A 57,671-nucleotide genomic window follows, 5' to 3' on the forward strand; every position below is an offset into this window, starting at 1 on the left:
ACACAGACAGCAATCTGACCACCTTCCTGAGCCAGCTGGTTGACGAATATCTGCCTAGCTTAACCTACGGGTTCGACACCTGCGGCTATGCCTGTTCAGATCACGCTTCATGGCATAAAGCCGGTTTTTCTGCTGCCATGCCCTTTGAAGCGAAATTCAATGACTACAATCCTATGATCCACACGCCGAACGACACGCTGCAAAACTCAGACTCAACCGGTTCACATGCAGTGAAATTCACCAAGCTGGGCCTCGCCTACGCCATTGAAATGGCCAATGCCACAGGCGGAACCCCACCACCGGCAGATAATGTACTCACAGACGGAGTACCGGTCAGCAACCTGTCAGGTGCTACAGGCAGCCAGGTGCGTTATAGCTTCGAGCTGCCGGCGCAGAAAACACTGCAGATCAGCACAAACGGTGGTTCAGGGGATGTTGATCTGTATGTGTCATTTGGTTCAGAGGCCAGCAAACAAAACTGGGATTGCCGCCCGTACCGGAACGGCAATAACGAAGTCTGTACCTTTGCCGGAGCCACACCGGGCACTTACTCCATTATGCTGGACGGCTATCGCCAGTTCTCTGGTGTGACACTTGAGGCGTCAACCCAGTAGTCAGACTGACTCACCGGTAACAAGGGGATGTTTCCCCTGACTTTTCAAACCCAACCACTTTACCGGAAACCTCTGGGTTTCCGGTTTTTCATCGTTAACTGCCACCCATCCCTGATTTCCCACTGCACTTCTTAATTCCCCCAACCAATTCGCCGCCCTACTTGATAGGGATTGTTGCATAGGTCACAACCTGATCCGGTAAAGCGAACTGGCTTTCCCGTCTATTTCCTGCTGAAACGGAGCAGTTTCCGTCTGGAAGCAATCACTGTCAGACGGAAGATAAAGCGGAAACATGATCGGAAATCCTGCTTCCGCTTTATCCAGGAAAACCAAAACAATCTCATTGATTTCAATAGCTAACACAGTGGCACACTAATTGCTTTAGTAGTCATAAATATAGGAGTTTTTCCATGAGTTCCATCGATCCGATCAGTATGGCAACACAGCTGGCCACCTATGAGGTTCAGCCGTTTCAGCAACGTTTTCAGACTCAGGCTGATAAGTACCAAAGCCAGATTTCTGCCTACGGCAAGATTGAAACTGCCTTGCGGACATTCCGCAGCGCAGTAGAAGACATGAACGGCCTGAATGACAGCGTGGTAAAAAACGGCGCCACTTTCTCGCAGGAAGGCAACATCAGTGCCAGTGTCAATGCCAGCGCACTGGCGGGTGAGTATCAGGTCTTTGTCGAACAAATCGCGACCTCTCATCAGATGGGCGTTGATCTGGGTGCAGGTACCACAGCCGACAGTGCAATTCCGGCGGCAGGCAGCATGGTCATCTCCATGGATGGCAATACCATGACGCTTGATCTGGCGACCGTAGACACAGACAGCGATGGCACTGCCACCCTTCAGGAACTGGCCGCCGCCATCAACAATGATGAAAACAACCCGGGCGTGAACGCCAGCCTTGTCCGCGCCAACGGTGAAACCCACTTCATGTTGTCCGGTAAGGAAACCGGTGTCGCCAATACAGTGTCCGTCAGCGTAACAGGTACAGGTGATGCCAACTTCGAAAATGCCTTTGCCAACAGCACGGATATCAGCACGCCTAAAGATGCGGTGATCTGGCTGGGTGCTGAAGGCACCGGCCTGAAACTGACCAACAGCTCCAACACCTTTGAAGGTGTGATTGACGGCGTTGATCTGACTGTTTCTAAAGCACAAACCAGTGGTGACCAGCCAATCGGTATCACTGTGGGCTCAGATAAAGAGGCCACCAAAGAGCAACTGAACAAGATGGTGGATGCGTATAACGCACTGATGTCTGAAATCGACAAATACACCAAAGTCGGCTCAAAAGACGAAAAGCGTGGCGTACTGGCCGGTGACGGTACTATCCGTTCTCTGGAAAACCAGATCAGCAGTATTTTCCGTCAGTCCTACAACGGCCAGAGCCTGTATTCAGTAGGTGTCAGTATTGACCGGAATGGCAAGCTGGCTATCGACAATGACAAGTTCGAAGCCGCACAGGCTACCGATCCGGCAGCACTGAACGAGATGTTCAACGGCACCGATCAGCTGTTCGACTCGCTCGAAGCAACAGTAAAGCCTTATCTGTCGTTCTCTGATGGTGTCTTCACAAGCCGCAAAGACAGCCTTCAGCAAAACATCAGCCGTATTGACGACAAAATGTCCAATCTGGAGCGCAAGTACCAGATGTCTTACGACCGTTATCTCGCCCAGTTCACTCAGATGAACCAGCTGATGACACAAATGAATCAAACAAGCGGATTATTCGCGTTTTAAAGGAGTTACCCATGCTAATGCAAAACTCGGGCTTTGATTCGTATCAAAGCGTCGATCTGGATGCCCAGGCCGCATCAGCAAACCCTCACCAACTGGTGATCATGCTGATTGACGGCCTGCTGGATGAAGTCGTCCGGGTCAAAGGTCACATCGAATCCAGACGTCTGGAAGCCAAAGGGAAAGGCATCAGTAAGTGCATGAACATCCTGATTGGCCTCGACAGTGCGCTGGATGTAGAAGCCGGTGGCGAACTGGCTGCCAATCTTCACGACCTTTACGAGTTTTGCATCAGCGAGCTCTTTAAGGCCAGCTCCCAGAACAAAGTTGAACACCTTGAGACGGTTGAAAATGTCATGACTAACGTCCGTGAGGGATGGGAAGGTTTTGGTCAGCATGCCTAACATCACAGTGAGCCAGCTAGAAGCTCTCAGGCAGCACCTTGACCAAGCCGCTGCTGATAGCGACTGGGATCGCCTTCAGCAGCTTGATCAGACGTTACAAAAAGTGCTACGGAATCTGAAAGGCACGCAACTGACAGAAGATCATGTTCAGGCGCTTGCCCATCTGAAAAGCAGCCATCAGACAGCCATCGCTGCGGTCAATGCAGCGAAAGATAAGTTACAGCAAGACATGAATGCCGTCGGTGAAGGAAAAGAAGGACTTCTGGCATATCAAATGGCCATGAATATGGAGCTTTAATGAACACTATCGTCTCACATTCCAAACTGGCTAACAGTGACAGCGAGTCGGCGGACATGCTTTCCGGTAAAGTCAAACCGGCCAATGATGGCACCGCCTCCAACTTCAGTGACACGCTGCAATCCAATGCCGCCACTGACCAAAAAGAAGCAGCCATTACTGAGACCTCTTACACGGCCGATGCTGCTGCACAGCCAGAACAGCAACCGGACAGCAATCCGGCACTGTCTCCGGCAGCGGCGGCGGACATCATTGCCAATCTGCTGGCGCAGGCCGAAAAGCAACTGGGAGCAAGCTCTGCGACCAATACCGGGGCGCCCGGAGCAGTTGTCAGTACTGCGGAGAACAGCGTTGCAGCGTCCGGAAGTACCGGTATGCGAGAAACACGCTTAATGTCATCCGGCGCAGCCGCAACACCCGTCGCAGCGGCAGACAGCCAGACAGCCAGTACACAATCAGCCGACAATGCTCGCTTTACTGCTCTGCTGCAGCAACGCAGCCAATCGCCGGCTCAGCAAGATCTCGTGTTAACAGGGTCAGCTGAATCCCGCAGCGCCGGCGCAACCCCTTCTCTGCAAACCCTGATCGCAGGGCTGTCAGCAGACGGTGCGGCTAACTCTGCTGCCGGGCAATCCGGTTCATCCCAACAGGTTCAAAACGCCGCCGCTCCCGTGGAATGGGCCAGCGTCAAATTACCCCAGGGCCAGCAAGGTAAATGGGGTGAACAGATGATCCAGGTACTGCAGGACAGAGTACAGTTGCAGGCCAGCCAGAATTTGCAGGAAGCACGAATTCGTCTGGACCCGCCTGATCTGGGCAAGCTTGATTTAACCGTTCGTATGGATGGCGATCGTCTCAGTGTTCAAATCCACGCCAGCCAGTCGGCCGTCCGTGATGCGCTGGTGCAGGTATCAGAACGGCTGAGAGCCGAGCTGCAGGAACAAAATTTTGTTCATGTTGATGTCAATGTCGGCGATGGCCGTCAGGGCCAGCAGCAAGAGCATGCCGAAGAAGACGCACAACCCGTTATTTTTGCCAACCATCAGGCTGATGACAGCCAGATAACTACAACAGATTCAGGCCATTGGTTATCTACCAGAGCCTGATGAGGAGCCATTTACATGACCCAGCGTAATCTCGTCTTGATCATTATCATCATACTGATCACCAGCGTACTGGTCGCAGCTGCCAGTGTTGGCGGTACCCTTTGGTACGTCAAAAGTCATCAGGGCGAAGGCGGTGCCAGTTTCAGTCTCCCCTTTAGCCAACCTGAGAATGTCGACCCTATTTTCCATCCGCTGGAAAAACTGGTTCTGTCGGTGAAAGGCGAGCGTCAAACGCACTTCATCATGATGGAGCTGGCACTGGAAACGCGTAATGCGGAAGCAATTGAAGGTATCGATAACTATATGCCGGTTGTGCGCAATGCCCTGCTCAAACTCTTCAGTAATAAAACCTATGAGCAACTGCAGAACCAGCGGACGATTGAAGAACTTCAGGATGAAGTCAAAGGGACATTACTGAATGCTTTCAGTCAGACACGTTATGCCCGCGCCATCAACAATGTATTGCTGACCAAATATGTGATTCAGTGAGGCGCCTATGCTAGATATCAACCCGACTGAAGAGTACGAGAAAAAGCACGACACCGGGCGTAACAGCCCGGTAGTGAACGAAGATAAACTGATCCGTGATCACCTGATCTTAGTCAAACGTGTTGTCAATCAACTACGCAGTCATGTCAGCACCCACTGCAGTCTGGAAGATATGCAGCAAATTGGTCTGATGGGACTGCTGGAGGCAGGCCGTCGCTACGGCAACGTGGAAGATCCGAATTTTCCGTCTTTTGCCGTATGCCGGATTCGCGGTTCCATTCTGGATGAATTGCGTCGTCTTGACTGGCGCTCGCGCCAAACCCGGCAACAGGCCCACGAACTGAATGACGTGACCCGCGACTTAATGAAAAAACTCGGCCGCCAGCCCTTGGAGGCCGAAATCATTGCAGCGTTAGGCACAGACCAGGCAGATTATCTGCAGCGCCTGAATGCCTCTATGGCCAGTGAAATGCAAAGTCTGGATCAGTTGCTTGAAAGCGGTTCCGATTTTTCGATGAACCATGACGGCGGCGAATCGGTGCGTCATGAACACATACGCCGCACGCTATCTGCGGCACTTGGCAAGCTCAAACCACGTGAACAGCTTTTGCTGACCCTGTTCTATCAACATGATATGAACCTGCACGAAATTGCACTGGTGCTAAACCTGACACCGCCTCGTGTATGCCAGCTTCATAAGCAGGCACTGAAACAACTGAATCAATATCTTTGCTGATAGGAGCAAATTGACATGCAAAAATTTACCGGCGCAATCGTCATTCTGTTGTGTGTTTTCGGCGGTTACCTATGGGCCGGAGGTACCTTGATGGCCATCTGGCAGCCTGCTGAAATTCTGATTATTACCGGTGCTGCACTGGGCTCAATCATCATAGGCAACCCGCCCCATGTTATTCGTGAAATGCGTATTCAGTTTCGCCAGATAATGAAGCCGCGCAAGAACGAACAAGAATACTACATGCAACTGATGGGCCTGATGCAGCTGTTGCTGGAAACCATACGTAACGGTGGCTTCAAATCACTCGACAGCCACATTGAAGATTCTCAGAACAGTGAGATTTTCGAGCGTTACCCGCTGGTCAAAGACGACAGCCACCTGGTTGCTTTCATTACAGATAACCTGCGTTTAATGGCCATGGGCCAGATGTCACCCCATGAGCTGGAAGCTCTGCTGGAGCAGGAAATCATGGCCATTGAAGATGATCTTCTGCTGCCTTCACGCTCACTGCACCGCACTGCTGAGGCCCTGCCCGGTTTCGGCATTCTGGCGGCAGTGATGGGCATCATTATCACCATGCAGTTCATCGACGGCTCTATCGCGCAAATTGGCTACAAAGTTGCCGCCGCACTGGTGGGGACATTCCTGGGTATCTTCGGTTGTTACTGTGTGCTTGACCCGGCCAGTAATGCCATGTCGCAACGTGTTAAGCGTGATATGACAGCCTTTGAATGCGTCCGGGCCACACTGGTCGCTTATGTGGCCAAGAAGCCTACCCTGCTGGCCATAGATGCTGGCCGTAAACACATTCAGCTCGATGTGAAGCCAAGCTTCAATGACATGGAAAAATGGCTGTCTGAGCAGGAGGCATAATGCAACGGCACGATCAGATCATCATCAAACGAGCACGCCGCAACTCGCATGAAGCAGGGCATGGCGGGGCATGGAAAGTGGCATTTGCCGACTTCATGATAGCCCTGATGGCGCTGTTTCTGGTGCTGTGGATCCTGGCCATTGTCGACAAAACAGAGCGTCAAGCGATCGTGGCTTATCTCAACAGCTCCAGTTTGTTCGACCAGGCTTCAGGTAATCCGTTTAATACCTCCACCAGCCTGTCTCCGATTGATCTGGGCGGTGAAGCGGCGGACCTCAGCTCGCATGATGCTGCTGTGACTGTCACCTCCTTCTACGATGGCAATGGCGATGGTTCACAAACTGATGCACTGGTTCAGGGCACCTATGAGACTCAGGAACAACTGAAAGTATTAGCGCAAGTGGTTGAAGAGCTGGCGAAACAGGTTTCCGCAGAAGGAAATGTGCATGTAGACGTGACGCCGCAGGGGCTGCGCATTGTCTTACAGGACGACTTCCGCCAGAACATGTTCCACCGGGGAAGCAGCGAGCTGACGCCTTTCTTTGAGGATTTATTACTGGCTCTGGCACCTATATTCCAGAAGATTCAGAATCCGCTGATTATCAGTGGCCACACAGATGCAGTTCGTTACAGCGGCACTTTCAGCGAAAGATCGAACTGGGAGTTGTCGGCTTCACGCGCCAATGCAGCTCGCCAGACACTGATTACCGGCGGGGCGCCTGAAAATCATGTCTTGCAGGTTGCAGGCATGGCTGATCGTGCGCCGCTGAATCCTGAAGAACCGAAAGCCAGCGAAAACCGACGTATTGAGTTGTTTGTCCTGACATCAGTGGCTGCCCGAATGGTGGAAACACTGTTCAAAGGCCCGCCGGCTAACGATGACGGTCCGGTGTTACAGCAGGCCCGTGAAAAAGCGGAATTTAATCAGCCTGTTATCCGTCAGGACTACATTGAAGCGTCTTAATTGAGTAACCGGCAAAGGGATTATCCCTTTGCCGCCTGGAGAACTTTAGCGAAGTTAACCCATGAAAAGAGCTGCATCATCTTCCGCAATTGTCCCAAGTGAACGTCGACCGGACAGTCTGCAAAAGTTATTTCTCTGGCTCATAGTGCTGGATTATTTTCTGCTCAGCCATTTTTTGCTGAGGATGCACAGCATGACACTGAATACAGGGACGACAATCAGTTTACTGCTTTTAGGCTACAACGGACTGCTTTCCTATCTGTGTTTCAAACGCGCCCGGCGTAGTGGTGATTTCTACATTATCTACCCCACGCTTGCCGCGATATTGCTGGCTTTTATTCTATTTTTGTATTTTTTCTTTCTCATCGCTTAACGGGACAGGCAGCAGGACACGTTTCAGGAACTTATGCCACAGAGCACAGTTTTGCATCATCCTTTCCTGGCAAGAGTTAATCCTGCATCCAGCTTGTCGCCTTATGCGTAAGAGAAAGCGAATGAGCTTAGCGTAATGAAAGATCAACTCACTATCTCGATATCAACGATTAACGGGTCTTACCATTTTCAACTGGGTAAGTATTTACGGCGGAACCTGATTGCAACCCTGCTGTTGTTCATCGTCGCCGTCGTGGTCATGGCATTTTCGATTCAGTATTTATGGAATGCTGTTGATCAGACACAACAGGAAAAATCGCAGTTAAACCAGCATGCCAATGAGCTGAAAGATGAAATTCTTAATCTGGAAAGCGACCGGCAGTCGCTGGAGCAAAACCTGGCCGACAGGCGCTATGAGCTGGAACAGATTTCTGGCCGCGTGAATGAGCTGGAGAACGTGTTGGGTATTGAAAGCGAAGGGGAACAGCCTTTGGATACCCGACTGGATACAGCCGCACTGAACTCGGCGGTACGTGTCGCCATGCTGAAAGTAATACCTAACGGTAGTCCTATGGAATACCGGCGTATTTCTTCTTCATACGGCTCACGTAACCATCCGGTTTACGGTAACAAGCGCCGTCATCTGGGTATCGATCTCAGTGGACACACGGGAACATCAGTGCACTCCCCTGCTGATGGCGTGGTGGAACTGGTAAGGCCCAGCAAAAAAGGCTACGGCAATTTGCTGAAAATTGACCATGGCTATGGATTCATGACTCTGTATGCGCACCTGAAAGCATTCAAAGTCAAAACCGGTGATTTCGTCAGAAAAGGCGATTTAATTGCATTATCAGGCAACAGTGGTACCTCAACTGGCCCCCATCTCCATTATGAGGTCCGTTTTCTGGGTCGGGCTTTGAACCCCAAGTATTTCATCAACTGGGGGCCCGACAACTTTGACTATCTGTTTAACCATGAGAGGAGCATCCAATGGGACTCTTTAGTAAAAGTGCTGGAAGCACAGGCAAGCACTCAACTGCAACTATCATTGCACAAGGCTGTTCCTTTAAAGGAGATATCGAACTAAGCGGTAATATCCAGGTAGATGGCTACATTGAAGGACGTATCCGTACCGAAAAGACGTTATCGATAAGCGCGACGGGCCGGGTCTCTGGCGAAATTTTTGCCAGCAAAGTGGTCATTAACGGCCTGCATGAAGGGGCCTGTCACGCCGACAGCATTGAGATCCTGGAAAAAGGCAAAGCCAAAGGTGTCATTTACACTAACGACATTTGTATTGAGCGAGGCGGTTGCTTCCATGGCCAGACTTACCCGGCTGATAAAGAAAAAGTCGTCACTATCAGTAAAGAAGAACCAGTTAAAGCCGCCGAGGCCGCGCCACTGACGCCACCGACACAGCTCAAATCAGCAGAGATATCCAGCACTGCTGATAAAAGCGCCGTGCCCGCAGCAGCAACCACGGTTAAACCTGCAGCTTCTGCAACATCAACAGTGACGGCACCTGTTACTGATACCAAAAAGCAGGTCAACGCCCGAAAATAACCTGTAAAACCGGAATCCAGCATTCCGGTTTCTTCTCTTCTGTTTTTCCTCTGCACTCACCTGCTGACCGCCTGCCAGTTAGAAACTGTTATCTGCTTCTCAATTTCATCGTTTACTTTCAGTTAGTCCAGAAAAACAACCACCGAAATACGATAATCAGTACATATTCAGTTGGATACATAAGGATCATGAAATGAAAACAAGGCTTACCCTGACCGCCATCTTTATGGCCAGTTTTGCACTCTCAGGCTGTACATCGGCCCCGGGCGGTACCGTACAAACTGATACGGCCAATCCCGCCAACGCCACTCAGGACATTCTTGATGCCAGTGTCTGTATTGGCTCAACTGAGCCGCCTGCGGCATGGGCCAGTAAGCTAAACCTTGTCGATGATCCCCAGTTGCTGGCCAGTTCTCTCGGTCAGCCGACTAAGGGCAAGCTGTGTCAGGGACAGGTGTATGAAGTGAAAGAAGGGGAAGCACTGACCGTCTTTCGGGCCTGGAACAGCACTAACCCCAACAGCCAGTTTGGTGCCTGGTGGGCGGCAAACCAGCCAAATGGCAAAGTCGCTCAATACCGCGCTGGGTATGAAATCTGCTACCAATGGTCGCCACTCGACAAAATGACCCGCTGTGAGCTGAAACCAGGCAGCAAACTGGTGATAGGCAATGGCCAGAGTGCGCAATGTTCAGAATGGCTGACTTATCCGGTGTCGGCTGAGCAACAGCTCTACCTTGAAGATACGGAAACGCTGGTCAGCAATTGCCAAACCTATGATGCGGTCTTTGGCTGGGAATAAGGTAATCAGCCCCTGTTTGTGCAGCTAGCCGGCGTCTTGTATTGCACTGTCTTGTATCGCACTTTTTTAAGAGCGCTTTCTATAAAGCACTTTCATAAAGCATTAATAGCCTCTGCGACAGAGGCAAAAGACACCTTAGCCGCACAACATGATCCAAGACAAGACTGATGCGCCTTGATGATCTCAACAATATCATCAAGGCGCATTGTCTGTTCCGTCTTTTCTAAGCTGGTATCACCCGGACGCAAACTCAGGGGACGAAACACCTGCCCGGCCGAATCAATCAGCACATCACCTGGCTGAAAGCCAAAGCAATGCAAATCAGCATCCGACTCCCATGTGTGGCGATCAGCAACAACACTCAGCTCCTGATCCCCCTCATATTTCAACACCGCGGGCCAAACGACCATCAATATTCCACCTTACTGATTCAGTCCGCTCATATTGCCCGTTTTCAGGTGCTTCAGGCAAGTGCCAAGCCAGCTTGCGTGAACGGCACCTAGTCTGATTGCGATACCAGATGGATAATATTCGAAGGGCTGGCAACCCAAAATGCGGCGAATCCTTCCGGCAAAGGTTCAATCTCATCGCGCCTGGCAATCTTGTGGCTCGCAAGATGTTCTGCTGCAGCGGCAATATCATCAGTCACAATTTCGAGCCAGATTTCAGCCTGGCTGATACCCGGGACGTTATCGAGCCACAGCGTTTTATCGCCGAACTGAAAACGGGGCGTATCCGTGTCTTTCTCACGAGCCAGTTCCGGAATGGCAATCACATCACGATAAAAACTCAGCGTTTTCTCATACTCATGTGAAGGTATCTTCATGGCGATATTGTTGCCGGGTTTAAAGACAGCTTTCATGATGAATCCTCCTACTCAGCAGGCCTCACACAGACCAGCTCAGACACGAAAAGCGCCTGGGAGCCGGTTACACGCCTAGCAGCGGTAAATGCCGCAGGCGTTTATAGTTGAACGCCAGTTCGACGCAATGACAGACAATCGGCTCGGGCAGCGGATCGGCAATATTCAGGGCTATGGCTCTGTTACCCTGCAAGGACAGTGAGTGTCCGTACACTTCACGGAAAGTATCCACTAACCGGGTATTGCAGTTAAAGTAGAGAAAATAGTGTGCAGGATCTTTGGGTGACCAGTTCATCCTGACCGGGCTGCCCCCTTTCACCTGATAGCTGGGTTCGCCCCATTTCAGTGCTTCTTCAACATCCCCCAGATCATGGGCTTCAGCAACACCTAACACCACACTGCGCAGGTTTAGCATCACAGGTTTGATATGAGCCGGATAACTGTCGAATTTGGCTTTTACTGTCTCGTCCATGTCTTTTTTCCTGATGATGGAATAGCCAGCGTAGCACGCATCAAACCGCGTGCTGGGTTGTATTTCAGTAAGACTTGCAGATTGCCTGTCGCGCTCAAAACCAGTGTCCCTCCCGGTATTTCATTTTGCGCGACAGCCAATGGCTATGACTTGATACCGGTCTCAGAAAAACATCATAAGCCCGCAAAGGTAAACGGCTCAGAGACTTCGAATTTTTCGAGAGCGTTTCCTGTATAGATCTCATGGTTTGCGAGAGACAACTTCCTGACAGGACTGCCTGTACTGAAGTTGGCCCCCTTCAGATCCACCCAAAGCGTATTGGGCGTGAGCGCAGTCTCAAAATAATAAACAAGGTTCTTTTGGTCAGAGACGGAGCGCCACCGTGTGGAAGAAATGTTCGGTTCTTCTTCAGAGGCAATACCAAAAGGCACGGACGCATTTCTGATAACACTGAATACACTGGCAACTGCCGTTCGGGTATCGCTTGTTCTTGGAATTGCGTCCATATAAAACGAGGCCCTCACAAATCGATCTGCGGCGCGGTTGGTTCCCGGCAGCATTGTCAGACCACCGATTTGCCGCCAGTAGGCGTTCAATGCAAGCTGTTGCTCAAACACGGGGGAATTCGTCATCACTGTATAAGACATGTCATGGTGAATCACGAGCTTTCCGTCGATATACTCAAAAATTGCGTTATCACCTTTGGCATCAGAAATAGACAGGTGAAGCGTAGCAAAACGCTCTGTACCAGGAATGTCTGCCGAAACCACCACGAAGGATTCTGAGCGCAGCGCATCGACCGCTTCTTCAACCGTCGCAAAATTATCCAATACATATTGCACCCAAGCGGCGACGGTCAGCCCCTTTTTATCTGGCCCGTATTCCGGGTAACTGGATTCAGCTAACCACAGCAGATTGGCAACAAGTCCTTTCTCATTCATCCCATCTGTGCTGGATATGTCGAATGCGCTTGTCACCACACTTCCGTACTTAGAGGTCCAGGTAACCGAGTTAGGCCCGACCGCCCCGTTTCGCTCCATCCCCCTGGGAAACAACCACAGATTCGCCGGTATTTCTTCCTTCCAATCCATGGATCGGGCAGTAATAATCATACCATCCGGGCCTTGATAAACGGCTCTGGTGCAAGCAAAGGTTGATGCCGCAACCAGCAACAGACAAGCGCCTGCAATGGCGAGAATATCGATTCTGCTCTTCATTAGTCGTCTCCATCTTTACGCTGATAACATCAGTTTCCGCGGCTGAAAAAGTAGCGGTTAAGCAAAAGCTTTTACCAGACCGGCAATGTTAGTTTGTGACAGGCTACAGCAATACACGGCCCTATCCTGTCGCACGAGTAATTAGCCAAACTCAGGTACATCGCTGTTTAGTATAAAGGGAATTACAATAATCGCCGGATAGTTCGGCTCATTGTCAGGTTTGTGGCTATGTTAGGCAGCAGTGTCATTAGGGGAATTGATCTGCCTCAATACCAGTGGACTTCGGCCATTTCATTTACGGGCCTGGAGCCTAAAAATACATCGATGCATTTTTTACCCTGGCTGTGAGGATGATTGCTCACAGATACTGGCTGGCTTCACGGTAGGCTTCAAGCTCCATGGGCGCATTGCGATAGCCGTAAATAAACAATTGCAGTAAATACTGTTTAGTCTGTTCCCGAACGCCCAGCTGCTCTGCCTGACGGACATGGATGAGCTCGTGTGCCAGCAGCTCCTGATTGTCTTTCTCTGAACGTTTAATCCAGAGTCCGTAGCCATACGTATACGCCCCCGTTAAAGGGGAACTGTAGCCATACTTTGTGGCTAACGCAGCAAGCTCAGGATCATCAGGAAAAGGAAGTTTATCGACATAATAAACACGCACTTTATCTGGCGATTTCAAACCAACCCTGGAGGCAATCCTCAGCTGATTGGCATCTAATGGCACCCCCTTCTCCAATGCTTCTGCTTCATTACCGCGCACATAGTGTTCTGCGGCCGGCAGTAACCTTTCAACATGCTGCAGCAGTTCCTGCGGCGGGTTTGCATAGGTTTCATCCCGATCTTTACAGCCAGAAACAGCAAAGATGACGGCAATTAAAACGATAACTTTCTGATACACGTAACGCTCCTTGTTTTACACGATCCGGTTAAAATTTATGGCAGCAGTCCTGTTATTTTCCTGAATACAGTAATCAACTGATTTGCATCTAATGACACACTCTTTCCCAACGTTTCTGACTCACTTTCACGAATAAACTGATCGACATCAGGAAGCAATATATCAACTGTTCTGACAACCAAGATCATTTATCTCCGGGCTATTGGTGGTAAGATTTTGTGAAAACGAACACCTGACCATCAATGTGCTGCAGGATTTGGTGACTGGCCGATTGGTATCAATGAACCGAAACTAGCGCCTGTCACTGGTGACAAGAATAGCCCCATCATGGATGCTTACTTAAATATTGATTTTATTTACAATTTTCATGATTAGAAATGCACAGCGAACTCTCAAAAAATTCACAAACAAACCAAATGCAGCTCCCCATAGGAAGTAGAATCCACCCATTAGAATTACTGCTTGAACATTCCAGTCCTCGCAGGCATTAGTTGCTTTATCTATTGAATCACAAAGAGTAGTCGGCTCTAGATAATTCATAGCACTCAGTACATAAACTGTAAAAATTAGCCCACTTATAACGATCGTGGTTATCTTCCACATATTTATAATCGTATCATTTATAGTTGCAGGGCTTACATGCTCGCGTTACTGCAAAGATGATTTTTCTTACGAGTAGACCCAACAACAAGCCATAAAACAGCCCACTGACTAACAAAATTGCAAGGTTCTTCATATTCCACTTTTCACAGCGGTATACATCAACTTGAGCTAGACAGTAATCACTAAAGTCTGACGTTAGTGCAACATAAGCAAGACAAGCACATACGACTAATGTTGTTATTAAGATAATCATTTTTCCCATAATTTAGCCTCATATATAGCCTGTACTCGGGCGCCATAATCAGTGGTTTTTTCTGCACCTGCGAAATTATAGATACTTGCTACTTTCTCAAGTGTTGGGTTCACTACTCTTGCCTCGATACGCTTAATAATCAGAGCTGCCATTTCTACATTACTTGCCACCCTGTACTGAATTTGCCACTCACTAAATCCAAGCTCATCAGCAATAGGTTTCCATGTTTTATATTGAACATTCATCGGTCTATATGATGTGATGACTAAATTTAATGGTGGAATTGCATCATATGCTCCGTGTGTGTTTTCCATATACGCAATTGCTTTTAGCCAGTCAGAATCTACACCGTACTTCTTACCCATTTCATTGTAAACAGTGCCAGAATCAACTGGGTTAAGTAGCGATGATTCCCAAAATGGCTGCTTTCCGTCAGCGTTAGGGTTATCTGTAATCTCAAAGATGGCAGGTGAATCGTCAATGATTACTTTCTGCCTGTCTGCTGCCATGTTAATTACTGGAGGTGTATTTTCTTTGGATTCAGGAACTGACGGTGGTGATTGCAATGACGGTTTAGGCGCAGGCTTGAGGCTGTGTGTTTCCGGTGCACTTTCAAATTGATTTGTGGCAGGGTCAAATGGCGCGTAGTTGGCTTTTACATACCGCCGCTTCTTGCCGCTGGCATGCAAGGCTGATACTTTGTGTTTTAGAGATGTCGGTAAACTCATTTTGAGTTCTCCGTTTATTTTCAAAATACCGTGATACTTAGCTTCAAAAGCTTCAAGCATGACTAAACTGCCACCCTTTATCTGATTGATAATATAAGAATGATCATCATTTTTGCGTTCATAACCCTGACTGAAATGATTGAGCGAAGCTAGATAGGTGCCACTTTTAATAACCTGGACCGCGTAGTCTGGGTCAACAATCCTCTTGATATCATCAGCATAAATTTTATCGAACTTTACTATTTCATAGCTCATATGTGCCGCATCCTAAATCAGTAAATATGTTGCAATAAAGACGAGTGATAACAATATCATAGGTATTCATCATCTGGGAGATTGCAGATTGACGAATATGGGTGTGATTCTGATGTTTTCTGTAGGCGTTTTGACTGAAAAGCCCCATAACTGAGGCTTCAATGTTAATTATCTATTGGTTGGAATTTCTCTAAGTTGGCGTGCTGCTTTGAGAATTTGTGACTTAGCCCGGCGGTCGTTCTCAGCGTCAATTTCAAACAATCACCACCGCCATAGGCGGTGGTTTGAGGTGCCGCGAGCAAACAACAGATATCAGACAGGCAGAGGCACTACTTATCAGAAAAGAACGGCCTGCACAGTAGACCGTTTTTTGACCGGAAGATTTGTTTCCACGTCCGGTTTTTCAGCAAAACACCGGTTTCAACACAACATTTACTTCAGCAAAGCAACCACAGTATTTCGGTGGACGTTAGCCTGGGCTGATACCACCTGGAAGGCGGCGGCAAAGGAGCGGGGCTCCTGCAACGATTGCAGCTTGGTATCAATGCTCTCAGCAGAAGGCTCATAAAGTGACTCTCCTGTTAATTCTCCTGCTAACTCTATGCTTGCATGTACTCTTTCTTTTCCAAGGTATCTGCAATTTTTTGTAAATCATAGACTCTTGGTTCACCTTGCATGATATTTTGGTGAAATGAGTCTATAAACTTTTCCAACAGTATTAAATTAGAAATGCTAATCGCTTGTTTGGCAGTGGAGCTTCCTGGCTTTTCTTCATCATTTAATACGTCTTGAAAAACCTCACCATGTTCAATTAATTGATTCGCATGATACTCATAAAGGATGTCGTAGCATTGAAACCACCCAAATTCATGCCTATCATTTAGTACCCCAGCAGTGCACAATACAACAGCATACCACTGAGTAAGTTCTTTTAGTGCTAATATTAACTCCATTTCGTTTTCAACTGATAATTCAATATTGAGGCTCTTGAGGATACTCAAGTATTGATCTAGCGAATTAAATTTTTTTGTGTTGGCATAATAAGCCATTATGTAAGCTCTGCGCGAGATGATAATCTGACTTAACCTACGCAGTTCTAATCTTTGTGCTCTTAAAGTATTTGCTTCTAAGACAGGTTTTAAAACACTCTTAATGGCGTCTTGTGCGTTATGATCTAATTTTGGCAGACCATCTTCAGTTGATACATTGATAGCAAGTTTTGCATAATCTTCTGCGAATTTTTTCCAAAAAACATCATGGAGTATTGCGAGCGGCTCGACCTGTTCATGGTTGTTAAGTTTAGGCTTGCTAAAAAGTCTTTTGAAAAACAAAAACATATGCATTTCCAATATTACAGTCTGTGATACTAGTGTATATAACATGTCTCGATAAATTTGTGTATATAGTCACATTCTCAGATTTAATTACCACTAAATAGGCTATGTTTGAGTTAATCGTCGATAACTATACTTGAATCATAGACAGGATATTAAGAGGTAAGTTATTTAGATAGAAAAATGGCCTTATTTATGATCAGATAATCGTCGCCAAACTATAACCCAATCAAGAATTGATTTCCCAGGACAGAAACCTTAAGACCTTTTAACTTCGACAAATAGGCCACTCATAATTTCACCGCTATTTTCTTAGCGAACTTCATTACTTCATCTTCAATGTTCGAAGGAGTTCCAAGCATAACTGGCGCATCTTGAACATGATGAAGAATTGCAGTGTAGATATCTTCAGTTGAAGGCGTAAATGATAGCTTCTTAATATTGGATACTGCTGCTTTCAAATTTTTCTGATCACTTGGGTGTGGACTAAACCATGTTGGACGCCCAGCCCAACACTCTATAGCTTCAACTAACTGATTCATCATATTATTTATCCTTAAAAACATAACATTTTGTTTATGACACCATGTCGTGTAACCATTCCATCTATACCCCACCAAATCTACTGATTCATTGGAGTTATTCTGATTACCTCACATGAATTTATCAGTAAATTTACGCCATCAAGCCGTCTAACTCGTACCGCGCTACACCGCTATGCAGTTACCATCAGGACTCACACAGACCTGCTACCGCCCCTGACAATCAAGTCACGAAGCGGCGTTTTGAGGTGAAGATGACGTCTGGCAGGTATCTTAATTTGATATGAGTAAAGTTTCATTAAATAACATTTATTTACTTCCATATCTGTGGCTTTGCACAGATTTTTGTGACAGGGCAGATATCAGGCAGGCAGATGCACTGCTTATGAAAAAAGAACGGCCTGCACAGCAGACCGTTCTTGACCGGAAGATTTGTTTCCACTTCCGGTTTTTCAGCAAAGCACCGGTTTCAACACAGCATTTACTTCTGCAAAGTAACCACGGTATGACGGTGGACGTTAGCCTGGGCTGAAACCACCTGAAAAGTGGCAGCAAAGGATCGGGTGTCCTGCAACGCCTGCGATGAGATAACGAGTATGATCCAAAGTCCTATTGCTTCATTCTCGATGGCGAATTCCTAAACATTTCAACCAGAAGCCTTCACAACGGAGGATGCATCGAGCTTGAGAGATTGACATGCGATCTCAAGCGCCACCTGTTCAAAAGCATGACGTTCTATGTAAGGCTCACCACTTCCCAAGTTGCTGTGTGTTCCTGCTGCATCGAATACACAGAGAAATACACTATCTGTAAAACCCACTTCGAGGGTAATAAACATCGTGAGTTGATTATTGGATGAATTCATGACGGCTAAAACGTAAGGAAATCTGAGAGGCATTTTTGTACCCGCCATGCGCTCGCCGATTGAGGGGACATCTTCCACAAGCAACATTAAATACTGTCCCGCTGTATGGACGCTGACTGGTTCGCTTTGCATTATATCTGGCATGTTTGGTGAGAACTCACCCCCCTGAGATGGACTCTGCACCTCGCCTTGAGTCCATTCTTTAGCCTTTGATAAAAATCGGGAGGCCAGTTCTTTACGTACCAAGCCTTTAGATAACCAGTCATTCTGAACGTATTCAATCTTACCCATCACCTCGTTCGCTCTAGTATCTCCAGCTTTCAACATGCCAGAAAATACTAGGTACGCCACATAAATAGCTCCCTCATACTCGCTGTACTTCTGATTCCATGCGATATCCAGCACATTTACGGTTTTCATTACGCCAGCTTCTTCAAGATCGAAGCCAAATGCAGGCAGCAGGGCAGCCACTTTTCCATTGTATTTTTTTCGCCGATTAAAGAACATGCCTGCACTCCTATTTGCCTAACATTTTGTTCTACGACACCATGTTTTATAACTCAGTCGTGTAAGCATATTTCATCTACAACCCACTTAATCCACTAATTCATTGGAGTTCTTCTGATTACCTCACCTGAACTTATCAGTAAATTATTACGCCATAAGAGCGTCTAACTCGTACAGCCATACGCCGCTATAACGCTCAGGCGGAAACAAAACTTCCTTGTACCCATTACTTCAACAAAGCAACCACAGTATGACGATGAACGTTCGCCTGGGCGGATACCACCTGGAAGGCGGCGGCGAAAGACTGAGAGTTCTGCAACGCTTGCAGCTTGATATCCATGCTCTCAGCAGACTGGCCGGCCATCGCCTTGCCGACTTTCGTGTCCAGATCGGCCTGGAAGTGTCTCAGCTGATCCAGCCCTTTCTGAACCTGTTGCAATCCCTGATTAACATGGCGCATGGTGTGGCGAATTTGCTCACCGTCTGCCAGTTTCAGGGAGATATTTTCAATGCCCTGTGGCTCGGGCTGCACTTTAATGCGATTCGGCTGACCGGCCGGGTAACGGTGGCCCTGTCCGCTGATGGTCACATGCTGGCCTAAGGTCTGAAAATCCGACTGAGAGGTTGAAAAGATCACATCACCGCTTTCGGTGGCCGCCGCGCGCAGACCGAGCGGAATGACCGCTTTGTCTATCTGCTGGGTTAACTGGCGATCGGTTTGCGAGGCATCGAAGGTCAGCAGCGCCGTGCCGCGATCCTGTACGGTCAGGTGCAACTGCTCACTCTGCTGACGCTGGCGTACCAGGTTCAGCCCGTTGACGGTAAAGCTTTGCTTGGGATCGCCTTTGGGCTGAAACTGAAGCTGACTGTCCAGCACCCGTTCACCATCAAACCGGCCGGCATTCAGCGTTTGCTGTATGTGGCTATGGTGGCGCTGAAGCTGGTCCACACGGCCTTGAGTAATCGCGGTCGAACTGCCCAGCATCTGAGTGAGAATTTTTTTCATTCCCTGCAGATCACGGCCCACGCTGACTAGGCTCTGATGCGCAATCTGACCCCGGGTCACTTGCTGCTGGCCCTGTGAGAATAGCTCGCTGGTTGCTGTGTATCCGCCTTTGACGACAGCCGGCCGTTGCGCCGGGGCGGTTTCCTGAACAGCGGAAACAGAGCCACCGGCGGGTGCCGGTGGTGAAATTGTTGCCTTGTCATTTTTCAGCAGTGAAATCGACTGTTGCCGAATCTCTGCAGTAGAGTTCACCATAGTGTTCTCTCTTCCTTATAAGCGATCAAACAATGACAGATCGTTAATCTTGGTAAAGCTGGCCTGTGTTGCCTGAAGTGCCGAGAGATAATTGCTCAAACGTACCGACGCTTCCGCGTAGTCCAGGTTTTTCAGGTCGCCTTCCACCTTATCAACGAACAGTTTGTTATCGGTGTGTCCGTCTGACATCAGATCCAGGTTATTGTGGCGGCCGCCCATGTCGGTCATGGCGCCTAACACGTTGCCGAATGTGGTATCTATGGCAGCCAGAGTGTCATTCACTTCTGTCCTGAAATTGGCCGTCGGTGCCTGAAACTCTGCAATCAGATCATCAATTTTCTGAAAGACAGTGTCACCACCACCTAAATCCAGCAATTCCAGCGCCGTCACGTTAGATTCCATTGTGACCCCTTTGGCGACCGTCACCAGCCGCTTATCGGCATTGCCGTTCAGGGTGTAACCTGCACCGGTATCCGTCAGAGCCGGCGTGTCGGTCTGCGTGCCGGAAAACAGATAGATACCTTCTTCATCCTGCGCATTGAACACGGCCTGTAAGCCCTCTTTCAGGCTTGCCATTTCAGTGATAATGCCCTGACGATCTTCATCTGTCATGGTGCCGTTTGAACCCCATAGCACAAGATCACGTAAACTCTTTAAACTGCTGTTTGCCGTGTCTAAATAAGCTTCCTGACTTGACAGTGTGGTTTTCACGTTGGCGATATTGGCCTGATACTGAGCCAGTGCGCTGCCTTCGCGCCCGAGGTTCAGAAGTTTGATGGAATCAATCGGGTCGTCCGACAGTTTGCTCAGACGGTCACCGGTAGACATCTGCTGCATCACTTCGCCCAAACCTACATTGTTCTTGCTCAGGCTGCTCAGCATCATCTGGCTGAATTGAGTGTCACTGATACGCATAATTATTCCTTAAAACAGAGCCAGTACAGTATCGAACAGGTTATTGGCCGTACTGATCACCTTCATATTTGCCTGATAGGCATTAGCAAAAATCATCAGATTGGCGGCTTCCTCATCGCTGTTCACTGCGCTCAGGTTTTCTTTGACTGAGATGGCTTGTGCATTGAGGTTTTCCGCCGCTTTTGCGTCTGAGGTGACCTGGCGTGCTTTGATCGCCGTATCCCCTACCATGGCGGTGAACGTATCGCTGATGGCGATATTGCCGTAACCGGTAATCGCGAACGTCTGGTTGCTCAGACCAACCAAATCGGTCAGCACATCACTGTTACCCGGAGTACCGTCTGAAGACAGTGCCAGCTCTTCCGGACTTAATCCTGTGATTTTCAGGCTCGAAGACGGACTGGCCGGGTCATAGGTAAACAGCGGCTGACCGGCATTGCCATTCAGATCCTGCCCGGTGGCCAGGGTGTTATTAAAGGCATCGGCAAACGCCACGGCCATTTCGTCCAGCGTCTGACGGAAAGGCAGCAGAGTCTCAACCTGATAATCGGCTATCGCGCCAAGCTCACCGCCGATATCACCGTTAATTGGAAAACGCTGACCGGCAAAATCGATTTCCATCTCGGCCAGATAAGGATCAGACGGATCGGGAATGGCTTTGATCTGAGAGGCCTGATCACCCAGCACCAGCGGTTGACCGGATGCCAGAGTGACCTGCAAACTGCCATCCGGCTGCTTATTGGTTTTGATCGACATCATTTCAGACAGCTGTCCAACCAGTGCATCACGTTCATCAAGCAGCTGAGACGGGTTGCCGTTGGTTGAACTCATTTCAACAATGCGCTTATTCACATCGGCGATATTGACCAGCAGGCTGTTACTCAGCTCGACCGCCGCCGTGCGCTGCTCACTCAGATCTTTGTGCTGAGAATAATAAGACTCAGACAGCGTATTGAAACGGCGCGTCAGGGCGTCTGCTTCACTGATGATTTGCTGACGCAACGGTGTAGACTCAGGTTTCACCGAGGCATCGTTCAGGGCGGCGTATAAGTTGTCCAGACCTTTGGCGATGTTGAAGCTGTCTGCCCCCATCACGTTTTCAAGCTGAGACATATTGCTGAGATAGCGGGAAGAATAGGATGCCTGGCTTTGGGTCGCCCAGGTTTGTCTCACCACAAATTCATCGGATATGCGTCGAATACTGGTGACTTCCACACCATTACCTGCACTGGTGCCCAGCGCGGAACTGGGACCGAGCGCAGCAAACTGCGCCTGCTGACGGCTGTAACCCGGCGTATTCACGTTCGCGACGTTTTGCGCGGTAACATCAAGGCCAGCACGGTTTGCATTCAAACCGGTTAATGCAATGTTGATTATGCTCATTAAGATCCGTGCTCCATTTTCGCATCAATCCTGGTAATTAGCGGCTGCTGAAACGCCATATTACTAATGGCGGTCACTCGTTGAGTCGCCGGAAGCTGTTCTTTATCAAGGGCGACCTGCTCACTGGCGGTGTTAAATTTGCCCGCCTCCGGTGCCAGCGACGGGCTGTTGGCGGCCAGATTGTCACGGCTGAGCGCCGAATCGCTGCTGTCCTGCGGGCTCAGTTGCTTGACCAGCATGTCGGCAATACCGGCACTTTGGCGCTTCGCCATGTCCATCGCCAGCTGGCCGTCATAGAAGTCGCGAAAAACGCCTTGCTCTTTGCTCGAAAACGGGTTGTCTTCCGCTGCCAGTGCATCACTGCTGCTGCGCATCTGGCGCAGCACCATCTGCAGAAACATAGCTTCAAACTGACCGGCCACTTCATGCAGAGCCTGTTTTTTATCAGCCTGAAACTTCAGGTTATTCACTGCACTGTTATCGTGATACAGCATGGCGTTAGCCTGACCATCAATTTTCATTGCCACTCCTTAAATAACCACCAGCTCAGCATTCAGCGCACCCGCTTCATGCAGGGCCTGCAGAATTGACATCAGATCATCCGGCGTCGCGCCCAGGCTGTTCACCGCATCGACAATCGTGCTCAGTTCAGTACCTTCCGGCCAGATATACATAGGTGCTTCGTCCTGATTGATATCGACCAGCGAGTTATTCACCACTTTGGTTTCACCGTCGGCAAAGGCGTTTGGCTGGCTGACAGACTGCATTTCACGAATGGTGACTGTCAGGCTGCCATGACTGACGGCAGCGGCGCTGACTGTCACGTTTTTGCCGACCACCACAGTACCGGTACGGGAGTTGAAGACGACTCGGGCCGGACGACGGCCTTCTTCGACAACCAGCTCTTCCAGCATCGACATAAAAGTCACGCGCTGCTGGGTATCCATAGGGGCCAGCACTTCCACCTTGGCCTTGTTGATAGCCGTTGCCACACCCGAACCGAAGGTGTTATTAACGGCACGGGCAATGTTTTTCGCAGTCGTGAAGCTTGGGGTACGCAGGTTGAGCGTGATATTGGGCTTTTGATTGAAATCAGTCGGGATTTCACGCTCCAGTGTCGCGCCATTTGGAATACGCCCCGTTGTCGGGGTGTTAATGGTCACTTTCGAGCCGCTCAGACCTTCGGCACTGGCGCCACCGACAATCACGTTGCCCTGCGCCACCGCGTAGACTTCGCCGTCCACGCCCCGCAAAGGGGTCAGCAGCAGTGTACCGCCGCGCAAACTTTTGGCATCACCCAGGGATGACACCACAATATTCACTGTCTGACCTTTCCCTGCCATGGGATCGATAAACGCAGTCACACTGACTGACGCCACGTTTTTCAGCTTAGGATCGGTGCCTTCACTGATCTGCACACCAAACTGGCGCAGCATATTGGTGACAGACTGGCTGGTAAATTTCACCTGGTTACGGTCACCCGTACCATCAAGGCCAACAACCAGACCGTAGCCCACCAGTTGGTTACCACGGATGCCTTGCACATCCACTAAATCCATAATAGGCATCGCAATGGAGGCGCTGGCAGAGACAGAGTGAGCTCCCCAAAGCGCCACTGCCATCAACAGCAATAGGGTTTTGAACGATTTCATCAGAACGGCATCCATGGGCTAGTAAAGAATTGAGTCAGCCAGCCGGCTGAGTTGCTGTCAGCCAGTGCTCCGCGGCCGGAATAAGTGATACGCGCATCACCGATACGTTGCGAAGACACCTGATTCAAGCGGTTAATGTCATCGACCCGCACAATCCCTGACAGGCGGATAAATTCATCGCCCTGATTGAGACGCAGCCATTTTTCCCCGCGGATACGCAGCACGCCGTTAGGCAGCACGGCGTTCACCGTCACTGTAATCGCCCCCTTCAGTTTGTTGCCCTGCGAGCTTTGCGATGAACCATCAAAGCCGCGGCTGGCATCCACACTGGCCGATAAATTATCGGCGGTGTAGCTGCCAAATACCGGCGCACTGATGCCAACTTCAGAGTCTTTGGAAAACTGGGTATTGGCTTTTTTGCTCGACTGGGTTTCTTCGTCCAGGACTATGGTGAGAATGTCACCAACCCGGTAAGCACGGCGATCCTGAAACAAAGTCATCATGTAGTTGTTGCGATAAAGACTGCCGTCAGACGCTTCCGGCAAAGAGTAATCCAGTACCGGTGGCGCGAAGGCTTCATCATCGGGTTCGGGTGCAGAGAATTCAGGGCGCATGGTGCACCCTGTCATTAACACCATGAGAAATGGAATCAGCCACTTCATAGGATTTCCTTTCGGTGTAAGCATTAAACTGACTGCGCGACAAACTTCAGCATGTCATCCGCCGCTGAGACGACTTTGGCGTTCATTTCGTACGCGCGCTGCGTGGTGATCATATCGACCATCTCTTCCACCACCTGCACGTTAGAGCCTTCCAGCGCCCCCTGTTTGATGCTGCCTGCACCGTCCAGGCCCGGCACCAGTTCATCCGGCTGGCCGCTGGCTTCTGTTTCGCGATACAGGTTGCCGCCCAGCGCTTCCAGACCGGCCGGGTTTGCGAATTGCGCCAGAGTGATCTGACCCAGCTCCTGCGGCTGCGGATCACCGGCCACCTGCGCAGACACTGTGCCGTCAACACCGATGCTGATCCGGGTTGCCGCATTCGGGATCTCAATTTGAGGGATCAGTGGCAAACCCTGAGTATTGACAATCAAGCCTTCCGAGTTGACATGAAACTGGCCGTTGCGGCTGTACATGACTTCACCGTCAGAGTTTTCAATCTGGAAAAAACCGCCACCCATGATGGCCATATCCAAGTCCTGGCTGGTGTTCTGTGAATTGCCCTGGGTAAACACTTTTTGTGTGCCGACGACGCGCACACCGCTACCCAGCTGCACACCTGTCGGCAGCTCGTTGACCTGATCGACCGGCGCGCCCGGCTGACGCTGAATGGTGTAAAAAAGGTCTTCAAACACAACGCGATCGCGTTTAAAACCGACTGTGTTAACGTTTGCCAGGTTGTTCGAGATGGCGGTCATCTTGGTGTCTTGCGCCGCCATACCCGTTTTGCTGACCCATAATGCAGAATGCATGTAATCTCTCCTTCTTATTAGCCGTTACGCAGCAGACGGTTACCAGCCTGAGCGAGTTTTTCTGCGGTTTTCATCATCCGCACCTGCATTTCGAAATTACGCGTCAGCGACATTACGCTGACCAGTTCTTCAATCGCGGAAACGTTACTGCCTTCCAGGTGTTCCGGCGCCAGACGCACTGTGGCATCCGCGGCGAAATCATTGCCGTTACGGGCCTGGAACAAGCCATCGTTCATTTTCTGAACATCGGCAATATTCGGATTGACCAGTTTTAGCTGACCCACTTCCAGCTCCGCTCCACCGCCCGGCGGAATGACAGTCACCATGCCGGTTTCGCTGATTTCAATGCTCTGGTTAGGCGGAATAACGATAGGCTCGCCTTCTGCCATCACAGGGAAACCGTTGACTGTCAGGTTGCCCTGCTGATCAATTTTCAGGTTACCGGCCCGGGTGTACGACTCGCCGCCATCCGGGCTTTGTACTGTCAGAAAACCATCGCCATTAATGGCGATATCGAGTTTGCGACCGGTTTTCACCATGTCACCGGCATCAAACCGGGTCGAGGCCGAGTTCGTCACCACCATAGTGCTGCCGTCAAAACCGCGGCCCTGAACGGCATAACTTTTGGCTCTTTCCATGTCGGCCCGAAAACCTGTGGTATCGGCATTCGACAGGTTGTTCGAGCGCACCTGCTGTGCGCTCAGTACCCGACTTGCTCCACTGGTTGCTGTGTATAACAAGCTATCCATCAACTAACCCTTAAATCGCGTTGAACAGCGCTTGGGTCAGCTGCTCTGTGGTCGAGATGGTTTTGGCGTTCGCCTGATAGTTACGCTGTGCTGTCATCAGGTTGACCAGTTCGCTGGTCAGATCCACGTTAGAGCCTTCCAGTGCCCCCGGCGTCAGGCTGCCCAGGATACCGCTGCCAGGCTGACCGGTGATCGGCGCACCAGAGCCAAAGCTTTGCTGCCAGCCAGTGTTACTGACTTTGACCAGGGCTTGCGGGTTAGCAAAATCGGCCAGCATGACCTGTCCCTGCAGCAGCGACTGACCATTGGTATAAGTGGCGTATACCATGCCGTTATCTTCCACGCGCACGCCTGTCAGCTCACCGGATGAATACCCGTTCGGGTTATTGGTGCTGGTGCCGAAATCGGCGCCGAACTGCGTAGTACCCAGCAGGTCGATATCCACACTCATAGGGTCAGCACCGGCAGGGTTAAAGGCAATATTGAAAGGTGCCGCCGGTGTGGCCAGCGTACCGTCAGTATTGAACGTTGCTGCCTGTGGCGCACCCGGCGCAGCACCGTCAACAGAGACATGAATATCCCAGGCATTGGCACCGGTTTTCACGAAATACTGGGTCATGGTGTGCGGATTGCCCAGCGAGTCATACACCTTAGTAGTGTAAGAGGAGTTATAGGTATCGTGGTCAGTCATATCGAATGGTGCTACCGCAGGCGTATTGACGCGTGAGTCGAAGTTCGCCACGAAATCCACACGGTCAGTGGCTTTGGCAGCCAGCGACGCCGTTTTGATTTGCAGATCACCCACAGCGCCCGATTGCAGATTGTTATTACCGTCAACGGTATAACCTTGCAGCTTCATGCCGGTGTTACTGACAATGTTGTTGTCTTTATCTGTGTTGAACACGCCAGAGCGGGTATAAACAACCTGACCGCTGGTGTCTTTGGTGACGAAAAAGCCGTTACCGCCAATAGCCAGATCCAGTGAACGGCCCGTGCCGCTTACCGAGCCGTTTTTATCAAAGTTCTGAGAGATGGCAGCCACTTCCACCCCACCGGCCTGAATACCGTTGTAGACGGAAGAGAACTCAGTACGGGACTCTTTAAAACCTGTGGTCGATACGTTTGCAATGTTGTTACTGATGGTATTGAGCTGTGTATTGGTGGCTCCCAGGCCACTCAGCGCGATATCAAAACTCATAATATCCTCGTTATCTTGTATGAAAATCAGCTGCCGAACTGGCTAATCTGGTAGAAAGGAACGCTGCCGACACCGGCAACATTGACCAGGGCAGAGCCCCCGTTACTTGGCACACGTACTTGTTCAACCTGACCGGCCAGCAGCACATTGGGCTCGGTCTGACCGGACTGGACTTCCACAGACACTGTGTAATTACCTTCAGGCAGTTCCAGCGCTTCCGGGTCGATGGTGAAATCCACATCGCCGGCACCGTGTGCGCCCAGCGGTACTTTGGTCACACGGCCATAGTCATCTTCCAGCAGCAAATTGACCTGGTTAGACGCGTGCGCCAGTTCAATCTTGCCGCTCTGGGTGCCTTCACCCAGGGTCATTTCATTGGTGCTGACATACACTGTCTGTCCCACTAAACCCGCCGTTGCCAGTACCTGCATGTTGTCCATCAAAACCATGCTGTTCTGCATCATCTTGGACATATTCTCGGTACTCTGAACCTGAGAGAACTGCGCCAGCTGACCGACATATTCTGTGCCGTCAAGCGGGTTGAGCGGATCCTGATTCTGGATCTGAGCCACCATCAGGGTCAGGAACTCGTTCTGCAGTCCATCGGCGCTGTTATCACTGGCACGGTTTGCCTGAACACCGGTATTACCGCTTGTGGTTGCCGGGCTATCTCCGGACAAGGCGGTGTATTGTGCTAAGCTCATCGGCTACCCTCCCCCAGACGCAACAGACCCTGCTGCATACTTTTCACATTGGCCAGCACTTCGACATTGGTTTCGTAACTGCGGGTGGCGGACATCATGTCTGCCATTTCCGCCACAACATCGATGCCCGGATAGAAAACATAGCCTTCATCGTTCGCCAGCGGGTTATTCGGTTCGAAACGTTTATCCACTTTGCCGTCATGCTGAACCACATCGACAATGCGCACTTCCGCATTCGGGTACACATCTTTATCGGCAGATAATTGTGTCTGGCTGTACACAGTGGCAAACACAGGTTTCAGCGCTTTGTAAGCATCATTAGGATTGCTGGCTACTGCATCGGCATTGGCCAGATTACTGGCTACCGTATTCAGACGGACGGTTTGCGCCGTCATTGCAGAACCAGCGATTGAGTAGATGTCCGTAAAAGCCATAGTGATTAACGACCCTCAATTGCTTTGGCCAGTCCGCTGAACTTCATGTTCATAAAGGTCAGACTGGTTTGAAAATCCATGTTGTTCTGGGCAAACTTGGCTTGTTCCACGCCCAGCTCAACGGTGTTACCGGTTTTGCTGTTCTGGTACGGCACCCGGTATTTCGCGCTCACATCCAATTGCGGTGGGGGTGTATCCACTCGTGAGCTTGTGTTTTTCATCACGCTTTCAAACGCCAGGTCTCTGGCGAGATATCCAGGGGTATCGACATTTGCTAAGTTGCTTGCCAATACTTTGCTGCGCTGTACCCTGAAATTAAGCGCATCAGGATGGACACCCAGCGCATTTTCAAAACTGATCGCCATTGTTTTTCCTTTAAATCGGTCACGCTTGCACCATGACTACTAACAAGAAACATGCCAATATTTTATGTATTATTTTTCAATGAGTTACAAAGAGGAAGGGAAGCGGAACTTCCGCCCTTTCACACATAAGCGGAAATCAGGAAACAGGAAAACCGGCAACACTCTCGCGCTGTGGGCAGCGATATTAATGCTCCCGGCTGTCGCCCTGGCTGACAGCGGCAACAAACAGAATGCGTCTGAACTGGTGGCCTGGACTCAGACTCAGATAGAGCAGGAAATCGCCAGTTATGCGTCAAGACAACAATGGCCGGACTATCACACTGAGATCAGTATTAATGTGCCGGCTTCCGTTGATCACCTGCCGGCCTGTGATACTGCGCTGTATATCAGTGCCGCTGATCAGCAAAGCCTGCCGGTAGGCTATCTGCGCCGTCAGCTTGAATGCCAGTCCGGCCCCCAGCCATGGAAACTGAACATTACGGCGCAGGTCAGTATCCGGCTGCCAGTGATCGTCTCAGCAACACACATCAGGCGGGATACCAGGCTGTCGGCAACCATGCTCAAATCCCAGACCTTAACGCTGAGCCGCAGTGAAGCGTTTGCGACACGGCCTGAACAGCTCATTGGCCAGCGAACACTCAGGCGGATCCGCAGCGGCCAGATCATCAACCCACTGCAGCTCCAGCCGCTGTGGCTGGTCGAGGAAGGTGACGCTGTTATCATAGTGGCCAGCAAAAATGGCCTGGAGGCCAGTATGAAAGGAGAAGCCTTACAAAGTGGTGTTAAAGGTGAGCAGGTTTCTGTCCGCAATATCAGTTCAGGAAAGGTCATTCAGGCTTTAGTGGTGGAGCGTGGAAAAGTTGAAACTATTTTTTAATTTCCGCCCGGAAGCGGTCGCTCTTCCTCTTTAGCAGATACTTAAATTCAAGCGGTAGAAAAAGCGAGCAGGATAACTTCATGAAAATTGACAAAGTAATTAATTCTCAGGTGGCGTCGTCAACACAGCGTCCGTCCAGCCCGGCCCAAGTGGAAACCGCAGGTAAGTCGAAAGGTCTGGAGCCAGTGATCAGCGCCAGCAACCAGATCATTTCACAGGCGCAGGAAAAGCTGGCCGACTTACCGGACATTGATATGGAAAAAGTGAATGCGGTGAAGCAGGCACTGGCAAAAGGCGATCTCAAACTGGATATTGATACCCTGTCCAGCGCGATTCTGGAATTCCACACCGGACACGAATGAGGCCAGACATGAGCAAGCAGCAGATAGTGAAAGCACTGATTCAGGGGATCCGTCACGACCTCCAGGCTTACCAGCAACTCGGTCAACTGCTGTTACGGCAGCAAGCCAGTTATCTGCAATTTAACGGCACCACGTTAACCGAACTGGTAAAAAAGCAGGAACACTTGCTTGCTCAGCTGCAACGCAGCGCCTCACAGCGCAGGCAATTATTACAACAGCTCGGACTGTCTGCCGATAAGCAAGGTATGACAACACTGATGAAAAAACTACCGTCACCACTGAACACTCAGGTTCGCCAGAGCTGGCAGCAACTGGAGAACCACATCCAGTCCTGCCAGAAAACCAATCAGGTGAACGGTAATCTGTCCGCCTCTTACGGTGAATTGCTGATGCAGATTAAAGGCGAACCCGCCTATGGCACGGCATTAATGCAGAGCTGATATGATGATAGCCCGCAAAACCGGCTCCTGCTTTTGGGCTGGTTTCTGTTGTTGGTTCACACTGATTATCCTGCCGGGTTTCGCATTGGCCAACCCGGCTTCTTCGTCTTTTTCGCTCAGTGCCGATGCCTTACAGGCTCAGGTCGACAAATTACTGCCCCACCGCCAGCTGATTCAGCGGCACCTGCTGCGCAATAAAGAGACACTGCTTGATATTGAGCAGGCGCTGCGTGACAAACAGCTCCCGGCCAACCTGGCGCTACTGCCCATGATTGAATCCACGTTCAGGGTGGATGCGGTCTCGTCAGCCAATGCAGCCGGCCTGTGGCAACTGATACCAGCCACTGCCGAGCGGTTCGGATTGCAGGTACAAGCCGACAACGACGAGCGCTTTGATGTCCAAAAGAGCACTCAGGCCGCCGTCGCTTACCTGTCATTTCTGTACAACAAGTTCGATCAGGACCTTACGCTGACCCTGGCTGCCTACAATGCCGGCGAAGGCAGAGTCGGCCGGGCCATGAAAAAAGCCAACAGCCGCCAGTTCACGGCGCTGTCATTACCGAAGGAAACCCGCGACTATGTGCACAAATTTCATGCACTGCTTTCGGTTGTGGATCTGGACTCACTGACCCGGAAGACAAGCGCAAAAGACCCCCTTCTCCGGCTGACTGTCAGCCGCCCGCCCACCGATATGGAAACCCGGATACTGACTGATCTGTTTGCCAAGCGGGAGGTGATTAACATGGCTCCTGTCAAACCACTGATACCTTTATAAATATTGATACTCGCACATCCGTGAACGGTTCCTATACTGAAGATTGATATTTCTATTAATGAGCACTCCCTGTCGGTTCTCACCAACAGGCCGATGAAGAAGTAGAAGGACACGTTATGACGGACACGATTCAGGCTTGTCTGCTGGGAACCCTATGCCTGCTGATGATCTCAGGGTGCGATCGCGACAATGCGCAAGACAAGGCATTGATAAAGGCGCTGGAAAATAAAGTCGAGATGCTCGAACAGCAGATGGAAGAACAGCCGGTTCAGAACCTCCTGAGTCAGGATTCGCAACGTGTCGAAGAGCTTGAAAAAGAAGTCAATACACTCAGAAGCCGGCTGAGCAAACAGATCAGCTTTTCCCCGACCTTAGAGCGCATCACAGCAAAAGGTTACCTCGAATGCGGAGTCAGTACCGGACTGCCCGGATTCTCCATGCCCAATCAGAAAGGCGAATGGTATGGCCTGGATGTGGAGTTCTGCCAGGCGGTCGCCGCTGCAACCCTGGGTGATAAAAGCAAAGTAAAATTTATCCCGCTCAATGCCCGTGAGCGCTTTGCGGCACTGCAAAAAGGCGAGATAGACATACTGTCGCGCAATACCACCTGGACCTTGCAGCGCGACACGGCGCTCGAACTGCATTTTGCCGGTATCCTGTATTTCGATGGCCAGGGCTTTATGGTGAAAAAATCCCTCAACGCCAACAGAGCGGAAGATTTGTCCGGCGCCACCATTTGCGTTCAGTCCGGCACCACCACCGAGCTGAACCTGGAGGACTATTTCAAACTCAATAACCTGATGTACACCCTGGTGCCGTTTGATACCGCGCAGGAAACTATCATGGGCTTTGAAGAAGGCCGTTGCGATGTGCTGACCGCCGATCAGTCCGGACTTTACGGCTTAAGGCTGAATCTGAAAAACGCCGAAGACGCGATTATTTTACCGGATATCATTTCCAAAGAGCCGCTGGGACCTGTGGTCCGTCAGGGGGACGACCAGTGGTACAACATAGTGAAATGGACACTGAATGCCATGATCAATGCCGAAGAGCTGGGGATCAGCTCACAAAATATTGATGAAATGAAAAGCAGTAAAATTCCTGAAATACGCCGGTTTCTTGGCCTGGACGGCCCGCAGGGAAAAAGCCTGGGGCTTGAACCGGACTGGGCCTATCAAATCATCAAACAAGTGGGTAATTACGGCGAAAGCTTTGATCGCACTGTCGGCATCCAGTCTCCGCTTCATATACAGCGGGCACAAAACAGTCTCTGGACACAGGGAGGTTTGCATTATGCGCCCCCGATACGTTAGTCTTGCCTGAATCAGACAGGCTAAATCGTCAGATTTACACACTGTTACATCTTTGATCATAGGTATTGGCACTGTCTCCAGTATATTTAAGCCAATAGTTTCGACGATTTTTTTCAATTTCGGTTCAAAGTTTCAATTACTTACTATTGAAAATTACCGGCGTTGCCGCCATATATGGCATAGTAGATTTCAACACTAACCCTGAGGGGAAGCATTTATGAACGATCGTATTGTCCGTAGTAATGGCTACGAAGGCGTACTGTCAACGAACAAGGTTCTGCGCAACACTTATTTCCTGTTATCCCTGACCTTACTGTGGTCAGCCGTGGTAGCCGGTGTGTCAATGGCCATGAACCTGCCACATCCGGGTTTCATTATCACTCTGGTTGGCTTTTACGGTTTACTGTTCCTGACAGAAAAGAACCGTGACAGCGGCCTGGGGCTGGTCTTTACCTTCCTGCTGACGGGGTTCATGGGTTACACCCTTGGCCCGATTCTTAACATGTATGTGGGCGCAGGTATGGGACATGTGATCATGCCGGCACTGGGCGGTACTGCACTGACCTTCATGGCCTGTTCTGCTTATGCTCTGACCACTAAGCGTGACCTGTCATTCTTAAGCGGCATGCTGCTGGCCGGCTTTATTGCTATCGTGGTTGCTGTGATTGCAAACATCTTCCTGCAAATGCCAATGCTGTCTCTGGTGATCAGCGGAATGTTTGTGCTCTTCTCTTCTGCAGCAATCCTGCTGACTACCCAGTCGATTGTTCGCGGCGGTGAGACAAACTACATCTCTGCAACCGTGACTCTGTATGTGTCTATTTACAACCTGTTCCTGAGCCTGCTGCAAATTCTGGGCATCATGGGCAGCGACGATTAATCTCGTCCATTACCTACAAAGTCAAAAGCGCCCTCCGGGGCGCTTTTTGTTTTTCTGTGATGCGATAAATGGCCTTCAGTAAGCAGGTAATAGTGCGCAGAACACTTGCGAAGGACGAGCGATATCACTATCCTTGCCGGGTTAATCACTGTGAGACCGACCATGCTTGAATTTGACGGAAATGTCATCGATACCGACGCCCAGGGATATTTAAAGAATGTCAGCGACTGGACACCAGAAATAGTACCGTTACTGGCGCAAGATGAAGGCGTTGAACTCACTGACGCCCACTGGGAAGTGGTGACTTTTGTTCGCGAATTCTATCTGGAATTTAATACCTCGCCCGCTATCCGCATGCTGGTGAAGGCAATGGCAAAAAAATACGGTGAAGAAAAAGGCAGTTCCAAGTATCTGTTCAAACTCTTTCCCAAAGGGCCGGCTAAACAAGCCACCAAACTGGCGGGTTTACCTAAACCGGCAAAATGCTTGTGATCCTATAGCCGGGGCAACGCAACCTCGGCTAAATAATTTCAAATCCGTCAATCGCACGCCATTCAAGATCATCCCTGCTTAAACTGTCCACCCGGGATGTACGGGGACCACTGGCCAGCCAGTCCACCAGTTGTTCGACTTTTTCGGCTTTACCGCACGCCAACACTTCGACGCTGCCGTCGGGTAAATTCTTCGCATAACCACTCACACCGATTTTCAATCCTTCATGCGCTGTATGAAAACGAAACCCCACCCCCTGAACTTGACCAGTCACTCTGACCAAGACACAAATTTGTGACATATATCACCTCAAGATTAGTCCTATTTAAAAGATAAAATATTAGTATTCACTTACGCCACACCACTCCTCTTTATTCAGGATGACAAAATGAAAGAAGTTGCATTTCGATGGATTGACAAATACCTCATTCACCTCAGGCTGCAGGAGAAGTTCTACCTCTTGTTCTTGTTGCCGCTTATCGGAATGATCGCTGTAAGTGCAATTTTAGCTGATGCTGGGGAAAAGCAGTATCAATCACTTATCGCACAAAAGTTACAGGCTTCAGCTAAGTTACTGTCCGAACTCAATATTGCTCAGGCTGATGCGGCTCGATTGCTAAGTGGCTCAGAAGTCACCATTGGACGTGGGATCGATGCAGTATCCGTGGCGGGGATGAACTACAGCCTGGTATCCACTGAGTCATCGGGCCTGTTTGACTACCTCACAGGCTTTCAGATTGGATTAGGTTTCTTTGTGGTATTCATGGCCTGTGCCATGGTGTATTACATCATGACCTTCATTGGCGGTGCGATGTTCACCACACACAAAGCACTGTCGACTCTGGCTGATGGCGACCTGACGCAGCGCCTGAACTTTTTTAAAGTCCGGGATGAATTCAGCACCATTGCCATCACTATCGACAAAGTCGCAGAACGCGAACAGCAACTGGTGCTGGCCACGCAGGAGGCCACCGCACTGATGCAGCAAATCAGCAGCGAGCTTCGTCAGCGCTCAATGCAAACTGAAAACCTCTCGACCGACCAGCAAGCACACCTGGACTCGCTGGCGAGTGCCACAGAAGAGATGGCCTCTTCAATCCGTGAAGTGGCCGCCCATGCGCACGACACCTCAACACAGACCCGGGAAGCCCAGGACGTAACTGAACAGGGTCGCATCCAGGTCAGCAGTACCAAGCAGGCCATCAATCAGCTGACTCGCGAAATTCATCAGGCTGCTGAAGCCGTTAATGCTCTCGACAGTAATGCCGCAAAAATTGACGCTGTGGTCACCACCATCAATGCCATTTCAGAGCAGACTAACCTGCTGGCATTGAACGCGGCTATTGAAGCAGCCCGCGCCGGTGAACAGGGCCGCGGTTTTGCCGTGGTCGCGGACGAAGTGCGCACCCTGGCAGGCCGGACACAAACCGCGACCGTCGAAATCCAGCAAATGATTGAGTCACTGCAAAAAAACAGCCAGACCCTGATGGCCGTTATGCAGAGCACAGTCACCAACGCCGGTGAGAGTGAAACCCTGATGGGCTCAGTTGACCAGCAAATCACCCTGATATCGGAGCGTAATCAGCATATTTCAGATCGCAGCACGGAAATTGCGGCTGCCGCGGAGCAGCAAGGTTCGGTCGCAGACGGCATTGCCAGCAGCGTTGAGCAGGTGCGGGAGCAATCGCGCCAGGTCAAGCAAGTGATTGCCCACACGGCCAGTGATATTGAACGCTTGAATCAACAGGCGCAGCAACTGGAAATTCTGATGAATGGCGTGAAAGCCTGATACCTGGCTGTCTGAAATTACTTCTTCGTTCCTCCCCTAGGGGGAGAGACATAAATGCCTTTTGGTTCCTCCCCCTTTTCAAGGGGGAGGCTAGGAGGGGGTTATCTGGCTACCCCGACGATTTCAACACTCACCGCAATCGCTGTATCAACCCCACCCTAACCCTCCCCTTCATGAAGGGAGGGAATCTACATGCCTCTTGGTTCCTCCCCTTTTCAAGGGAAACCTCACTATTGCTGAAATGCCCGGACTTGCGGTTGATTTTCCTCACACCGAACAAGATAATACGCCTCCATTCTTTACAGCTTCTGGTCCTAACATGACAGCTTCTATCTATTTGGTGAAAGGTCGCGATAAATCACTGCGCCGCCGCCATCCTTGGGTTTTTTCACGTGGTATTCAACGTGTCGAAGGAAAACCGGAACTGGGCGACACCGTTGATGTGTTTGACCACAAAGGTGAATGGCTCGCCCGTGGTGCCTATTCTCCTCAGTCTCAGATCCGTGTCCGTGTCTGGACCTTTGAGCAAAACGATACCATTGATACCGCGTTCTTTATCAAGCGTCTGAACGCCGCTCAGGGATTGCGGGACATTCTGGCTGAACGTGACGGACTGACAGGTTATCGCCTGATCGCTGCTGAGTCAGACGGACTGCCGGGTATTACTATCGACCGATACCAGGATTTCCTGGTGTGTCAGTTGCTCAGTGCTGGCGCAGAAGCACAGAAAGACAATCTGATTGAAGCACTCAAAACCTGCTACCCGGAGTGCAGCATCTATGAGCGCTCTGATGTATCGGTACGTAAAAAAGAAGGCCTGAAGCCTCGCACCGGCGTGTTGCATGGCGAGACCCCGCCGGCGATTGTCACCATTGAAGAAAACGGCATTAAAATTCACGTCGATATCGTTGGCGGCCACAAAACCGGCTTCTATCTGGATCAGCGAGACAGCCGCCAGGCAGCCATCAAGTACGTGAAAGGCAAACGGGTGCTGAACTGTTTCTGCTATACCGGCGGTTTCGGCTTGTATGCACTCAAAGGCGGTGCCGACAAAGTCATCAACGTTGACGTTTCTCAGCCGGCGCTGGATACCGCCAGACTCAATGCCGAGATCAACGGCCTGCCCACAGAAAACGCGGAATTCGTTAATGCCGATGTGTTTAAACTGCTGCGCGAGTACCGTGAACGTGGTGAGCTGTTTGATGTGGTGATCATGGACCCGCCAAAGTTTGCTGAATCCAAAGCACAACTGGTGGGCGCCTGCCGGGGTTACAAAGACATTAATATGCTGGCGATGCAGATTCTGAAACCGGGCGGCACGCTGCTGACGTATTCCTGCTCTGGTCTGATGGACAGCAACCTGTTCCAGAAAATTGTTGCTGATGCGGCGCTGGATGCCAAACGTGAAGTGCAGTTTATTGAGCGGTTCAGCCAGGCGGCGGATCACCCGCTCGACTCTGCGTATCCGGAAGGTTTCTACCTCAAAGGTTTTGCCTGCTACGTGAAGTAACAGTTGTCGTCATCGAGCAATACCCAAACGACTTGGAGTCGCAGGTAGACGGCAAGTAAATGAATCCCCATGAGCATAGTTAACTATGTGATTGGGGTGAATGCACGCAGCCAACACCGCTGCGGCTTCAAGTAGGACGGGTATTAGGCAAAAAAAAGGTTTTTCTCTGACTCGATGGAGATAGTATCGAGGCAGGAAAAACCCAAACCGGAACAAAAGTAGCTAATGTAAGTTGTTAGCCAAGAGAGTGTTGAATCGGTAAATTGTGATTAACCGCCTGCCGTCATATTAACGGAATCAATTCCAGGCCCAGCACGCAGCTGATTCCGGTTACCACAAACAGTGATGTCTTAAATACTGATTTTGACCACTGTACATAGGTGTCCTCGCTCAGAGGACGGAAAGTGACGATGCACCACCACAGGCACACACCTGACGTCACCAGTAAATATTCATAACCGCTGAAACCTAAGCCAAACATCGCCAGCGCCACAAGGGTAAACGCAGCCACATAGGCCATCATATGACGGCGGGCTTTGTGAATACCTTCAACCACAGGCAACACAGGTATCTCAGCATTCTTGTAGTCCTGCATGCGGAACATCGCAATCGCGTAGGAATGCGGCATTTGCCACAGGCAGAACATAGTAAACAGCAGCATGGCTTCCAGGCTGATGTAGTTGGTCACCGCCAGATACCCCACCAGTGGCGGGACGGCGCCTGACACACTGCCCACTAACGTGCCGTACACCGAATGTCGCTTGTACCACATGGTGTAAAAAAAGACGTAAAAAACAAACCCCAGCAGCACAACGACCGCTGAAAGCGGATTGGCTTTCTGATACAGCACAGCAGTACCTGACAGCAGCAATACAACCGCGTACACAAAAGCGGCGTCTGCATTGATTGCCCCTTTAGCCAGTAAACGGCTTTGGGTACGGGACATCTTCTGATCAATATCCCGGTCAAAAATATTGTTGATCACGCAACCGGAAGCGATCACAAGAGCAACACCCAGCAATGTGTAAATAAGGAGGGGCCCGTTCAGCCCCTCCGTCTTAGCGGCCAGAAAATATCCGGCCAGCACAGAGATGAGGTTACCGATGATGATCCCAGGTTTGGTAATGGAAATGTATCCTTTGATCATTATCGTCATCCGAATTACAGCAGCATGTTTTCGTGCAGATTGACCATGATCCAGACTGAACCCGCAATCAGAATCAGGACGATAATCGCCGTAAACACAAAGGACATTGAGTTCCACATGCCTTTCTCAGAGCGGTCCAGGTGCAGGAAATACACCAGGTGAACCACCAGCTGAACCACTGCACAGGCCACCAGGATCATGACGGTAGTTGTGGTCGGCAGGCTTTTGGTCGCCGCAAAGTAGAAAGGAATAATGGTCAGGATTAATGACGCAATGAATCCTTTAATGTAATCACCGTAACCGGTTTGATGCGGTTGATTCGCCATTACAATACTCCCAACAGGTAGACTATGGTAAACACGCAGATCCACACGATATCCAGGAAGTGCCAGAACAGACTCAGACACTGGAAACGGGTTTCCATCATCTCGTTCAGGCCTTTGGTATTGAGCTGAATCATGCACACCACCATCCAGATCAGACCGGCAGTAACGTGCAGACCGTGAGTCGCCACCAGGGTAAAGAAGGAAGACAGGAACGCGCTGCGATCCGGACCAAAGCCCTCTTCAATCAGGTGGTGGAACTCGTACACTTCCATCGCCACAAAGCCTAAACCCAGCAGGAAGGTCACGTACATCCAACGCTTCAGACCACTAACGTCCTTGCGTTTCATGGCAATCATACCGAAGCCAAAGGTGATACTGCTGAACAGCAGCATCATAGTTTCGGTAAACACAAACGGCAGCTCGAAGATATCTTTTCCGCTCGGACCGCCTGCCGTATTGGTAAACAATACGGCGTAGGTAGCAAACAGCGTTGCGAACAAAATGCAGTCGCTCATCAGGTAAATCCAGAAGCCCAGCAGCTTGGTTTCACCTATGTCGTGATGGTGTTCGTCGTGCTCGTGATGATCGATAGCATTAGTTTGCATATTCGACCTCCATCTCATCTTCGTCGTTATTAGTGGCAGGTTTCGTGCTTGCACCTGCAACACGGGCTTTATGTGCGTCTTCGATCGCTGTCACTTCTTCAACAGTCACGTAGTAATCCACGTCTTCGTTAAAGCTGTGCTTGATCCAAGTACCGATCATACCGACCACACCGATAGCGACCAGCCACCAGATGTACCAGATCAGACCAAAGCCAAATACCAGTGCATAGGCAGAAATAATCACACCGGCGCCGGTATTTTTCGGCATGTGGATTGGCTGATAATCACTCGACTGACTGGTTTCACCACGTTCCTTCTGATACCAGTGCGCATCCAGTTCATTACCTTCAGGCAAGTGGGCAAAGTTGTAGAACGGCGGTGGCGATGATGTCGCCCACTCCAGGGTACGGCCATCCCAAGGGTCGCCGGTCACGTCACGCAGCGCTTCACGGTCACGGAAGGTCACGTACAGCTGCATGATCTGACACAGGATGCCGCACAGAATCAGCACTGCACCGAAAGCGGCAATCGCCAGCATTGGGAAGTACTGAGGTTCAATGTGCTGGCTCAGGCGACGGGTCATGCCCATGAAGCCCAGAATATAGAGCGGCATAAAGGCCACGAAGAAACCGGTAATCCAGAACCAGAAGGCACGTTTACCCCATTTCTCATCCAGCATGTAGCCGGTCGCTTTCGGGAACCAGTAGGCAAAACCGGCAAAGCAGCCAAATACCACACCGCCGATGATGACGTTATGGAAGTGCGCAATCAGGAACAGGCTGTTATGCAGGACAAAGTTCGCAGCCGGTACCGCCAGCAGCACACCTGTCATGCCACCTATGGTAAAGGTGATCATGAAACCGACAGTCCACAGCATAGGGGTCGTGAACTTAATGCGGCCACGGTACATAGTGAACAGCCAGTTGAAGATCTTCACACCGGTTGGTATGGAGATAACCATAGTGGCGATACCGAAGAAGGCATTCACGTTCGCGCCGGCACCCATAGTGAAGAAGTGGTGCAGCCAGACCACGAAGGCCAGGATGGTGATCACAACCGTCGCCCACACCAGCGAAGTGTAGCCAAACAGTTTCTTACGCGAGAAAGTCGCGACCACTTCTGAGAACACACCGAATACCGGCAGCACCAGAATGTAAACCTCAGGGTGACCCCAGGCCCAAATCAGGTTGACGTACATCATCATGTCGCCACCCATGTCATTGGTGAAGAAGTGCGTACCCAGGTAACGGTCCAGCGTCAGCAGTGCAATGGTCACTGTCAGAATCGGGAACGAAATAATGATCAGTACGTTGGCACACAGTGACGCCCAGGTGAACACAGGCATTTTCATCAGCGGCATAGACGGTGTACGCAAACGCATGATGGTCGTAAAGAAGTTAACGCCCGATAACGTGGTTCCGATACCGGATATCTGCAGTGCCCATATCCAGTAGTCTACCCCTACCCCGGGACTGTATTCCTTGCCCGACAGCGGCGGATACGCCAGCCAGCCTGTTTGCGCGAACTCACCGACAAACAGCGACAGGTTGATCAGCACCACACCCACCACGAACAACCAGAAGCTCAGGGAGTTCAGGAACGGGAATGCAACGTCACGCGCACCGATCTGCAACGGAATAACAATGTTCATCAAACCAATGATGAAAGGCATCGCCATGAAGAAGATCATGATTACGCCGTGCGCAGAGAAAATCTGATCGTAGTGATGTGGCGGCAGATAGCCGGTTTCACCCGCGGCAGACAGCACTTGCTGACTACGCATCATGATGGCATCGGCAAAACCGCGCATCATCATGACAAAGGCGACGATGATATACATCACACCGATTTTTTTGTGATCGACAGTAGTGAACCACTCTGTCCAGAGGTAACGCCATTTACCCAGGTAGGTAATACCGCCTACCAGCGCCGCGCCGCCCAGCATTATGATCGCCATCGTTACCATGAGAATTGGCTCATGGAACGGTATGGCGTCCAGTGTTAATCGTCCAAACATAATATGTCCTAGAATGTTTGCTCAGTGGAATTTGATGGCGTGATTGTGCACATCAACGAGCCTTCGAATTGATTCAGGATGGTTGTGAGCATGCTTGAAGGCACATTGGAGTAATAACTCACCGGTGCATTCTCACTCGGCTCAGCAATGGTTTCGAAGTCCTTCAACGTGACCAGTTTGTCGCTTGATGCCTGAGCTTTCTTTACCCACTCATCAAAACTTGCCTGATCTGACATCGCCAGTGCTTTGAACTTCATGCCAGAGAAACCGTGGCCGCTGTAGCTCGCTGAAATACCATCGTACACACCCGCTTCATCAGCAATCAGATGCACCTTGGTCAGCATACCTGCCATGGCGTAAATCTGGCTGCCCAGCTGTGGGATGAAGAAGGAGTTCATCACGCTGTTGGACGTCACACGAAACTCAACCGGCACATCTTTCGGGAAGGCCACCTCGTTGATCGTTGCAATGTGCTGATCCGGATAGATAAACAGCCATTTCCAATCCAGCGAAACCACTTCAATGGTCATTGGTTTTACTGAACTTTCGATTGGCTTTCTTGGATCCAGCGCGTGAGTAGACTGCCAGGTAATAGTGCCCAAAATGGCGATGATAATAATTGGCACAGTCCAGACAACCAGTTCAATTTTGGTTGAATGAGCCCACTCAGGGGTATACTTTTCACCCGTATTCGATTCACGATATTTAAATGAAAAATAGAAGGTCATCAGAATAACGGGAATAACGACAACCAACATCAGTAGCACTGATGTGATTATCAAATCTTTTTCTGCAGCACCAATTTGTCCCTTGGGATCAAGCAGTGCAAATTGACATCCTGAAAGGAAGAGGCTTATAAAAAATACAAACCCACCCGACAAGATGTTCTTATATCTTGAGGTTTTCATGTTCTCTCTCAGCTTTTTGGGCAAAAGTCGTCACCAACAGCTAGTAGCACTTTTTAATGACTACATGAGTTATTATTTTGATCTGAATCATTTTCTTTTACGTAAAATCAAGTTGTTATATGTCTCTATTAACAATAATGAATCACTTTTATGCTCGTACAAGCGCCAACTGATTCACTAAACAGTTCACACATATTCACTTGATTTCACTTGCGGTTACACCCCCTCACATTTTGTTACAACTGAAATATTTTGCCACTTTCGCTGTTAAGTTAACACTCACTAAAAATGAAACTTTAGATCTAGCATTTGGAATCATGGCCAAATTGTGACCATAAAGACAAAAAGCCCGCCATTAACCATATTATTTACATGGCTAATAGCGGGCTTTCATTATGAATAGCAAATATAATTTGTTAGCTGTTTGAACAATAACAGAAGAACAGTACAAGCTTTATTTAGGCAAAAAATAACGCATAATTAATGTTAATTAAATTAACAAAATTTCAGCAATGATTTAATTATTTTCTACGCCTTAGTTCAGCATCGCAGCAATACAACCGCACAATGTCATTAAAAACAAAAACCATTTCAATGTTTTTGCTGTCGCTTTAATGGCAAACTTCACCGCCAGATGGGTGCCAACGATAGTTCCGGCCGCCAGGATCAGACCCGGCATCCAGAGCACCAGACCTTCGTAAATAAACAGGCCAAGGGCAACCACAGTAAACATCAGGGTGCATAGCATTTTTAATGCATTCGCCCGTACCAGGTCATAGCGTAAGGTACCCGCCAGTGCCGCCAGCAACACAAACCCCACTCCCGCCTGAACAAAACCGCCATAAAAGCCAGCCAGCCCTAATCCCCACCAGGAGCTGGGCGTATCTGCCACTTTTCTCGCCAGGCTGCCGGGCTCAGGTGCCACCACGGCAGGCTTGACCAAAATGATGAACGCCATCAGCAGCATGGTGCCCAGCAGTAAGGGCTTGATCCACTCAGACGGCGCGTAAGCCGCAGCCCCGGCACCAACCAGACCACCGATCAATGTGGGTATCATAATGGGGCCGGTATCACTTAACTCTAATTTTCCATGCCGTTTAAAGCCCAGCACTGCGGTCACGGCCTGTAAAACAACACCCAGCCGGTTGGTCGCATTCGCCACTTCTGCTGGCATGCCCATCACCATCAAGGCAGGCAAGGTTAAATTTGAGCCACCGCCAGCCAGGGTATTGATGATGCCGGCAAGAAACCCTGTACCGATGAGCAATGCGGCGTGGAATAAGGTGATATCCATTTCTGATCCTGAAAGTAATTCCAAAGCACCACTTTATACTCTATAGGCTGCACAGGTGTACAGGTGACAGAGCACTAATCTATTGATTAAATGATTTATTTCATCAGGACAATTAAGCTAATCATTTGATTGTCACCGCAAAATAATGAAGGAATTGTTACAGAACATCACTATTTTTATGTGATATTAGATCAAATTATTAACAAAAAATCTCGGAGTTCCAGTGAAAAACCTATAGTAATTTTACGGCTAAATATAAGTCAGTTACTTATTTTATTATTTGATTTTTTCACTAAGGAACCATTCATGCTAAAGCTAAATATGAAGCGCAAGCGCGCTAAGCAGGGCTTTGCTCTCGCAACTCTCAGCGCAGCCTGCATGCTGAGCTTTCAGGCCCAGGCAGCTGCTAATTGCCGACCTGACGGCTTGTATCAAACACCGGGTGTGACTGTGCCCTACTGTACTGTGTATGATCAGGATGGCCGCGAAAAAATGGGCGCAGACCACCCGCGCCGCGTGATCGGCTACTTTACCAGCTGGCGCAGCGGTAACGACCCGCAAAGCAGCTACTTGGTCAATGATATTCCCTGGGACAGCCTGACTCATATTAACTACGCCTTCGTCAGCATAGGTTCTGACGGCAAAGTCAACATCGGCGATGTTAACAACCCGGACAACCCGGCGGTCGGGAAAGAATGGCCCGGGGTTGAGATAGACCCGGCACTCGGCTTTAAAGGCCACTTTGGTGCGCTGGCAACAGCCAAAGCTCAGCATAATGTCAAAACACTGATTTCCATCGGTGGGTGGGCGGAAACCGGGGGTCACTTTGATGACAACGGCAACCGTGTCGCTGACGGCGGTTTCTATACCATGACAACCAATGCAGACGGCAGTATCAATCATCAGGGCATTCAGACTTTTGCTGACTCTGCTGTGGCCATGATGCGCCAGTACAAGTTTGACGGTCTGGACATCGACTACGAATACCCCACCAGTATGCAAGGTGCAGGTAACCCGGATGACTTTGCTTACTCAGATGCAATGCGCCCTCATTTAATGAAGTCTTACCACGAGCTGATGAAAGTGCTGCGTGAAAAACTGGATCAGGCCAGTGCACAAGACGGGCACCACTATATGCTGACCATTGCCGCACCTTCATCCGGCTATCTGCTGCGCGGTATGGAAACCATGTCGGTCACTAAGTACCTCGACTATGTCAACATCATGAGCTACGACCTGCACGGCGCATGGAACGACTACGTGGGTCATAACGCCTCACTGTTCGACAGCGGCCTGGATGCGGAGCTGGAAGCCGGTAATGTCTACGGTACAGCTCAGTACAAAAAAACCGGTTATCTGAACACTGACTGGGCTTACCATTATTTCCGCGGCTCAATGCCTGCGGGCCGAATCAACATTGGCGTGCCTTATTACACCCGTGGCTGGCAAGGCGTCACAGGCGGAACCAACGGACTTTGGGGTAAGGCGGCGCTGCCTAACCAGAGCGATTGCCCAACCGGTACCGGTGCAGGTACCAGTAATTGCGGTTATGGTGCCATCGGTATCGATAACATGTGGCACGACAAAGACGCTAACGGCAATGAAATGGGCGCAGGTTCAAACCCTATGTGGCATGCCATGAACCTGGCAAACGGGGTTTACGGCAGCTATACCGCAGCCTATGGCTTAGATCCGGTGAACGATCCGCAGGACGCGCTGACCGGCACTTATACCCGCCACTACGACAGTGTCTCTGTTGCCCCCTGGCTGTGGAACGCAGACAAGAAAGTCTTCCTGTCGACCGAAGATAAAGAATCAATCAACACCAAGGCAGACTATGTGATTGAGCAGGGTATCGGCGGTATCATGTTCTGGGAACTGGCCGGTGACTACAGCTGTTACAACCTGGATGCCAACGGTAACCGCACTACAGTGGACCCGACCGAAAACGCCTGTAAGACAGGCAACGGTGAATACCACATGGGTGACACCATGACCAAGGCCATCCATGACAAATTTGCCACTGCGACACCTTATGGCAATACCCTTGCCGAAGGCGCGATTCCGACAGAAGCGGTCGATATCGACGTGTCTGTCACCGGGTTCAAAGTGGGCGATCAGAACTACCCGCTCAATCCAACCATGACATTGACCAATAAAACAGGTCAGGCCCTGCCTGGCGGCACTGAGTTCCAGTTCGACATTCCAACCTCAACACCGGATAACATGTCGGATCAATCAGGTGCCAATCTGCAGGTCATTGCTTCTGGCCACACCCGAGGCGACAACATTGGCGGCCTGGACGGCAACTTCCACCGTGTCGCGTTCACTCTGCCAAGCTGGAAGCAGTTAGGTAACAATGAGAGCTTTGAGCTGACCCTGAACTACTTCCTGCCCATTTCCGGCCCGGCGAACTACAGTGTGCGTGTCAACAATACAGACTACGCACTGGCATTCGAACAGCCTGACTTACCGATTGCAGATTTAAGTAACGGCGGCGGCGACAATGGTGGTGGCGATGGCAATAATGGCGACTGTGTAACCACAGGTGTCAATACCTACCCTAACTGGCCGCAAACTGACTGGGCAGGTAACCCAAGCCACGCTGGTGGCGGCGACCAGATTATCTACAATGGCGTGGTTTACCAGGCGAAATGGTGGACGAACTCAGTGCCGGGCAGCGACGGCAGCTGGGATACTGTTTGTACGGTTCAATAACCAAACCATGAATATTTATTAAGCTGTTTACCAAAGCGGGCATTCAAGCCCGCTTTTTTATGCATTGTGATTGTTCATTTTTTAACCCCAAAATTCATTTCCTGTGATTAAAATGCGATATCAAGCTCAAAATCCGAACAAACCGTTAAATGAGTGATTATTTGATGTTTTTGATACACCCTTATTATTTTTCTTTTCTAAAACAAAAGATTAATAGTGTCAAAACTGACTATTTACTGAAAATGTAAAAAATGCTGACAAGTTGAGACTAATTTTAGATTAAACAATGTTCATATTCTAATACGCTGTTTTATATTGATAAATATATAATTATACAAAATTTAAACGCATTAATGATGGAATAATTTTAACTTAACCCTTTCAATGCAAGGGCTAAAAAAATTCAAATCCTATGGTAGAGTCCTATCGTCACTGGCACAAACTAATTAAAAGAGTGTAAACAAGGAAATGAAACAAACCATCTACCTATTCATTTTGCTGTTTTTTTATTTACCACAGTATGCATCAGCAAGCACAATTAAGGGACCACTTTCACAACAGACTCAGAATCCTGAAATCATTGTTAAATATGTTTATGAACAGGCGGGTTTGCAGGGAAAGCTAGACTTCAACGTATTTAAAAATGGTTACAATGCTTATTACAATACCAAGGAACGGAAAAAACAATTACTGACTATTATTGACTACAGTAAGCCATCTACTGAAAAGCGTTTTTTTGTTATCGACCTGAAACGTAATAAGCTGCTATATCACACTTACGTGACACACGGCGTCAACAGTGGCGGTGTGGTTGCAAAGCACTTTTCGAATATCGTCAATTCGCGCCAAACCTCGCTGGGTACCTTTCTGACAGATACCACCTACTTCGGGGGCAATGGCTATTCACTGCGTCTTGACGGGCTGACAAAAGGCCTCAATGACAATGCGCGTCGCCGTTATATTGTTGTTCACGGCGCTCCCTATGCGTCTGAAGATTTTATTCGACGCCATGGTTATTTAGGCCGCAGCTGGGGTTGCCCTGCGCTTCCGGCCAATCTTTCCAAGAAGATCATCGATACCATCAAAGGTGGCAGCGTCATATACGCTCGCGCGTAATGTAATCTGATTGATTAATTTTATTTCTTGCCCTTATGTTCTCATAAGGGCTTTTTGTTTTGTCAGAGTAATATCAATTTAATCTCTGACACGCAGAGTTGTTAGGAAGATCGCATTTTACCGGGCGAATAACTGTGAAATGATAAATTATCCAGACACGCAAGACAGACTTGATATACTTTTCGTTCTCTGTGCGTTATCCATTCGATTAATACGCCGATGAATACCTGACAGATAATGTTCGGTCTTCAATATTCTCACTTGCACTTATTTCTATCAAATATAAAAAAATCCCTGACGAAGCAGGGATTTAAAAACTATCATCAAACATTTAGTTGAATCAGGCCAGCGCTTTCGCCGCTTCGACAAATGGCAGGTCCAAGGCTGTTGATACTTCGTGACAAGTAATTTGACCACGGTAAACGTTCAAGCCGTTCAGCAGGTGTTTGTCTTCCTGCAGCGCCGCTTTGTATCCTTTGTTTGCCAGTTTCAGGATATACGGCAAGGTTACGTTATTGAGGGCAAAAGTAGACGTGCGGGCAACAGCGCCAGGCATGTTGGCGACACAATAGTGAACCACATCATCCACAATGAAAGTCGGCTCGCTGTGGGTCGTGGCATGAGAAGTTTCAACACAACCGCCCTGGTCGATGGCCACATCCACAATGGCTGAGCCAGGCTTCATCTTCTTCACCATCTCAGCTGTGACCAGCTTAGGCGCTGCAGCACCCGCCACCAGCACACCACCGATAACCAGATCAGCTTCCAGTACATGCTTTTCAATCGCATCTTTGGTGGAATACACGCACTGAACCTTGCCTTCAAACTGCGCATCCAGTTTGCGCAGCACGTCTATGCTACGATCCAGAACAACAACGTTAGCACGCAGGCCGACAGCCATCTGAGCGGCGTTCGCACCCACAACACCACCACCGATAATCACGACTTTCGCAGGTTCAACACCCGGGACACCCGCCAGCAGCATACCGCTGCCACCGCGAGATTTTTCCAGCGCAAAAGCACCCGCCTGAATTGACATACGACCAGCGACTTCGGACATAGGTGCCAGAAGAGGCAAGCGGCCAAAATCATCCGTCACGGTTTCGTACGCAATACATACCGCTTTACTGTCCACCAGATCTTTGGTCTGCTCTGGATCCGGTGCCAGGTGCAGGTAGGTAAACAGAATCTGGCCTTCACGCAGCATGGCACGCTCTACTGCCTGAGGTTCTTTCACCTTCACAATCATTTCAGCTTCTGCAAACACATCAGCGGCGGTCGGCAGAATTTTTGCACCGGCGTCAATGTAGTCCTGATCGCTGAAACCAATACCGACACCAGCTTGCGTTTCAACATACACAGTGTGGCCATGGGCAACCGCTTCGTTGACAGAAGCAGGCACCATGCCTACGCGGTATTCATGAACTTTAATTTCCTTTGGTACACCAATAATCATTGTAAGTTTCCTTGCGGCTTGTCAGAGGTTGTGAAAACAATAATGGAATACATTTGAAATGTGTCACCGTTTTTTAACCTAAAAGCAACAAATGAAACCAGCCACAGAAGATTTAGCAGCATATCACTCTGTTTATGACAACCATCACACTACAAAAGGTCAAGAAAACACCAATAATTAGTCCTTGGAACTAGTTTCAAGACCATTTATCAGGCTTTAAGTCTAAATTTACATACCAACAAAGCATTTTTGACTTTACTGATAATCTTCATTACTTAAATAAATGCAGAGATGCTGGCAGTTTCGTTTCAACCATATAAAATGCTGGATTTTACCCAACGACTTCGTTATTCAGGAAGATTTATCACTATGGATAAGGGTTTAAACGGGGAAAATAAGAACGCCACCCTGAGGTGGCGTGGAAAATCCGACAGAAAATGCACGATCAGTCTTCAATCTCCCAATCCATGTCGGGTAAGGCATCGAGATTATCTGAGTAGCGCTTCAGGTTAAATTCACCGTCATTTTTCACCACATCAAACACTTCAATAGACAAAGCACAAGCAATCATCTCAATGGCTTCTTCCCTTGGTGTCCCTGTCATGACAAGGCGCATCAGAGTTTCTTTTACTTTAATCGGATTGCCTTCAGCCAGTTGATTTTCAACCGTTTCCACCAGCATTTCACCTGTCATGATCTCATCATCTTGCATACTGCCTGCCCTTCTTAACACTTCACCAGTAAGATATCCCCCAATCTTACCGTAGCCGGACAGGTAACACTAATTCGGTTGCTGCAGTGCGTTATTCTGGCCGTCGGGCCAGTGGGCGGCATGTCCTGTGATAATATCCGGTTCATTATGTGTGGTTTGCAGTGAAGTGATTGTCGATGAATCTTGATACTAAATGGTTGGAAGACTTTATCGTGCTTTGTGAAGTCCGAAACTTTTCCCGTGCGGCCAAAGCCCGGCACATTACCCAGCCCGCGTTTGGACGCCATATCAAATCTCTGGAAGAGGCCGTTGGCGTGCAGCTGATTGACAGAAGCACAACACCGATCAGCCTGACTCAGGCAGGTAAGCAATTCCATTCTCTGGCCCGCAATCTGCTGCTGCAGCTCGATCTTGGCCTGTCTCAGTTAAGCAGCCACCCGCGGCCGGTTTTTACACCGCTTCGCATTGCAGCGCCGCATTCTCTGGCCTCGCCCACCTTAATGAACCTGATGGACTTCGCCAGTCAGGAACTCAGTCTCGAATACAGTGTTGACGTACTCAGGCTGGATTATGCCATTGAGTCGTTAACCGAAGGGCGCAGTGATTTTCTGTTTGCCTTCGATGCACTGGCCTTGCATCAGCCGCCGTTTCAGAATATTGCCATTGGAGAAGGCCATTTCTATTTGGTCTCCGCGACCGATCAACAGGGCGCCCCGGTCTTTACACCCGGTGCGGACAAGCTTACGCCCCTGTTACGCTATTCTCCTGAAAGTTACACCGCCCGGCTGATCGAAAACGCCCTCGGGCAGCCGGCTAACTTTCCCTGCCATCCGGTGTTTGAATCGTCGATGTGCCAGTTGCATAAAGACATGGCGCTCCGGGGTAAAGGCGTGGCCTGGTTGCCCGATTGCCTGATCGAAGAGGAATTAAAAGACCAGCGCTTGGTCCGGCTCAGTCCTGATGTCTGGCGGATTCCCTACAAAATCCGGCTGTACCGCAATCAGGCCCGGCTACCTGATGTTGCCGAAGCGTTCTGGCAATACCTGCAACAACAGGCCGAAGCTGGCTGGCAGCTCTTGCCGGCCAGCTAACCCGGCCATGCTGTTTGATACATTGATGCAGATTCAGCATCAACATACCGAAAACAGCATTTCACAATGTTCGCCCTTCTCTCCAAACTGCTTCTCAACTGATGTAGCAGATTGAGTATGGATACGTGACTACCCTGACTTTACCTGAATTTATCCGCCGCCTGCCCAAAGCCGATATTCATTATCACTTGCTGGGCGGGGTACGGCTGAGCACCATGCTGGACCTTGCCCGCAAGTACCAGGTTGATCTTCCGGAAGCCGAGGCCAAAAGCTACTATCGCGCCTACCAGACGCCTGGCGGCCCGCGCAAAGGCGGGATTGCGGCCCTGACATTCCTGTATCAGTTGATGCAGGAAACGGCCGATTATGAAAGAGTGCTGTTTGAAGTTGCAGAAGACGCCCACCACAGCGGCGTGAAATACATTGAAACCTTCTGGAACCCGTCCGATGTGGCTTTGCCCTATGCAGACGTCAATGATGCGCTGGTACGCACCATAGATCATTGCCAGCAGGTGTTTGGTATCACCATACGTCTGATCCCCTCCATCAACCGGGAAAAATCGCCTGAAACCGCCGTTGCTATGGTGGAAGCCATGATTGCCCACCCGCACCCGTATGTGCTGGGAATAGGTATCGACTACAAAGAGCATCAGGCGCCGGTTGAACACTTCTGGAAAGCATACCGGCTGGCGGCGCGACACGGATACAAACTGACAGCGCATTGTTCTGAGTTTGGCCTCCACTGGCGCAATGTCGAAACCGGTATTGAGCTCATCGGTGTTGACCGTATTGATCATGGCTACAGCATCATCAATAACCCGCAACTCACAGCGAAATACGCGGCGCTGGGTATACCTTTTACCGTAGTGCCGTCCAACACCTATTTTCTTCAGCAATGGCCGAAGCATGACGAATGGCGGGTAAAACACCCGATACGTGCCATGGCAGAAGCCGGTCTGAACATTATCCCCTGCACCGACGACTGGCACATGCATGATACCAACACCAGCAAGTGTTATCAGGTGATGGTTGAGGATTTCGGCTTTGATGTGTACAGCCTGAAAACCATGATGCTGAACAGCCTCTACGCAAGCTGGCTGCCCACAGCACAGATTACACAGTGGGCAGAAGAATGGAGCCGCTGCTTTGATGAATTGTTTGCACAGCTGGACTACCAGCCCGCACTGAGCACCAAAGAATTAATTCTGTATCGACGTGAACATAACGGAAAGAAATAAATGGAACGTATAAAGGACTTTTTCAAACTGCAAGAAAATGGCACGGATATCAAAACGGAGTTTATCGCCGGATTCACGACCTTCGCCACTATGGCCTATGTGGTGGCTGTAGTGCCCGGCATGCTGAGCAAAGGCGGGATTCCCTTTGCCTCGGCCATGACAGTGACTGTCATCATGACAATACTCACCACTCTGGCAATGGCGCTTTATACCAACCGGCCGTTTATTCTGGCGCCGGGCCTGGGCAGCGTGGCGATATTCTCCTTCACTCTGCTGGGTGGCGGTGTCCCGTTGCCGGTTGCCTCCGGCATCGTTTTTATCAGCGGTGTGCTGTTTATGCTGGTTTCCTTTTTGGGGATCAGAAATTTCATTGTCCGCATCATACCACCGAGCATTAAAGTGTCTGTCGGGGTCGGCATCGGGCTGTTTATCGCGCTGTTGGGTCTCAAGCAGGCAGGGATAGTGGTCGCCAATGCCAAGAAAAATGTGCTGATTTTTGGCGATCTGGCATCGACCGACGCCCTGCTGGCCTTTTTCGGATTTTTCCTGGTGCTGTTTTTCGTGGCCCGAAAAACCCGTGGCGGTATTATTCTGGCGGTGCTGATCACCACTCTGGTGGGCATTCCACTCGGTGTGACTCAATTACCGACCCATATGTTTGCCATGCCGGGCGGCGTTGATGATCTGCTGTTTCAGCTTGATATCACCGGTGCCCTGTCACCGCAGTATCTGCCTTTCCTGCTGGCCTTTTTTATTCCGGATTTCTTCTCAACTCTGGGCACCTTGCTGGGTGTCGGTGCGCAGGCGGGCTATCTGGATAAAGACGGTAACCTGCCGGGCATTGAGAAGAACTTCCACGTCGATTCTTGTGCGACTACCTTTGGCTCGCTGTTCTCGTGTCCGGTACTGACCACGTATCTGGAAAGCTCTGCCGGCGTGGAGGCAGGTAGCCGTACCGGTTTGACCGCGGTATTCACGGCAGCTTTGTTTGTGCTGACCCTGTTTATTTCACCGCTGGTGACACTGATCCCGACAGCAGCGACCGCCCCTGTGCTGATTTATATCGGTTTTGCCATGATGTCTTCGATGCGAAAAGTAAACTACGATGACATCACACAGTATCTGCCTGCATTTGTCTGTGTCGCCATGACCATCTTTAGCTTTAATTCGGGTAACGGTATTGCAGCAGCCATGGTCGTTTATGCATTCCTGAAACTGGCCACAAACCGCTATAAAGAAGATCACTGGTCTGTGTATCTCATTGCCATCTCAATGATTTACTACTTTTATGTAGTGGCAGGTCACTGATCAATTCGGGCCAGTCGACTGACTGGCCCGACATTAAGACGGCTGACCCGATACGTTGATCCGTACAGGGCGCATGAGCATTCTACAATTACACCGCGATATCCAGACTGCCCGCGCTCACGCCATTGAGCCGGAACCAACCCGCAATACTGAAACGCGGGCGGTGCGCTGGCAGCACTTCATGAGGAAAGTCTTCAGATAAAAACATCACCAGGCGCCCGCCTTTAGGCACCAGCTTTGTCAGAAAGCTTTCATCATCATGATAGATAACTAGCTCTCCGCCATCCGTTTCCTGCCAGTCCTGATCATTCAGATACAACACTGTGGTAAGAATACGATTGGCTTTGCCACGAAAACTATCGCGGTGCTTTTTATAGAAATCCCCCTGCTCGTACTTGGCAAAATGCGCCTCGTATTCAAACAGGCCCAGATAGAGGTAGCGATTAACCGCCTGACGGATCACTTCCATCTTATCCAGATAGTGATGAACCGGCTGGCCCATCTCTTCTTTCAGCCAATGAATCTTATCGCTTCGGATAGATGCCACATGCGTATGGGCATCCTGACGCCCAATGCCTGCTTGTGACCATTCAGAGGGTAAGCATTGCAACAGTGCAGATAATTCGTTTGCAGAAAGAAAATCGTCCCACACACCCCAGCCCTGCGTGTGCAGGCTATCAAGCATAGTATCAAGATCCATGCAATGAGTCCGTATTAGCCTAGCGTTGAGGCTTTATAGACACTCACCCTGCGAGTCTCAAATCATTGATTGAATGGGGAAGAGAAAAAAAAATCATGGATAAATTTTACAGTATCTCACCATAAAATAATCTGATTGATAGCTAGCCGCTGTTTGCCAGAACCCACTGTTCTATTTTCCTGGCAACGAAGGGATGTGTGAGCAGCCCCATATGGTTCACACTGCCAATAACACACTGATTAACGGCCGGAAAACCCACTGCCAGCTGCTGCTCATCCCCTTCTCCCAGCGCGCTCGAAACCGGCACCAGGCCATCGCCGATACGGCGGCTTCTTTCATCCTGAGTTTGTTTGCTCAGACAGCTGGCGACAGCGTAACAGGCCACCCCGTCAGGTAAGGGAGGACGAAGCGGGTAAGGCGGCGGTGGCTCACGTTGCCAGTCGGAATGGCAGATGGTTCCCAGGCTGAGATCTTTACTGCCGGCGCTGCGCAGCCGGGTCAGGTTAACCACAGATTGCAAGTAAGGCACCGCCGCAATCCGGGTTTCAGCCCAGCTGGCCAGTTTCGCCAAGGGCGCACCGTTATGCGGGGTGCCCAGCGTAATCAGAGTGGTGAGCTGATTTAGCCAGCTCACCTGATGTCTGGCAGCGTAAAAGCATGCACTTCTGCTGACCAGCCCCCCCATACTGTGGGCAATAATGACAATTTCCTGCACCGGACAAGGCCAGGCGGCAATCAGTTGCTCTAACAATAAAGCGAAGTCTTCACCATTGGATGAAATATGGCGCCCGGTGTTGTAACGCAGATAAACAGGGGTATAGCCAAACTTCGCCAAATTTCGCCCATGGTCATGTGGCTTACGTTGCCATTGGCTGTCATTCATACACCAGCCATGTACACAAATCACAATCCGGGTCTGCGGCAGCGACAATTGCCCGGCCAGCGTAATAGGATCCAGGCTCAGTGGCTGCATACCGCTGCTGAATGCCATTCTCTGGGCTAACCGGCTTTTGCGCTCTTCAAGCGCATCCCCCATCACACCGTTCATTGTGGCGATCACCAGATCGCTGGGCACCGGCGGCAAACCGGTTTCAACAAACTCCCCCAAACCTGCCCGCCACTGGCTCGCGTTGGCAAGAGCACGATCTGACAGATCGCTGAACAGCAACTGGAGTGTACGGTTAATCCGTCGCTTCAATACCATACTTACGCCCTTATATCAGATCTGGCCGACCGCTGATCACCTGGGTTCAATCCTGCGATCGCACGAACAGATCAAGGTTCTGATATGTCACAGCCATATTAAGGATAGAATACGGTCCACAGGCCATCTGTGTATGCCGGCATTGATGTGAATTACCTCAAGCTCCCGCACAAAACCGTCCCGTATCGCTCGCCAAGATAGAGCTTAGACTCTAACCTGCTAATTAATAACAACACAAGGATCTCTTAACATGGAAGACCAATTGAGCGCCACCCACTACTTTGATTTTCATCACCCGGCTATCCAAAGCTTCAGCCGGCAGGTGACAGGCAACACAGCGGCCGAGAAAGCCATCAGTATTTATTATCTGGTTCGCGATGAGATTGTTTACAATCCCTACACGCTGCAGGATGGCCTGCCCAGTCTGAAAGCCAGTTATTGCCTTGAGAAAAACCAGGCATATTGCATCCCAAAAGCAGCACTTATGGTTGCACTGTGCCGTCAACATGGTATCCCGGCCCGTCTTGGGCTCGCGGATGTGATCAATCACTTATCAACACCGGCATTGGTTGAATGGCTGGGAACAGACTATTTCGCTTTGCATGGTTATGCAGAGATCTGGCTGAATCAGGGCTGGGTGAAAGTGACGCCTGTATTTGATCGTGCTTTGTGCGAGAAGTTTAACGTTGAACCACTGGAATTTGACGGTAAACATGACGCTATTCTCCATTCCGCGACAAAAGATGGTAGCCAACACATGGAGTATGTAAAATACCACGGTTGTTTTGATGACATGCCCATTGAATTTATTAGAAAAATAGCCTCCGAGGCTTATCCGAAATTTGCAGATTTATTCAATCAGAACCGGGGAAACACGCAATAGTTCCACCCCGTCAATGAGCCACCATCAGAACGCGGTTAGCCACTCTGTTTCATTTTTCCCTGATTAATCGCGATTCAAGAACACAAGCGAGCCGGATAAAATATGATTATTTATTTTACTCTGAAAAGTTAATTCGCTTTTTTGCGTTAATTGCATACAATAACGGGGCAGCTGGAGAAGCTTTAGGAGAGAAGTAGTGACCACGCCAGTGAAAAAAAAGTCAACGTTAAAGAAATCACCCACTGTGGGTCCGACACTTACCCAGGATGATATTGTCTACGGACACATTTTTGATGCCATCCTGGAACAACGCCTGCCACCCAATACTAAACTCAATGAGGAAGCACTGGGTGAAATTTTCGGAGTCAGCCGGACCATTATCCGCCGTGCCTTGCTTCGCCTGTCTGTCGAGCAGATTGTTAAAATTCGTCCGAACCGTGGTGCCATTGTCGCTGCACCTAATGTTGAAGAAGCCCGGCAGGTACTGAAGGCCCGTGAAGTACTGGAGCTCGCCATTACCGAGCTGGCAGTGGAACATGCTACCAGCGAACAAGTCGCCAAATTACGTGAACTGGTTAAAGAAGAGCATGCAGCTTTTGATCAAGGCGATGTGGGCCGGGGTATCCGCCTCTCCGGTGAATTCCATATCCAGCTGGCCAGCATGGCCAATAACCCTCCTTTGCTTTCTTTCCAGCGCAGTATTGTGTCGCAAACTTCTCTGATCATTGCACTGTATGAAGTCGGCAACCGTGGTCAATGCTCTTTTGATGAACATAACCAGCTGCTGGACGCCATTGAAGCGGGTGAAACAGAGAAAGCGGTGTCGCTGATGCGCAGTCACCTGGGCCACATCAATGCCAAGTTAGCCCTTGATGATGAAGCCATTAGCAGTGACCTCCACGCTGTCTTTTCTGATGTTGTGTTAAAGCGAAGATAAATCATAAACAATTTAACACAAAATAAAGAACAACATTGTATACAATCATATCATGCCCTATACTGTTCTCAGTGGGGCATGCAGCCTACGCGTTCAGTTCGGTATTGTATAAGTTGGTGCTGCACGCTCCCACCCATTCCTCTTTATAGTCTGCTCTGACTCATTTTCACCTGTATTCATCTTTTCTCGGCATGCTTTGCTCACTGAGATCTTTCATCAAGAAATCACAAAACATCGTATACAACCAGCTTTGTCCTTTCTGCTGAATCAATAATGGGTATGGTATTGGCTGACTGGATTATCGTCTGCGCGGAAATGACGGTAAGTGATGAAATAACAATAAAAAAAGGAATAGTGCCGCTGACACTATTCCCAAAGGGCACACAGTCTCCAAGGACAAAGAAAACTGTGCCTACCGTTGCCTCTTACAACTTACAACATAACTCAAGGAGTTATTCAGTTACCGGATTCCTCCTTCGGAAGAATCAGAATGGCGCGAAAATCATTAACATTCGTCAGTGTTGGACCGGTTGTTAACAATGAATCCAATTGTTTGAAGAAAGTGTATCCATCATTGTTATCCAGATAGTCCTGGCTATTGAGTTCCAGAGCCTGTCCCTGGTGATAACTCTGCGGGTTCAGTACCGCACCGGCATTATCTTCTACCCCGTCAATACCATCGGTATCGGCGGCCAGTGCGAAGATCTGCGGGTGGCCCTGCAGTTCATGATAAAGGCTCAGCAGAAACTCACTGTTACGCCCGCCTCGTCCCTCACCCCGTACTGTCACAGTCGTTTCACCACCTGACAGTAAAACACACGGCGGCGTGAATGGCTGTTCACGGTCTGCGATCTGTTTAGCCAGTGCTGCATGTACCTTGGCGACATCGCGAGATTCACCTTCAATGCAGTCACTCAGAATATGTGCCGGAATAC

General features: G+C 49.8%; 61 protein-coding genes and 1 pseudogene (2 of these 62 only partly in view). 29 read left to right on the top strand and 33 right to left on the bottom strand.

The annotated features are described in order from the left end of the window. From H511_RS0111125 to H511_RS25030, 13 genes are all read left to right on the top strand, one after another. Positions 1–614 carry the end of a M28 family metallopeptidase gene (locus tag H511_RS0111125; RefSeq protein WP_036759477.1) on the top strand. It extends 913 nt beyond the left edge of the window, so the window shows 614 of its 1,527 coding nt (coding positions 914–1,527); the start codon falls outside the window, past its left edge; the stop codon is at positions 612–614. Between the two features lie 410 nt (positions 615–1,024). Beyond that, positions 1,025–2,365, top strand: a complete 1,341-nt coding sequence (fliD, locus tag H511_RS0111140; protein WP_027252365.1) for a flagellar filament capping protein FliD — start codon at positions 1,025–1,027, stop codon at positions 2,363–2,365. 11 nt (positions 2,366–2,376) lie between these two features. Continuing rightward, complete coding sequence (gene fliS, locus H511_RS0111145) at positions 2,377–2,766, top strand: flagellar export chaperone FliS (RefSeq protein WP_027252366.1); 390 nt, start codon at positions 2,377–2,379, stop codon at positions 2,764–2,766. Beyond that, positions 2,759–3,064: a flagellar protein FliT gene (gene fliT / locus H511_RS23180; protein WP_036759479.1), complete on the top strand. Its 306-nt coding sequence runs from the start codon at positions 2,759–2,761 to the stop codon at positions 3,062–3,064. The genes fliS and fliT overlap by 8 nt, the downstream gene beginning before the upstream one ends. After that, positions 3,064–4,170, top strand: a complete 1,107-nt coding sequence (locus H511_RS23185; RefSeq protein WP_051288086.1) for a flagellar hook-length control protein FliK — start codon at positions 3,064–3,066, stop codon at positions 4,168–4,170. The genes fliT and H511_RS23185 overlap by 1 nt, the downstream gene beginning before the upstream one ends. Before the next feature lie 15 nt (positions 4,171–4,185). Beyond that, a complete protein-coding gene (locus H511_RS0111160; protein WP_027252367.1) occupies positions 4,186–4,659 on the top strand; it encodes a flagellar basal body-associated FliL family protein in 474 nt (157 codons plus the stop codon). Positions 4,660–4,666: 7 nt separating this feature from the next. Beyond that, complete coding sequence (locus tag H511_RS0111165) at positions 4,667–5,395, top strand: FliA/WhiG family RNA polymerase sigma factor (RefSeq protein WP_027252368.1); 729 nt, start codon at positions 4,667–4,669, stop codon at positions 5,393–5,395. 15 nt (positions 5,396–5,410) lie between these two features. Further along, on the top strand, positions 5,411–6,268 hold the full coding sequence (motA, locus tag H511_RS0111170; protein ID WP_027252369.1) for a flagellar motor stator protein MotA: 858 nt from the start codon (positions 5,411–5,413) through the stop codon (positions 6,266–6,268). Next, entirely contained in the window at positions 6,268–7,233 is a 966-nt protein-coding gene (locus H511_RS23190) for a flagellar motor protein MotB (RefSeq protein WP_036759481.1), read from the top strand. The genes motA and H511_RS23190 overlap by 1 nt, the downstream gene beginning before the upstream one ends. A gap of 61 nt (positions 7,234–7,294) precedes the next feature. Beyond that, positions 7,295–7,606 carry a hypothetical protein gene (locus H511_RS24410; protein WP_081669253.1) on the top strand — a complete coding sequence of 104 codons (312 nt, stop codon included), beginning with the start codon at positions 7,295–7,297 and terminating at the stop codon, positions 7,604–7,606. Between the two features lie 135 nt (positions 7,607–7,741). After that, positions 7,742–8,692, top strand: a complete 951-nt coding sequence (locus tag H511_RS0111185; protein ID WP_027252370.1) for a peptidoglycan DD-metalloendopeptidase family protein — start codon at positions 7,742–7,744, stop codon at positions 8,690–8,692. Then, entirely contained in the window at positions 8,596–9,168 is a 573-nt protein-coding gene (locus tag H511_RS24415; protein WP_081669254.1) for a bactofilin family protein, read from the top strand. The genes H511_RS0111185 and H511_RS24415 overlap by 97 nt, the downstream gene beginning before the upstream one ends. 193 nt (positions 9,169–9,361) lie before the next feature. Continuing rightward, positions 9,362–9,967: a hypothetical protein gene (locus tag H511_RS25030; protein ID WP_027252371.1), complete on the top strand. Its 606-nt coding sequence runs from the start codon at positions 9,362–9,364 to the stop codon at positions 9,965–9,967. A gap of 92 nt (positions 9,968–10,059) precedes the next feature. Here H511_RS25030 and H511_RS0111200 read toward each other — a convergent pair whose 3' ends face one another. From H511_RS0111200 to flgB, 21 genes are all read right to left on the bottom strand, one after another. Then, positions 10,060–10,377, bottom strand: coding sequence for a DUF4144 family protein (locus H511_RS0111200; protein ID WP_027252372.1), 318 nt, complete (start codon positions 10,375–10,377; stop codon positions 10,060–10,062). An 89-nt stretch (positions 10,378–10,466) separates the two neighbouring features. Beyond that, on the bottom strand, positions 10,467–10,829 hold the full coding sequence (locus H511_RS0111205; protein WP_027252373.1) for a VOC family protein: 363 nt from the start codon (positions 10,827–10,829) through the stop codon (positions 10,467–10,469). Positions 10,830–10,896: 67 nt separating this feature from the next. Continuing rightward, positions 10,897–11,301 carry a DUF1801 domain-containing protein gene (locus H511_RS0111210; RefSeq protein WP_027252374.1) on the bottom strand — a complete coding sequence of 135 codons (405 nt, stop codon included), beginning with the start codon at positions 11,299–11,301 and terminating at the stop codon, positions 10,897–10,899. A gap of 173 nt (positions 11,302–11,474) precedes the next feature. Next, positions 11,475–12,518, bottom strand: a complete 1,044-nt coding sequence (locus H511_RS0111215) for a linear amide C-N hydrolase (RefSeq protein ID WP_027252375.1) — start codon at positions 12,516–12,518, stop codon at positions 11,475–11,477. Between the two features lie 358 nt (positions 12,519–12,876). Continuing rightward, positions 12,877–13,419, bottom strand: a complete 543-nt coding sequence (locus H511_RS0111220; RefSeq protein WP_027252376.1) for a DUF4157 domain-containing protein — start codon at positions 13,417–13,419, stop codon at positions 12,877–12,879. Between the two features lie 852 nt (positions 13,420–14,271). Beyond that, positions 14,272–15,258 carry a hypothetical protein gene (locus tag H511_RS0111230; RefSeq protein WP_027252378.1) on the bottom strand — a complete coding sequence of 329 codons (987 nt, stop codon included), beginning with the start codon at positions 15,256–15,258 and terminating at the stop codon, positions 14,272–14,274. A 599-nt stretch (positions 15,259–15,857) separates the two neighbouring features. Further along, entirely contained in the window at positions 15,858–16,595 is a 738-nt protein-coding gene (locus tag H511_RS0111235) for a hypothetical protein (protein WP_027252379.1), read from the bottom strand. A gap of 287 nt (positions 16,596–16,882) precedes the next feature. Then, a complete protein-coding gene (locus tag H511_RS0111240) occupies positions 16,883–17,137 on the bottom strand; it encodes a hypothetical protein (protein WP_027252380.1) in 255 nt (84 codons plus the stop codon). Between the two features lie 643 nt (positions 17,138–17,780). Then, positions 17,781–18,506 (bottom strand): hypothetical protein, encoded by a 726-nt coding sequence (locus H511_RS0111250; RefSeq protein WP_027252382.1) that lies wholly within the window; start codon positions 18,504–18,506, stop codon positions 17,781–17,783. A gap of 226 nt (positions 18,507–18,732) precedes the next feature. Further along, positions 18,733–19,767: a hypothetical protein gene (locus H511_RS0111255; RefSeq protein ID WP_027252383.1), complete on the bottom strand. Its 1,035-nt coding sequence runs from the start codon at positions 19,765–19,767 to the stop codon at positions 18,733–18,735. Positions 19,768–19,782: 15 nt separating this feature from the next. Beyond that, complete coding sequence (flgL, locus tag H511_RS0111260) at positions 19,783–20,682, bottom strand: flagellar hook-associated protein FlgL (protein WP_027252384.1); 900 nt, start codon at positions 20,680–20,682, stop codon at positions 19,783–19,785. Positions 20,683–20,691: 9 nt separating this feature from the next. Then, positions 20,692–22,065, bottom strand: a complete 1,374-nt coding sequence (gene flgK / locus H511_RS0111265; protein WP_027252385.1) for a flagellar hook-associated protein FlgK — start codon at positions 22,063–22,065, stop codon at positions 20,692–20,694. Beyond that, on the bottom strand, positions 22,065–22,586 hold the full coding sequence (locus tag H511_RS0111270) for a rod-binding protein (protein ID WP_027252386.1): 522 nt from the start codon (positions 22,584–22,586) through the stop codon (positions 22,065–22,067). The genes flgK and H511_RS0111270 overlap by 1 nt, the downstream gene beginning before the upstream one ends. A gap of 9 nt (positions 22,587–22,595) precedes the next feature. Further along, the gene (locus H511_RS0111275; protein ID WP_027252387.1) at positions 22,596–23,687 is read right to left on the bottom strand and encodes a flagellar basal body P-ring protein FlgI; all 1,092 of its coding nucleotides are present in this window, start codon (positions 23,685–23,687) and stop codon (positions 22,596–22,598) included. 29 nt (positions 23,688–23,716) lie between these two features. Beyond that, positions 23,717–24,379 carry a flagellar basal body L-ring protein FlgH gene (gene flgH, locus H511_RS0111280; protein WP_027252388.1) on the bottom strand — a complete coding sequence of 221 codons (663 nt, stop codon included), beginning with the start codon at positions 24,377–24,379 and terminating at the stop codon, positions 23,717–23,719. 23 nt (positions 24,380–24,402) lie between these two features. After that, positions 24,403–25,188: a flagellar basal-body rod protein FlgG gene (flgG, locus tag H511_RS0111285; protein WP_027252389.1), complete on the bottom strand. Its 786-nt coding sequence runs from the start codon at positions 25,186–25,188 to the stop codon at positions 24,403–24,405. Positions 25,189–25,205: 17 nt separating this feature from the next. Next, positions 25,206–25,937: a flagellar basal-body rod protein FlgF gene (gene flgF, locus H511_RS0111290; RefSeq protein ID WP_027252390.1), complete on the bottom strand. Its 732-nt coding sequence runs from the start codon at positions 25,935–25,937 to the stop codon at positions 25,206–25,208. A gap of 10 nt (positions 25,938–25,947) precedes the next feature. After that, positions 25,948–27,135, bottom strand: a complete 1,188-nt coding sequence (flgE, locus tag H511_RS0111295; RefSeq protein WP_027252391.1) for a flagellar hook protein FlgE — start codon at positions 27,133–27,135, stop codon at positions 25,948–25,950. Between the two features lie 26 nt (positions 27,136–27,161). Next, positions 27,162–27,839, bottom strand: a complete 678-nt coding sequence (gene flgD, locus H511_RS0111300) for a flagellar hook assembly protein FlgD (protein WP_027252392.1) — start codon at positions 27,837–27,839, stop codon at positions 27,162–27,164. Further along, a complete protein-coding gene (gene flgC / locus H511_RS0111305; RefSeq protein ID WP_027252393.1) occupies positions 27,836–28,273 on the bottom strand; it encodes a flagellar basal body rod protein FlgC in 438 nt (145 codons plus the stop codon). Before flgC ends, flgD begins: the two co-directional genes overlap by 4 nt. 5 nt (positions 28,274–28,278) lie before the next feature. After that, entirely contained in the window at positions 28,279–28,638 is a 360-nt protein-coding gene (gene flgB, locus H511_RS0111310) for a flagellar basal body rod protein FlgB (protein WP_027252394.1), read from the bottom strand. 187 nt (positions 28,639–28,825) lie between these two features. Between flgB and flgA the strand changes: the two genes are divergently transcribed. From flgA to H511_RS0111345, 7 genes are all read left to right on the top strand, one after another. Further along, entirely contained in the window at positions 28,826–29,515 is a 690-nt protein-coding gene (flgA, locus tag H511_RS0111315) for a flagellar basal body P-ring formation chaperone FlgA (RefSeq protein WP_161445482.1), read from the top strand. 80 nt (positions 29,516–29,595) lie between these two features. Continuing rightward, positions 29,596–29,877, top strand: a complete 282-nt coding sequence (gene flgM, locus H511_RS0111320; protein WP_027252396.1) for a flagellar biosynthesis anti-sigma factor FlgM — start codon at positions 29,596–29,598, stop codon at positions 29,875–29,877. A gap of 8 nt (positions 29,878–29,885) precedes the next feature. Beyond that, positions 29,886–30,317, top strand: coding sequence for a flagellar export chaperone FlgN (gene flgN, locus H511_RS0111325; protein ID WP_036759484.1), 432 nt, complete (start codon positions 29,886–29,888; stop codon positions 30,315–30,317). Position 30,318: 1 nt separating this feature from the next. Continuing rightward, positions 30,319–31,092, top strand: a complete 774-nt coding sequence (locus H511_RS0111330) for a lytic transglycosylase domain-containing protein (RefSeq protein WP_248616586.1) — start codon at positions 30,319–30,321, stop codon at positions 31,090–31,092. 116 nt (positions 31,093–31,208) lie between these two features. Next, complete coding sequence (locus tag H511_RS0111335; protein ID WP_081669257.1) at positions 31,209–32,405, top strand: amino acid ABC transporter substrate-binding protein; 1,197 nt, start codon at positions 31,209–31,211, stop codon at positions 32,403–32,405. A gap of 217 nt (positions 32,406–32,622) precedes the next feature. Beyond that, a complete protein-coding gene (locus H511_RS0111340; protein ID WP_027252400.1) occupies positions 32,623–33,285 on the top strand; it encodes a Bax inhibitor-1/YccA family protein in 663 nt (220 codons plus the stop codon). A 162-nt stretch (positions 33,286–33,447) separates the two neighbouring features. After that, positions 33,448–33,777: a TusE/DsrC/DsvC family sulfur relay protein gene (locus H511_RS0111345; RefSeq protein ID WP_027252401.1), complete on the top strand. Its 330-nt coding sequence runs from the start codon at positions 33,448–33,450 to the stop codon at positions 33,775–33,777. 28 nt (positions 33,778–33,805) lie between these two features. Here the strand turns inward: H511_RS0111345 and yccX are convergent, their stop codons facing one another. Next, entirely contained in the window at positions 33,806–34,078 is a 273-nt protein-coding gene (gene yccX / locus H511_RS0111350) for an acylphosphatase (protein ID WP_027252402.1), read from the bottom strand. Positions 34,079–34,165: 87 nt separating this feature from the next. Between yccX and H511_RS0111355 the strand changes: the two genes are divergently transcribed. Both H511_RS0111355 and H511_RS0111360 read left to right on the top strand, forming a co-directional pair. Further along, a complete protein-coding gene (locus H511_RS0111355) occupies positions 34,166–35,566 on the top strand; it encodes a methyl-accepting chemotaxis protein (RefSeq protein ID WP_027252403.1) in 1,401 nt (466 codons plus the stop codon). 319 nt (positions 35,567–35,885) lie between these two features. Then, positions 35,886–37,076, top strand: a complete 1,191-nt coding sequence (locus tag H511_RS0111360; protein WP_027252404.1) for a class I SAM-dependent methyltransferase — start codon at positions 35,886–35,888, stop codon at positions 37,074–37,076. A 283-nt stretch (positions 37,077–37,359) separates the two neighbouring features. On the opposite strand, the gene cyoE is transcribed toward H511_RS0111360, so the two are convergent. The 6 genes from cyoE to H511_RS0111390 form a co-directional block, all read right to left on the bottom strand. Further along, the gene (gene cyoE, locus H511_RS0111365; RefSeq protein WP_027252405.1) at positions 37,360–38,223 is read right to left on the bottom strand and encodes a heme o synthase; all 864 of its coding nucleotides are present in this window, start codon (positions 38,221–38,223) and stop codon (positions 37,360–37,362) included. 14 nt (positions 38,224–38,237) lie between these two features. Next, the gene (cyoD, locus tag H511_RS0111370; protein ID WP_027252406.1) at positions 38,238–38,549 is read right to left on the bottom strand and encodes a cytochrome o ubiquinol oxidase subunit IV; all 312 of its coding nucleotides are present in this window, start codon (positions 38,547–38,549) and stop codon (positions 38,238–38,240) included. Then, complete coding sequence (gene cyoC / locus H511_RS0111375; protein WP_027252407.1) at positions 38,549–39,154, bottom strand: cytochrome o ubiquinol oxidase subunit III; 606 nt, start codon at positions 39,152–39,154, stop codon at positions 38,549–38,551. The genes cyoD and cyoC overlap by 1 nt, the downstream gene beginning before the upstream one ends. Further along, on the bottom strand, positions 39,144–41,171 hold the full coding sequence (gene cyoB / locus H511_RS0111380; protein ID WP_027252408.1) for a cytochrome o ubiquinol oxidase subunit I: 2,028 nt from the start codon (positions 41,169–41,171) through the stop codon (positions 39,144–39,146). The genes cyoC and cyoB overlap by 11 nt, the downstream gene beginning before the upstream one ends. Before the next feature lie 8 nt (positions 41,172–41,179). Continuing rightward, on the bottom strand, positions 41,180–42,079 hold the full coding sequence (gene cyoA / locus H511_RS23200; protein ID WP_081669259.1) for a ubiquinol oxidase subunit II: 900 nt from the start codon (positions 42,077–42,079) through the stop codon (positions 41,180–41,182). A 535-nt stretch (positions 42,080–42,614) separates the two neighbouring features. Further along, positions 42,615–43,373 (bottom strand): sulfite exporter TauE/SafE family protein, encoded by a 759-nt coding sequence (locus H511_RS0111390; protein WP_027252409.1) that lies wholly within the window; start codon positions 43,371–43,373, stop codon positions 42,615–42,617. Positions 43,374–43,778: 405 nt separating this feature from the next. Here H511_RS0111390 and H511_RS23205 point away from each other — a divergent pair. Next, positions 43,779–46,091 (top strand): annotated as a pseudogene (locus H511_RS23205) (chitinase C-terminal domain-containing protein); the annotation flags it as partial. A 468-nt stretch (positions 46,092–46,559) separates the two neighbouring features. After that, positions 46,560–47,207, top strand: coding sequence for a murein L,D-transpeptidase catalytic domain family protein (locus H511_RS0111400; protein ID WP_027252410.1), 648 nt, complete (start codon positions 46,560–46,562; stop codon positions 47,205–47,207). A 340-nt stretch (positions 47,208–47,547) separates the two neighbouring features. Here the strand turns inward: H511_RS0111400 and ald are convergent, their stop codons facing one another. Continuing rightward, entirely contained in the window at positions 47,548–48,663 is a 1,116-nt protein-coding gene (gene ald / locus H511_RS0111405; protein WP_027252411.1) for an alanine dehydrogenase, read from the bottom strand. A 445-nt stretch (positions 48,664–49,108) separates the two neighbouring features. Next, entirely contained in the window at positions 49,109–49,375 is a 267-nt protein-coding gene (locus tag H511_RS0111410) for a hypothetical protein (protein ID WP_027252412.1), read from the bottom strand. Between the two features lie 176 nt (positions 49,376–49,551). Here H511_RS0111410 and H511_RS0111415 point away from each other — a divergent pair, with 176 nt between their 5' ends. The 3 genes from H511_RS0111415 to H511_RS0111425 all read left to right on the top strand — a co-directional run bounded on the left by H511_RS0111415 (position 49,552) and on the right by H511_RS0111425 (position 53,012). After that, positions 49,552–50,466, top strand: coding sequence for a LysR substrate-binding domain-containing protein (locus tag H511_RS0111415; RefSeq protein WP_027252413.1), 915 nt, complete (start codon positions 49,552–49,554; stop codon positions 50,464–50,466). Between the two features lie 125 nt (positions 50,467–50,591). Beyond that, a complete protein-coding gene (locus H511_RS0111420; RefSeq protein WP_027252414.1) occupies positions 50,592–51,704 on the top strand; it encodes an adenosine deaminase family protein in 1,113 nt (370 codons plus the stop codon). After that, positions 51,705–53,012: an NCS2 family permease gene (locus tag H511_RS0111425; RefSeq protein WP_027252415.1), complete on the top strand. Its 1,308-nt coding sequence runs from the start codon at positions 51,705–51,707 to the stop codon at positions 53,010–53,012. Between the two features lie 88 nt (positions 53,013–53,100). On the opposite strand, the gene H511_RS0111430 is transcribed toward H511_RS0111425, so the two are convergent. Next, positions 53,101–53,712 (bottom strand): 2OG-Fe(II) oxygenase, encoded by a 612-nt coding sequence (locus H511_RS0111430; protein WP_027252416.1) that lies wholly within the window; start codon positions 53,710–53,712, stop codon positions 53,101–53,103. A 142-nt stretch (positions 53,713–53,854) separates the two neighbouring features. Beyond that, the gene (locus H511_RS0111435; protein ID WP_027252417.1) at positions 53,855–54,916 is read right to left on the bottom strand and encodes a lipase family alpha/beta hydrolase; all 1,062 of its coding nucleotides are present in this window, start codon (positions 54,914–54,916) and stop codon (positions 53,855–53,857) included. A 250-nt stretch (positions 54,917–55,166) separates the two neighbouring features. On the opposite strand from H511_RS0111435, the gene H511_RS0111440 reads away from it, so the two are divergent. Next, positions 55,167–55,799: a transglutaminase-like domain-containing protein gene (locus H511_RS0111440; protein ID WP_027252418.1), complete on the top strand. Its 633-nt coding sequence runs from the start codon at positions 55,167–55,169 to the stop codon at positions 55,797–55,799. Between the two features lie 196 nt (positions 55,800–55,995). After that, positions 55,996–56,736, top strand: a complete 741-nt coding sequence (locus H511_RS0111445) for a GntR family transcriptional regulator (RefSeq protein WP_027252419.1) — start codon at positions 55,996–55,998, stop codon at positions 56,734–56,736. Between the two features lie 456 nt (positions 56,737–57,192). Here H511_RS0111445 and H511_RS0111450 read toward each other — a convergent pair whose 3' ends face one another. Next, positions 57,193–57,671 carry the 3' end of a glycerate kinase type-2 family protein gene (locus H511_RS0111450; RefSeq protein WP_027252420.1) on the bottom strand. 805 nt of this gene lie beyond the right edge of the window, so 479 of the gene's 1,284 nt are visible here — the last part of the coding sequence; its start codon lies beyond the right edge, outside the window; the stop codon is at positions 57,193–57,195.

This window comes from Photobacterium halotolerans DSM 18316, assembly GCF_000425165.1.
Taxonomy (GTDB): Bacteria; Pseudomonadota; Gammaproteobacteria; order Enterobacterales; family Vibrionaceae; genus Photobacterium; species Photobacterium halotolerans.

Bases quoted from the DNA above. Each gene is read 5' to 3' on its own strand.
- fliD (WP_027252365.1), top strand. From the start codon at position 1,025: ATGAGTTCCATCGATCCGATCAGTATGGCAACACAGCTGGCCACCTAT.
- fliS (WP_027252366.1), top strand. From the start codon at position 2,377: ATGCTAATGCAAAACTCGGGCTTTGATTCGTATCAAAGCGTCGATCTG.
- fliT (WP_036759479.1), top strand. From the start codon at position 2,759: ATGCCTAACATCACAGTGAGCCAGCTAGAAGCTCTCAGGCAGCACCTT.
- H511_RS23185 (WP_051288086.1), top strand. From the start codon at position 3,064: ATGAACACTATCGTCTCACATTCCAAACTGGCTAACAGTGACAGCGAG.
- H511_RS0111160 (WP_027252367.1), top strand. From the start codon at position 4,186: ATGACCCAGCGTAATCTCGTCTTGATCATTATCATCATACTGATCACC.
- H511_RS0111165 (WP_027252368.1), top strand. From the start codon at position 4,667: ATGCTAGATATCAACCCGACTGAAGAGTACGAGAAAAAGCACGACACC.
- motA (WP_027252369.1), top strand. From the start codon at position 5,411: ATGCAAAAATTTACCGGCGCAATCGTCATTCTGTTGTGTGTTTTCGGC.
- H511_RS23190 (WP_036759481.1), top strand. From the start codon at position 6,268: ATGCAACGGCACGATCAGATCATCATCAAACGAGCACGCCGCAACTCG.
- H511_RS24410 (WP_081669253.1), top strand. From the start codon at position 7,295: ATGAAAAGAGCTGCATCATCTTCCGCAATTGTCCCAAGTGAACGTCGA.
- H511_RS0111185 (WP_027252370.1), top strand. From the start codon at position 7,742: ATGAAAGATCAACTCACTATCTCGATATCAACGATTAACGGGTCTTAC.
- H511_RS24415 (WP_081669254.1), top strand. From the start codon at position 8,596: ATGGGACTCTTTAGTAAAAGTGCTGGAAGCACAGGCAAGCACTCAACT.
- H511_RS25030 (WP_027252371.1), top strand. From the start codon at position 9,362: ATGAAAACAAGGCTTACCCTGACCGCCATCTTTATGGCCAGTTTTGCA.
- H511_RS0111200 (WP_027252372.1), bottom strand. From the start codon at position 10,377: ATGGTCGTTTGGCCCGCGGTGTTGAAATATGAGGGGGATCAGGAGCTG.
- H511_RS0111205 (WP_027252373.1), bottom strand. From the start codon at position 10,829: ATGAAAGCTGTCTTTAAACCCGGCAACAATATCGCCATGAAGATACCT.
- H511_RS0111210 (WP_027252374.1), bottom strand. From the start codon at position 11,301: ATGGACGAGACAGTAAAAGCCAAATTCGACAGTTATCCGGCTCATATC.
- H511_RS0111215 (WP_027252375.1), bottom strand. From the start codon at position 12,518: ATGAAGAGCAGAATCGATATTCTCGCCATTGCAGGCGCTTGTCTGTTG.
- H511_RS0111230 (WP_027252378.1), bottom strand. From the start codon at position 15,258: ATGAGCTATGAAATAGTAAAGTTCGATAAAATTTATGCTGATGATATC.
- H511_RS0111235 (WP_027252379.1), bottom strand. From the start codon at position 16,595: ATGTTTTTGTTTTTCAAAAGACTTTTTAGCAAGCCTAAACTTAACAAC.
- H511_RS0111240 (WP_027252380.1), bottom strand. From the start codon at position 17,137: ATGATGAATCAGTTAGTTGAAGCTATAGAGTGTTGGGCTGGGCGTCCA.
- H511_RS0111250 (WP_027252382.1), bottom strand. From the start codon at position 18,506: ATGTTCTTTAATCGGCGAAAAAAATACAATGGAAAAGTGGCTGCCCTG.
- H511_RS0111255 (WP_027252383.1), bottom strand. From the start codon at position 19,767: ATGGTGAACTCTACTGCAGAGATTCGGCAACAGTCGATTTCACTGCTG.
- flgL (WP_027252384.1), bottom strand. From the start codon at position 20,682: ATGCGTATCAGTGACACTCAATTCAGCCAGATGATGCTGAGCAGCCTG.
- flgK (WP_027252385.1), bottom strand. From the start codon at position 22,065: ATGAGCATAATCAACATTGCATTAACCGGTTTGAATGCAAACCGTGCT.
- H511_RS0111270 (WP_027252386.1), bottom strand. From the start codon at position 22,586: ATGAAAATTGATGGTCAGGCTAACGCCATGCTGTATCACGATAACAGT.
- H511_RS0111275 (WP_027252387.1), bottom strand. From the start codon at position 23,687: ATGGCAGTGGCGCTTTGGGGAGCTCACTCTGTCTCTGCCAGCGCCTCC.
- flgH (WP_027252388.1), bottom strand. From the start codon at position 24,379: ATGAAGTGGCTGATTCCATTTCTCATGGTGTTAATGACAGGGTGCACC.
- flgG (WP_027252389.1), bottom strand. From the start codon at position 25,188: ATGCATTCTGCATTATGGGTCAGCAAAACGGGTATGGCGGCGCAAGAC.
- flgF (WP_027252390.1), bottom strand. From the start codon at position 25,937: ATGGATAGCTTGTTATACACAGCAACCAGTGGAGCAAGTCGGGTACTG.
- flgE (WP_027252391.1), bottom strand. From the start codon at position 27,135: ATGAGTTTTGATATCGCGCTGAGTGGCCTGGGAGCCACCAATACACAG.
- flgD (WP_027252392.1), bottom strand. From the start codon at position 27,839: ATGAGCTTAGCACAATACACCGCCTTGTCCGGAGATAGCCCGGCAACC.
- flgC (WP_027252393.1), bottom strand. From the start codon at position 28,273: ATGGCTTTTACGGACATCTACTCAATCGCTGGTTCTGCAATGACGGCG.
- flgB (WP_027252394.1), bottom strand. From the start codon at position 28,638: ATGGCGATCAGTTTTGAAAATGCGCTGGGTGTCCATCCTGATGCGCTT.
- flgA (WP_161445482.1), top strand. From the start codon at position 28,826: ATGCTCCCGGCTGTCGCCCTGGCTGACAGCGGCAACAAACAGAATGCG.
- flgM (WP_027252396.1), top strand. From the start codon at position 29,596: ATGAAAATTGACAAAGTAATTAATTCTCAGGTGGCGTCGTCAACACAG.
- flgN (WP_036759484.1), top strand. From the start codon at position 29,886: ATGAGCAAGCAGCAGATAGTGAAAGCACTGATTCAGGGGATCCGTCAC.
- H511_RS0111330 (WP_248616586.1), top strand. From the start codon at position 30,319: ATGATGATAGCCCGCAAAACCGGCTCCTGCTTTTGGGCTGGTTTCTGT.
- H511_RS0111335 (WP_081669257.1), top strand. From the start codon at position 31,209: ATGACGGACACGATTCAGGCTTGTCTGCTGGGAACCCTATGCCTGCTG.
- H511_RS0111340 (WP_027252400.1), top strand. From the start codon at position 32,623: ATGAACGATCGTATTGTCCGTAGTAATGGCTACGAAGGCGTACTGTCA.
- H511_RS0111345 (WP_027252401.1), top strand. From the start codon at position 33,448: ATGCTTGAATTTGACGGAAATGTCATCGATACCGACGCCCAGGGATAT.
- yccX (WP_027252402.1), bottom strand. From the start codon at position 34,078: ATGTCACAAATTTGTGTCTTGGTCAGAGTGACTGGTCAAGTTCAGGGG.
- H511_RS0111355 (WP_027252403.1), top strand. From the start codon at position 34,166: ATGAAAGAAGTTGCATTTCGATGGATTGACAAATACCTCATTCACCTC.
- H511_RS0111360 (WP_027252404.1), top strand. From the start codon at position 35,886: ATGACAGCTTCTATCTATTTGGTGAAAGGTCGCGATAAATCACTGCGC.
- cyoE (WP_027252405.1), bottom strand. From the start codon at position 38,223: ATGATCAAAGGATACATTTCCATTACCAAACCTGGGATCATCATCGGT.
- cyoD (WP_027252406.1), bottom strand. From the start codon at position 38,549: ATGGCGAATCAACCGCATCAAACCGGTTACGGTGATTACATTAAAGGA.
- cyoC (WP_027252407.1), bottom strand. From the start codon at position 39,154: ATGCAAACTAATGCTATCGATCATCACGAGCACGACGAACACCATCAC.
- cyoB (WP_027252408.1), bottom strand. From the start codon at position 41,171: ATGTTTGGACGATTAACACTGGACGCCATACCGTTCCATGAGCCAATT.
- cyoA (WP_081669259.1), bottom strand. From the start codon at position 42,079: ATGAAAACCTCAAGATATAAGAACATCTTGTCGGGTGGGTTTGTATTT.
- H511_RS0111390 (WP_027252409.1), bottom strand. From the start codon at position 43,373: ATGGATATCACCTTATTCCACGCCGCATTGCTCATCGGTACAGGGTTT.
- H511_RS0111400 (WP_027252410.1), top strand. From the start codon at position 46,560: ATGAAACAAACCATCTACCTATTCATTTTGCTGTTTTTTTATTTACCA.
- ald (WP_027252411.1), bottom strand. From the start codon at position 48,663: ATGATTATTGGTGTACCAAAGGAAATTAAAGTTCATGAATACCGCGTA.
- H511_RS0111410 (WP_027252412.1), bottom strand. From the start codon at position 49,375: ATGCAAGATGATGAGATCATGACAGGTGAAATGCTGGTGGAAACGGTT.
- H511_RS0111415 (WP_027252413.1), top strand. From the start codon at position 49,552: ATGAATCTTGATACTAAATGGTTGGAAGACTTTATCGTGCTTTGTGAA.
- H511_RS0111425 (WP_027252415.1), top strand. From the start codon at position 51,705: ATGGAACGTATAAAGGACTTTTTCAAACTGCAAGAAAATGGCACGGAT.
- H511_RS0111430 (WP_027252416.1), bottom strand. From the start codon at position 53,712: ATGGATCTTGATACTATGCTTGATAGCCTGCACACGCAGGGCTGGGGT.
- H511_RS0111435 (WP_027252417.1), bottom strand. From the start codon at position 54,916: ATGGTATTGAAGCGACGGATTAACCGTACACTCCAGTTGCTGTTCAGC.
- H511_RS0111440 (WP_027252418.1), top strand. From the start codon at position 55,167: ATGGAAGACCAATTGAGCGCCACCCACTACTTTGATTTTCATCACCCG.